We start from the raw sequence: 54,974 nt of genomic DNA, 5'->3' as shown, positions 1-54,974 counted from the left end.
CCAGCTGTTCAATGAGCTGGCCGCGGTCGACGGCGCCGCGCTGTTCCATTGCACCGCCGGCAAGGACCGTACGGGCTGGACCGCCGCAGTGTTGCAAAGCATCGCCGGGGTCGACGATGCCACCATCATGAGCAACTACCTGGCGACCAACGACTACACCGCCGCGCGTATCAAGGCGACCCTGGCGGTGTTGCCACCGAGCCTGGCAACCATCTATGGGCCGCTGATCGGTGTGGAGGCCAGTTACCTGCAAGCCGGCCTGGACCAGGTGACCGCGCAGTACGGCACGATGGATAACTACCTCAAGCAAGGCCTGGGCCTGTCCCAGGAAACCATCTACGTACTGCGCGGCAAGATGGTGTTCTACAACAGCTTGCCTGGCGCGGCGGACCTGGCCGGCAACGCCGCTGCCGGCGCGCAGTTGTTGCAACAACTGCAGAACAGCAACCTGTCGGGCACCTACAGCGCCTACAACTATTACCTGCAGTCGGCCATCGATGCGCGCAGCCTCGGTGGCGTCGAGTCCACCGTCGGCGGTCAGGTGCATGCCGACGCTGCCAGCTATCTGTTGCGCCAGGGCGCGATGATCGAACAGGCTGGCGCGCCGTTCACCAGCGGCATCGACCTCAAGGCCGGGCAATACCGCCTGTGGAGCACCGCCCTGGCGGGCTATCTGGGCACCGACGGCTCTTCTCAGGCCTCCAGCAGCAACGAACATAGCCAGGGAATGATGATTGGCCTGACCCAGCGCTTCTCCGAACAGCTCAGCGCCCATGCCGGTTTCGGCTACAGCAGCGGCAATGTCGGTGGTGCAGGTGGCGAGGCCGATACCGACCTGACCTTCTTCAGTGTGGGCGCTCGCTTTGCACCAAACGGCCTGGAACGCGGCCTGTTTGTGGATGCCGATGCCAGCGCCGGTTATCTCGATTACGAGAGCAAGCGCGAACTCGGCGGCGGCCTGGGTACGGCCAAGGGCGACAGCCATGGCAACCTCACCGGCGCGACCCTGGCCTTGGGTTACCGTGTGCCGTTGAACGGTGTCACCCTCGAACCGAGCCTCGGTGTGCGGGTCAGTCACGTCAACCTGTCCGGCTTCCAGGAAAAAGGCAGCGAGTTGGCCCTCGACGTCGACGGCATCCACCAGACCCGCAAGAGCGCGGTGGCCAACCTCAACGCATCCTTTGCACCGGTCAGCATGGGCGCCTGGCAAGTGGTGCCGGGAGTGCAAGTGGGCTACGAGCATGTATTGGGCGACCCTGAAGTCGACAGCGAAGGGCACCTGCTGGGCCTGGACGTTGAACAGCAAGCCGCCTTCGACAACCGTGATCAGTTCACCGGTGGCGTAAATGTCATGGCCAATCTTGGTCCTTGGAGCGTGGGGGCGGAAGTCGGCGCAAGTGGTGGCGGCGACAGCCACGGCTTCAATGGCGGCCTGAAGGCCAGTTATCTGTTCTGACGATCAGTTAAGGTAATTTGTGGGAGTGGTGTTTTTTTTGTCGTACGCAGGATTGGCGGGCGACACGGATTGAATGTGGGAGCGAGCTCGCTCGCGATGGCGATTTTGCAGCCAGCATCCATGTTGCCTGACACGACGCCATCGCGAGCAAGCTCGCTCCCACAAATCTTCAATTGACTGGCATTGACCGCGTTCGCACCCCCTTTCTCAAGTCTGCGGGACTGATGCCGTAGGCACTCTGGAAATACTGGCAAAACCGCCCGACATTGCTGAAACCGTGTTGCAAGGCCACGTCTGTCACCGACGGCGACACCCCCTGGGACAGCGCGGCATAGGCGCGCTCCAGACGTACCTGGCGCTGATAGGCCACGATCGAAGTGCCCATGAAACGCTGAAAACCTTCCTGCAATGCACGCAGGCTGACGTTGGTCAGCTGCGCCAGTTCCGTACCGCTGGCCAGGTGGTCGGGATGCGCCTGAATGTACTCGACGGCCAGCTTCACATGCCGCGGCGCTATCAGTGGGGAAGGGCGCTGAAGGGCTTCGGTGAAGTTGTGCGGCCAGGTTTCGAGCACCGCATCGACCAGCATTTCGCGAAGGCGCGAAGGCATCAGCGAGCCTGTGTTGATCAGCAGGTCGAATTCGCTGCCCGTGGCCAGTTCAATCAACGCCCTGATGCCTTGCAAGGCCGACACATTCAGATCCACCACTGGTTCGAAATGCACCTTTTGCAAGATAGGTTTGCCCAGCAGCATCGACAGTCGTTCGGTGATCAACCGCCGGCTGATCGAAATCCCGTGCTGTGCATGGTTATCGACAAAGCGCGCCGAGCGGACTTCGGCCTTGTCGATCGCCAGGCCGATCTGCGCAAAACCAACCGACTCGGTGACGTGGTTGAAGATGATCTTGCCGGCGGTGGGAATGACGAAGGTGATTTCATCAAGGGGTGCGGGAAAGGCCACCGTGAAATCACCGCGATAGTGCATGCGACGAAAACTGACCCCTTCGTGCCGGCCATAGACCCCACCGATGATGATGTTTTTCGGTGGCGGCGCAGAGTCGCAATAGAGGTTGCCGAACAGGCTCGAGAACAACGCGCCAAAGTCGTCGCAGCTCATGTCGTTGGACCTGATGATGATTTGCTTGCACGTCGTGCTTGAGTACACCTGAAGTGTCACCTTGAGCGGATGGGCAAAGCCCTGGTACGGGGAGCTGGCGATCGGAGATCGAGCGAGTGCGGTTCGGGGCAGTGCCAGGACGTTATCAGTGAGTAATGACAGGTTCGTGACCGCAGCTTCTACCGGCCCCTTTGCACTCACCAGCCGCCACCGCTCGCACCGGACAACCGGTGGCACGAGCGGTACCGAGGGCTGGCGTGAAAGGGTCGCGGCTATTTCGCTGGCACTTCAGGCTTGATATCCCCGCAAAAAATATCGACGTTGCCATCGGTCGCAGCCGTGCGCACGACCACCGAATACTTGCCGTCAAGCAGGGTCTGCAACGGCACAGGCGCGGTTCTGGTAAAAGACCAGCCGCGTACGGCCTGGCGTTCGGTGTTGACGGTGTCGTTCATCGCGTAGGCGACTGACCCTGGTTGCTGGCAGCTGCCGTTATTGATGAAAGAGTAAAGACGCAAGGGCAGGATAACCCCGGTTGGAACACCGCTGACGAAGAAACTCAGCCCGGTTTTCTTGTCCCAGTCCGTCAACGTGACGGTGCCGATCTGACCGGCGTTTTGCCGGGTGGCGACCAGGGTAACGTTCACGCCGTGGGTCGATGAAGTGGTGCAGCCGAACAGGCTTGCCGCAACCATGAGTGCTGCCAGTGAGGTTTTGAGCTTCATTGCCAAACTCCTGAGCTGAAGAACTGCAATGGGGGAGTTAGCGGGTATAGCTCATTTATCGCTTTCATGACGTCGTCCATATAAGGCTTTCCATTTTTGACCGGTGATGGTGGGGCGTCTGTCCCCTTCGCCAGCCACATGGCGGCGTAGCCGTGCAAACCGACTACATTTGTAACTGGTCGAGCCCGCGTGAATTGCCTGCTGGCACACGTGCTTCGATGCCGATGACGGTTTGCAATGGTTACGCGTGCAGTTAAAGGATTGTGCGGTCAGTTGAGCCCACTCATCATCCGCACGGGACGATTTGCGACTGGAGTGACTCATGAATCAACAAGGCAGCCATCCGCCAGAGCGGGTTCCAGGCACTCCACAGCGGGGTATCTTGCGCAGCCTGTTGATCCCGCAATGGCTCGGCAGTTATCGGCCAGACTGGCTGCGGGGCGATGTGGTCGCCGGGTTGACGGCCGCGGCCGTGGTCATTCCCAAGGCGCTGGCGTACGCCACCATTGCCGGCCTGCCGGTGCAGGTCGGGCTGTACACGGCGCTAGTGCCGATGGTGATCTATGCCGTGCTCGGTACGTCGCGCCCGCTCAGTGTCAGCACCACGACCACCCTGGCCATTCTCGCCGGTTCCGCCTTGGGCCAGATCAGTCCAGCTGGTGATGCGACGACCTTGCTGGCGGGTTCCGCCACGCTGGCCCTGATGGTGGGCGCAATCCTGATCGTCGCGGGGTTGCTGCGCCTGGGTTTCGTCGCCAATTTCATTTCCGAACCGGTGCTGGTGGGTTTCAAGGCCGGCATCGGTGTGGTCATCGTTCTCGACCAGCTACCCAAATTGCTCGGCACTCACATCGACAAAGGCGGATTTGTGCACAATCTGCTGGCCACGGTCCAGAGCATCGGTCATGCCTCGCTGCCCACCGTGGCGGTCGGTGTGTTCATGGTGCTGCTGCTGGTCGGCATGAAGCGTTTTACGCCGCGGCTGCCTGCACCGTTGATCGCGGTGGCGCTGGGCATCATTGGCATGAGCCTGTTTGGCCTGGAGAGCTTTGGTGTGTCCGCCGTCGGCCTGGTGCCGATCGGATTGCCCGCGCCGACCCTGCCGGTATGGTCGTTGGCCGAAACCCTGTGGCCTTCGGCGATGGGCATCGCGCTGATGAGTTTCACCGAAACCATCGCGGCGGGGCGCGCGTTCGCCCGCAGTGACGAGCCCCCACCACAGCCGAATCGGGAGCTGCTGGCCACTGGCGTTGCCAACATCGGCGGTGCGTTTCTGGGGGCCATGGTCGCGGGAGGCGGGACCACTCAAACGGCGGTGAACCGTTTGGCCGGTGCCCGTTCGCAACTGGCCGCACTGGTCACCGCAGCACTGGCGTTGGGCACTTGCCTGCTGCTGGCGCCGCTGATTGGCCTGATGCCCAATGCCACGCTCGCCGCTGTGGTGATTGTGTATTCGGTGGGCCTGATCGAGCCGGCGGAATTTCGCGAGATCCTGTCGGTTCGCCGTACCGAATTTGCCTGGGCCGTAGTGGCCATGATCGGCGTGATGTTGCTGGGCACGCTGCAAGGGATCGTCGTGGCGATTATCGTCTCGTTGCTGGCCCTGGCCTATCAGGTCTCGGACCCGCCCGTGCATGTCCTCGGGCGCAAGCCTGGCACCAATGTGTATCGGCCGCAGTCCGCCGAACACCTCGATGACGAACACTTTGACGGGCTGCTGTTGCTGCGGCCTGAAGGGCGGATTTTTTTCGCCAATGCCCAGCGCATCGGCATGAAGATGCGACCCCTGATCGAAGATGCAAGGCCCTCCGTGGTGATTCTGGACCTGCGCAGCGTGTTCGACCTGGAGTACACCGCCCTGAAAATGCTCACCGGGGCGGAACAGCAACTGCGGGAAAAAGGTATTTCACTGTGGCTGGTGGGCATGAGCCCGGGCGTATGGGACATGGTTATCAAGGCGCCCTTGGGCCATACGTTGGGCGAGGCGCGCATGTTCCTGAACCTGGAGCAGGCGGTTGAGCATTACCAGCGCAGTCGAGGCTGAATGAACGCGGCCGGGCGCACTCCGGACGCTGTGTGACGCATTGAAGGAGGTAACGGGCATGGCAAAGAAGAAGGCTGCACCGAAAAGCAAACCGGTCGAAGGCGACAAGCTGAAGAACAAGGTGTATCTCGAGGAACTGGCGAAGCTGCATGTCGAGCTGGTCAAGCTGCAGGAGTGGGTGCAGTACACGGGCGCGAAGATTTGCATCATCTTCGAGGGCCGTGATGGCGCCGGCAAGGGCGGGACCATCAAGGCGCTGACCGAACGGGTCAGTCCGCGAGTGTTCCGGGTGATGGCGTTGCCGGCACCGACCGACCGGGAAAAAAGCCAGATGTATTTGCAACGTTATCTGCCGCACCTGCCGGCGGCCGGTGAAGTGGTGATCTTCGATCGCAGCTGGTACAACCGCGCCGGGGTCGAGCGGGTCATGGGCTTTTGCAGCGAAGAGCAGGTGCGCACGTTTCTCACCGTGGCGCCGCGCGTCGAGCAGGCACTGGTCGAATCGGGAATCATCCTGATCAAGTACTGGCTTGAGGTGAGCCAGGAAGAACAGACCCGACGCCTCAAGGCGCGTATCACCGACGGGCGCAAGATCTGGAAGCTGTCGCCGATGGACCTCAAGTCCTACAACCGTTGGTACGACTACTCCCGTGCCCGGGACGACATGTTCAAGTACACCGACACCAAATTCGCCCCTTGGCGGGTCGCCAACTCCAATGACAAGCGGCGGGCGCGGCTGAACATCATCAGCGATGTGCTGAGCAGCGTTCCTTATGAGGAAGTACCGCGGGCAAAAGTGAAACTGCCCAAACGGCAGACTCCCGGTAACTATCGGGACCCGAACTATCCGTTCAAGTACATCCAGGAAAAATTCTGATCGATGCATCGGGCAGGAGCCAGTCCACGCCGGCTCCTGCTGCATGCCATCAGGCGTGTACCAGCGCAATCGTAAACGAGACCACGATCATGCACGCAAAGGCAAAATTGATATTCATGAAGTTTCCATCCAAAACATGAGTGACGGCGCCATCTTGAACAGGTCACAGAAAAATAAAAAATTCGCTGTAATGATTTGAAAGATCGAAAAAAATGATACTTGGCCGGTTCGTTGTTTTTGCGCCGGGTTGCAGATACTCTCGGGTAACGCGCAACTTCATGCATAAACGAGCAAAAACATGCACGACAACCATTCTGCAGCCGAACTTCCGTCAGTGCGCCGGCAAAAGATCCTGTTGATCCTCGAACGTGACGGCAAGGTCATGGCCTCGGAGTTGAGCCAGCATTTCGCGGTGTCCGAAGACACCATCCGCCGCGATCTGGCGGAGCTGGCCAGCGCCGGCCTGGTGCAACGGGTGCACGGCGGGGCGTTGCCGCGGCCCAAGGATACGGGCAAGGACTATTTCACCCGGATCAGCGAAACCGACGAGGTGAAAACCCATCTGGCGCAATTGGCCGCGCGAAGGGTGCAGGACGGTCAGATCGTGGTGTTCGATTCCGGCACCACCACCTTGCAGATTGCGCGCTCGCTGCCGGTGGACATCGCCATCACCGCGATCACTGCGTCGCCGATGACGGCCATTACCTTGTCCGAATACAAAGGCATCAAGGTGATCCTGGCCGGCGGCCAGCTCAACCCGGCGACGATGTCGGCCAGCGGCCACGAAACCCTGCGGTTGCTGGCGGGCATCAAGGCCGACCTGTTGTTTACCGGGGTCTGCGCGATACACCCACAGGTGGGCTTAAGCTCACTGCACTTCGATGAAGTGCCGGTGAAACAGGCGATGCTCGACTGTGCTTCCCATGTGATTGCCGTCACCACCGCGGACAAGCTCGGTGCGGTGGAGCCCTTTGTCGTCGCGCCTTGCAACCGCGTGCACACGCTGATCACCGAGCAGCATGTGGCGTCAGGCAATGTCGAGGACTACCGGGCGTTGGGGATCGAGGTGGTGCAGGCTTGAGCGGGTCTTTGTGGGAGCGGGCTTGCTCCGGGCGGCGATCCGACGATGGCGATGTGACTGGCGCTGAATGTGTGTTGAATGTACCGGCCTCTTCGCGAGCAGGCTCGCTCCTACAGGGATCGTTGTCGAGCACAAATATCGAGGCTGACAAACAAACCTTGTAGGAGCGAGCCTGCTCGCGATGGGGCCAGCCCAGGCAGCATCCATACTGAATGTGCTGACCAACAACCTCAGCGCAATCGCTCAAGCATCTGGTAGTACCACATGCCCGCGGCGAGCATCGGGTTGCCGAGCAAGTCGCCCATGGGCACGCGGATGTGCTGGCAGGCGGCGAAGGTGTCGAACTGCTCCAGTTGCCCTGTGATCGCCCGGCCCATGATTTCACCCATGATGTGGGTGGTGGCGATGCCATGGCCGGAGTAGCCCTGGCAATACCAGACGTTGTCCGAGAGCTTGCCCAGTTGCGGGATGCGGTTGATCACGATGCCCATCGCGCAGCTCCACTGGTAGTCGATGGCCACGCCTTTGAGCGCCGGGAAGGTCTGCTCGATGCACGGGCGCAGCTCGGCGGCGATGTCGCGCGAATCCTTGCCGCTGTAGTTGGCGCCGCCACCGAACAACAGGCGACCGTCGGCGGTGAGGCGGTAGTAGTCGAGTACGAAACGGCAGTCGTAGACCGCCAGGTCTTCGGGGTTGATCTGTCTGGCCAGATCGCCCAGCGGCTCGGTGGTGACGATGCCGCCCATGGCCGGGAAAATCTTGCCCTTGAGTTTTCCCGGTTCCAGCTTGTGGTAGACGTCGCCGGCCAGCAGCACCTGATTGGCGTCGATCTGCCCGTGGGCGGTGCGTATGCCGGGGCTCTTGTGAAGGCCATCGCCGTGGATGATCTCCAGCACTTCGCTGTTCTCGAAGATCAATGCACCGAGGCTCTCGGCTGCGCGGGCCTCGCCGATGCACAGGTTGAGCGGGTGCAGGTGCATGTTGCGGGTGTTCTTGATCGCACCGTGGTAGAGGTCGCTTTGCAGCAGGTCGCGCACCTGGCTGCGGTCGAGCAGGCTGACTTCGTCGCCCATGCCTCGGCGCACCGCCTCGTCGTAATCCTTGCGCAAGCCGTCCATGTGCGCGGGTTTGTACGCGGCGTGCAGGTGGCCGTGCTTGAGGTCGCAGGCGATGCCGTATTTTTCCACGCGCTGCCGGATGATCTGGTGTCCGCGCCAGCGCAGGTTCCAGATGAAGTCGTCGACTTCATCGCCGATGGTGCGGCGCATCTGTTTGCGCATGGCTTCGTCGCCCGACAGGCTGCCGGTGACCTGGCCGCCATTGCGCCCGGTGGCGCCCCACCCGATCTTGTGGCTTTCGACGATGGCGACCTTCAGGCCTTTTTCGGCCAGCTCGACGGCGGTGGCCACGCCGGTGAATCCGCCGCCGATGATCACCACGTCAACCCGGTGCCGGCCTTGCAGCGTCGGGTAATCGGTGTCCTGGTCGAGGGTGGCGGTGTAGTAGGAATTGCAACGTTGAGTCATGTCGGTGTCCAGGCAGAATTGGGAGAAACCAATGCCAGTCAGTCGAAGTGCGCAACTTGTAGGAGCGAGCCTGCTCGCGAATGCGGAGTGTCATTCACCGTTGATGTCGAATGACACTCCGCTWTCGCGAGCAGGCTCGCTCCCATAGGGATTGCATACGCTGAGCAAACGCAGGGATAGCGAAGGAGGGGGGCTCGCCGATCAGGCGAGCAGGGCGCTATCCGGCGGACGTGCGGAGTGACGCAGTTTGGAGCGGCGCAGGGCCATGGGCAGGTTGACGATGCGCTTCATGCAATGCCGTCCACGGCCAGCAGCGAGGTGGCCAGGTTCGAGAGTTTCAGCAGCTGCTGTTCTGACGGCAAAGTACGCATGGCGCAGGTTTCCGGCGGCGGAAATCGTCGGTGGCGAGTGGAACAAGCCATTCGGGGGACGGCTGGATACTAGGGAGGATTGCGGCGCGTGTAAATGTTTGATTCAGAACATCAGGCGCACGATAAGGCCGATCAACCCGCAGCCGATCAAAACCTCAATCACCCCGCGCTTGAACCGAAGCAATGCAATGCCGCAGTGCGTTGGATAGTCGCTTGATGCTGCGCCTCTGCCCAGCGCTCGACGGCTGACCGGTCGCTGTCACGGGCATCGACCCAGCGTGCGCCGGACCCCACGTCTTATGCCTCAACCCCCGGTGACCGGTGGAAAAAAGGCGATCTCGTCATAGTCCTCGATCACCCGGTCCGGATGACACAGCTCCTGGTTCAGCGCGCACATGAGGTTGTTCTCACCGAGCACATGGCTCCACAGCTCACCGCGAGCCATCAGCAGGCGGCGCACGTCTTCGATGGTCTTGAGGCTGTCGGTCAGGGGCAGTTTTTCACCGCCCAGGTTGAGCTGTTCGCGGTAACGGGCGAAGTAATTGATCAGGATCATTGGGCGTCCTCGAACTTGAAATGGCCGGAGCGGCCACCTTGTTTGCTCAGCAGGCGGATGTCATCGATGACCATGCCTCGGTCCACTGCCTTGCACATGTCGTAGAGGGTCAACGCCGCCACGGTGACCCAGCGCCGCCTGACAAACTGACGCAGCGTTGTCGTACTCGCGAAAGTTCACACTCAGCGGTTTGGGCGCGGGGGCGTTAGTGTCGCTTCGAATATCGGTTTGTTCAACTTGGCACAACATGAAAAAAATCTCGAAGCGCTTAATTAAGTTCGGGCTACGGGTAACTTTTTAACGGGTCCAATCGCTTGTTCCGATGTGCCGATTGGTGATGTCTATCAGGCTGGCCAAACATATCTGGTCCGGTTTTATATAAAGCCGAAACTTGATCAGTTAGTCCGGCTGAACAAAGTTCGCGCTTCGGCAAAACACTTCTCGGCAATCGCCGAGCGCGGTTCGGTCTTGCGCATCACCAGGCCCAGGGGCGCGAGCACGCTGGCATCCGGCAATTCGATGAACGACAGGTGTTCGATGGGCTCTTCCAGGCCACTGTCCAGCGGCATGATCGCGCAACAGAAACCCTCGTGAATCGCCTGCAGCAACTGGTAGGTCGAATCGCTTTCCAGGATCGGCTGCGGGTCCAGTCCGCGGCTGCGAAAGCTCAGGTCGATGGATTTGCGGTAGTGCATGCCGTTGCTGAGCATCCCCAGCGGCAGTTCGGCGGCGTCCTCCCAGCTCATTTGCGTGCCGTCGAAATGGAAGTGGCGGGTGTCGTACAGCAGGCCGACGCGGGTCTCGCCGATCTCGAAAAACTCGAAATAGCTCGGGTTGACGTGATCGAGGTAGCACACGCCCAGGTCCAGCTGATTGTTGCCAAGGCCCTCGATGATCTGGTCGGAACTCAAGGACGACAGGCTGTACTTGAGCTCGGGAAAGCTGCGGGACAGGCCCTGAATGTAGGTGACCGGGTTGAAGCTGCTGAGGGGCACCAGCCCCAGGCGCAAGTTGCCGACGAGTTGGCCCCGGCACGCGGCAGCCTCGGCGAAGAGCCCGTCGTGGGCGGCCAGCAGGGTCCTGGCCCACGCCAGTACACGCTCGCCGGCCTCGGTAAAACCCTCGAAGCGCTGGCCCCGGGTGACCAACACCAGGTCCAGTTCATCCTCAAGATTGCGCAGGCGCATCGACAGCGTGGGCTGGGTGATGTGGCAGCGCGCGGCAGCCTGGCCGAAGTGGCGGGTCTGCTCCAGGGCGATCAGGAACTTGAGTTGTTTGATGTCCATGACGGCACCTGCTGGCGGGGGAGTGAGGGGTTAAGTATTGACTCAGGTGCGCAAGACACAAGGTAAGGCAGAAAACGTGAGCCGAGACGATCTCATTGTCTTCGGCGTGCGTCCAATCACTGCTATCTAAGGGGTTATCGATGGGCTCTATCATTGATGTTTTTCCTGGTCTTTTTATATTGATAGATTGGCTCGATAGTCTGGTTGGTTAGAGTGATTAGACAGGGCTTGATTTATCGAATTAGTCTCCGGAAGTTGTTTAATTCAGCTATTTAGCTAATACCTGCCGGAGAACCCCATGAGCGTCAAACCGGATGCATTGTTTATACCCCTGAATATTGCCGTGCTGACCGTCAGCGATACCCGTGAATATGCCAATGACACCTCCGGTCAACTGCTCGTCAGTCGCTTGCTGGAAGCCGGCCACACCCTCAGCGAGCGCAACCTGCTCAAGGATGACCTGTACAAGATCCGCGCGCAGGTGGCGAACTGGATTGCCGACGACGGCATCCAGGTGGTGCTGATCACGGGCGGCACCGGGTTCACCGGCCGCGACAGCACACCCGAGGCCGTGGCCTGTTTGCTGGATAAACAGATCGATGGCTTCGGTGAGCTGTTCCGGGCGATTTCGATCCTCGACATCGGCACCTCCACGGTGCAGAGCCGGGCCCTGGCCGGACTGGCCAATGGCACGCTGGTCTGCTGCCTGCCGGGCTCCACGGGCGCCTGCCGCACTGCGTGGGAAGGCATCCTCGCCGAGCAACTCGACGCCCGCCACCGGCCGTGCAATTTCGTACCGCACCTCAAGCCTGTGCAAGCCTGCGGGACGCGGGGATGAGTCATTCACCCTTGATGCCGGTGGAAGATGCCATCGGCCGTTTGCTGACAATGGCCGAGGCACAGTCGATTGAGGAAAGCGAAGCGGTGCCGCTAAGTGCCGCCAGGCAACGGGTGTTGGCCAATGATCTGGTGGCGACCCTCGATCTGCCGCCATGGCCCAACAGCGCCATGGACGGGTATGCCCTGAATGTCGACGGTTGGGACGGGGCACCGCTGACCGTGTCGCAGCAGGTATTTGCCGGTCACGCCCCCGAAACTCTGGCACCGGGAACCTGCGCGCGCATCTTCACCGGTGCGCCTGTTCCGCCGGGTGCCAACAGCGTGGAGATGCAGGAGAACACCGAGGTGCTGGAGGACGGACGTATCCGCTTCAAGCAGCCTCTGAGCGCCGGCAGCAACATCCGCCCGCAAGGGCAAGAGAACCGCGCCGGCGATGTATTGCTGCGCGCCGGCAAGCGCCTCGGTCCGTTCGAATTGGCAGTCGCGGCGGCGCAGGGCTGCACCCATGTGCAGGTGGTGCGGCGACCACGGGTGGCATTGCTGTCCACCGGCGATGAACTGGTCGATCCGGGCACGCCACTCAAACCCGGCTGCATCTACAACAGCAACCGCACCTTGTTGAGCCATTGGTTGAGTGCGTTGGGTTGCGAGGTCATCGAGGCCGGCATTCTCCCCGACGAGCCACGGCAGACGCGGCTCAAGCTCGAACAGCTGCAACACAGGGCGGACCTGATGCTCAGCACGGGCGGCGTGTCTGCCGGTGACGCCGACTGCCTTGGCCAGGTACTGCGCGAGTGCGGCAAGCCATTGCTGTGGAAACTCTCGATCAAACCCGGCAAGCCATTGACCGTGGGCCACTTCGGCCGTGTGCCGGTAATTGGCCTGCCGGGCAATCCGACATCGGCGTTGGTCACTTTCGGTCTGTTGGCTCGGGTTTATCTGTTGCGGATTCAGGGCGTCGAAGACGTCGAGCCTTTGAGCTTCCCGGTGAGTGTCGGCTTTGCCTGGCCCAAACCCGGAAGCCGCCGCGAGTACCTGCGGGCGAAACTCGAAGCCGGTCGCGCGGTGCTGTATCCGAACCAGAGTTCAGGCGTTTTGTTGGGCGCGTCCTGGGCCGACGGGCTGCTGGAAATACCGGAAGGCTGCACACTGGAAGTGGGCGACACGGCACGGTTCATACCCTTCAGCGAGCTGTTCTGAATTCCGCAAACAAACTGTGGGAGCGGGCTTGCTCGCGATGAGGCCGGCAAATCCAATAGAGATGTTGGCAGGCAGACCGCTATCGCGAGCAAGCTCGCTCCCACAGAATTTGTGTGTTTCTTGAGTATCAGTTCAACACAAAATCCACCGGTTCCAGTTGTGGCGGCAATTCCGTCACACCCAGGGCCGCCAGTACATCACGCTCGATGTTGCGCACGATGGCGTCGGTGGGCAGGTCGTTTTCATCGCGGCCGAAGGGGTCTTCCAGTTCGTCGGCAATCGCATCCAGGCCGAAAAAGGTGTAGCTGACAATCGCGGTGAAAATCGGTGTCAGCCAGCCCAGGGGTTCGGCCATGGCGAACGGCAGGAGGATGCAGAACAGGTAGATGGTGCGGTGCAGCAACAGGGTGTAGGGAAACGGCAGTGGAGTGTTCTTGATCCGTTCACAGACCGCCTGCGCGTGGGTCAGGCCGGCCAGGTGGTTGGCCATGAGCGTGTAGCGCCAGTCGTTGATCGCCCCGGACTCGTTGAGTGCCGAGCACTGTTGACCGACCTGCATCAGTATCTGCCCGCTGACGTCCGTGGTGTTGCCCCTGGGCATCGGCTGCAGCCAGTCGCCACTGGCGGCCAGTTCGTTTTCCTGGCGCAGCCGCGCGTTGAGGGCATGGGCGAAGCCGCACAGGTTGCTGAGGACCGTGTGTCGCTCATCCGTGTCCTTGATGGCCAGGGTTTCACGAATCATCGAGCGGACTTCCACGATCACATCGCCCCACGCCTTGCGCGCTTCATACCAGCGGTCATAGCAGGCGTTGTTGCGAAAGCTCATGAAGATCGACAACGACAAGCCCAGCAGCGTGAAGGGCGTGGCGCTGACCTTGGAAAAGTAACTGGGATGCAAGGTTTCAATGAGCACGATGGCCGAGGCGAGCAACGTCACCATCAGGCTGCGCCAGGCAATGCGCTTGGCAATCGAACCCTTGAGGGATGTCAGCACGCCGATCAGGTTGGGTTTGGGTCTCACGATCATGGGTTTCAGCCGCCCGTCATGTTCATGAAGCGAATGACCTGGACATCGTCGTTCACTTCGAAGTTGTGTCGATAAGGCTTGAGTTTCATCGCCTCGATAATGGCTTTTTCCAGGCGCTCGGGCTGTCCGGGGTGGCTGCGCAAAACAGCCTTGAGATCCACTGAGTGCTCATTGCCCAGGCACAGCAGCAGACGTCCTTCCACGGTCAGCCGCACCCGATTGCAGGTGCCGCAAAAGTTGTGGCTGTGGGGGGAGATGAACCCCAGGCGAATCTGCGGCGCCTCGGCCAGGCGCCAGTAGCGCGACGGACCTTGGGTCGACTCGGCGGAATCAATCAAAGTGTAGCGTTCGGCGATGCGTTCGCGGACCTGGGCACTGGAGAAAAACGATTCGGCGCGGCTGTGCTCATGGATGGTACCCAGCGGCATTTCCTCGATGAAGGAAATGTCGAGGTTGCGGTCGATGGCGAAGCTCACCAGATCATTGATCTCATGGTCGTTGCGGCCCTTCATCACCACGCAATTGAGCTTGGTATTGCGAAATCCCGCGTGGTTGGCGGCGTCGATGCCCTTGATCACCTGCGCCAGATCACCGGTGCGGGTCAGTTCGCGAAAACGTTGCGGGTCCAGGCAATCGAGGCTGATGTTGAGGCGCTTGACCCCGGCGTCGAACAACGGCTCGGCCAGTTTGGCCAGCTGCGAACCGTTGGTGGTCATGCACAGTTCACGCAGGTCGGGCAGGGCGGCGATCTTCTCGCACAACTGCACCACGCCGGGACGGATCAGCGGCTCGCCCCCGGTCAGGCGGATCTTGCGGGTGCCCAGCGCCACGAAGCTTTGTGCCAGTTGATAAATCTCTTCCAGGGTCAGCACCCGTTGGCGCGGCAGAAACTGCATGTCCTCGGCCATGCAATACACGCAACGGAAATCGCAGCGGTCGGTGACCGACATCCGCAGATAGTCCACGCGCCGGGAGAAGCCATCGATCAAGACTCGTTCTGACATGATTTTCTCTCCTGGCACCGCATGCATTGAATGAGTATCCGAAAAACTGTAGGAGCGAGCCTGCTCGCGATGGTCGTTAACGATTACGCGCGCTTTCTGGTTGAACGCGGTGCCCTTGAGTCCATCGCGAGCGGGCTCGCTCCTACAGGTATGAATCAGGTTGTTTTCGGACTTGTTGAGCGCAGGCTAAGAGCAACTTAAGGATTCGTCCAATCACTATTAATGACCGGGTGATCGACCGGGTCGATGATCAACTTTATTTCGTCGTTAAAAGGACTTTATATTATTTTAAGTAGTTGAAAAACAAGGATAAAAATCCGTGATAGAGCATCTCGATAATGTGGTCATAAATAGCGATTAGACAATATTTAAACGCCATTCATATGCTTTCTCCGCAAATCGAACAATGACCTGAATCAGGTCGAAGCCTGTGTGCATTGTCACGGAGAAGTACCATGTCTCAAGTCGACCGCTATAAACTCTACAAAGGTGCCGCCGCTGGTTGGGGGGCGCTGATCGCTGTTACCAAAAACTGGCTGGGCAGTGAAAACGCGCTGAAGAACATTCGCGCCATGCTCAAGACCAACCAGAACGGCGGGTTCGACTGCCCCGGTTGTGCCTGGGGCGAGTCGCCGGAAAACGGCATGGTCAAGTTCTGCGAAAACGGCGCCAAGGCGGTTAACTGGGAAGCCACGGGCCGTTTGGTCGACCCGGCCTTCTTCAACAAATACAGCGTCTCGGCGCTGGCCGAGCAGAGCGATTACTGGCTGGAGTATCAGGGCCGTCTGACCCACCCGATGCGCTATGACGCGGCCACCGACCGTTACGTGGAAACCACCTGGGACGAAGCGTTCGCGACGATCGCCCGGCACCTCAATGCGCTGGAATCGCCGGATCAGGCCGAGTTCTACACCTCGGGCCGGGCCAGCAATGAGGCAGCCTTTCTCTATCAGTTGTTCGTCCGGGCCTACGGTACCAACAACTTTCCGGACTGCTCGAACATGTGCCACGAAGCCAGCGCGGTGAGCATGATCGAAAGCCTCGGCGTGGGCAAAGGCACCGTGGTGTTTGACGACCTGGAGCATGCCGATGCGATTTTCGTCATCGGCCAGAACCCCGGCACCAACCACCCACGGATGCTCGAACCGTTGCGCGAAGCGGTCAAGCGCGGTGCACAGGTGATCTGCATCAACCCACTCAAGGAGCGCGGACTGGAGCGCTTCCAGCACCCGCAGCACCCGATCGAAATGTTGCTGAACGGCTCCGAGCCGACCAACACCGCGTACTTCCGCCCGGCACTTGGCGGTGACATGGCGGTCATGCGTGGCATGGTCAAGTTCCTGCTGCAATGGGAGCGCGAAGCACAGGCCACCGGCGGCGAACCGGTGTTCGACCATGAGTTCATCGCTGAACACACCTCGGGAATGGGCGCCTACCTTGGGGAAGTCGACGCCACCAGTTGGGAGCACATCGAGCAGCAGTCAGGCATGCCCCTGGCGGACATCGAACTCGCTGCCCGCATGTACGCCCGGTCCAAGCGGGTGATCATGTGCTGGGCGATGGGCCTGACCCAACACACGCACTCGGTGCCGACGCTGCAGGAAGTCATCAACCTGATGCTGCTGCGCGGCAATGTCGGCCGTCCGGGCGCGGGTCTGTCACCGGTTCGCGGTCACAGTAACGTGCAGGGCGACCGCACCATGGGCATCAACGAACTGGCGCCTGCGGATTTGCTCGATGCCCTGGAAAAACGCTTCTCCTTCAAGCCGCCGCGTGAGCATGGTCACAACACTGTGATGGCGATTGGCGCGATGGAGCAGGGGCGTTCGAAGGTGTTTATCGCCCTGGGCGGCAACTTTGCCCAGGCCACCCCCGACACGCCGCGCACCCACGCTGCGTTGCGCAAATGCGACCTCACCGTGCACATCGCCACCAAGCTCAACCGCAGCCATCTGGTCACCGGTCGTGAAGCGCTGATCCTGCCGTGCCTGGGCCGCACCGACATCGACATCCAGGCCGAAGGACCGCAAGGCGTCACCGTGGAAGACACCTTCAGCATGATCCACATCTCCCACGGCCAACTGAAACCGAAGTCGAAACACCTGCGCTCGGAGCCTGCGATCATTGCCGGCATCGCCACCGCGACCCTGGGCAAGCACCCGATCGACTGGAACTGGGCCATCGGCGATTACGGCCGCATCCGCAACATGATTGCCGACACCATTCCCGGCTTCGAAGACTTCAACCGGCGCTTGCTGCATCCGGGCGGTTTCCACATGCCCAACGACGCGGCCAAGCGCATCTGGAAAACCGCCAGCGGCAAGGCTCAGTTCACCCCGAGCGTGTTGCCGGAGCACCTGATCAGCGAGGGCGTGCGCAACCTGGCGGTCAAGCCGCACCTGATTCTGCAGACCATGCGTTCCCACGATCAGTACAACACCACGCTGTACGGTTTGGACGATCGCTATCGCGGGGTCTACGGCATGCGCGACGTGGTGTTCGCCAACGCGCAGGACATTCGCCGGCTGGGTTTCGAACCGGGGCAGAAGGTTGATCTGGTGGCGCTGTGGGACGACGAGCGCGAGCGACGGGTCAGCGGTTTCACCCTGATCGCCTACGACATTCCGGCCGGTCAGGCGGCGGCGTACTACCCCGAGACCAACCCGCTGGTGCCGCTGGAAAGTTACGGTGACCGCACCTTCACCCCGACTTCCAAGTTCGTCGCCATCCGGCTGGAACAGGCGAAGGCCAGCAACCTGATCTCGACTTCCGCCGCCTGACACCGGGGGCGGCCCGATGCCGCTCACGTAACCCTTTCGACTTGTGTTGGCTGCAGGCCCCCCGGCCTGACGGTGGCCCGGCCGTGTGCCGCCGTTTTTCAGCCGCGATGAGGATATCGACATGTTTAACCTGGAGGCACTGGACCTGGCGCGCATGCAATTCGCGTTCACGGTTTCGTTCCACATCATCTTTCCCGCCATCACCATCGGGCTGGCCAGTTTCCTGGCGGTGCTCGAAGGGCTTTGGCTGAAGACCCACAACGACACCTACCGCGATCTCTACCATTTCTGGTCGAAGATCTTCGCCGTCAACTTCGGCATGGGCGTGGTCTCGGGGCTGGTCATGGCCTACGAGTTCGGCACCAACTGGAGCCGCTTCTCCGATTTCGCCGGCAGCATCACCGGGCCCTTGCTGACCTATGAAGTGCTCACGGCGTTCTTCCTCGAGGCCGGTTTCCTCGGGGTCATGCTGTTCGGCTGGAACCGGGTAGGGCGCGGCCTGCACTTCTTCTCGACGGTCATGGTCGCCATCGGCACGCTGATTTCGACCTTCTGGATTCTTGCGTCCAACAGCTGGATGCAAACGCCCCAGGGCTTCGAGATCGTCGACGGTCGGGTGATGCCGCTGGACTGGCTGGCCATCGTGTTCAACCCGTCGTTCCCGTACCGCCTGGCGCACATGGCGATTGCCGCGTTCGTGGCCACGGCGTTCTTTGTCGGCTCGTCGGCGGCGTGGCATCTGCTGCGCGGCAACGACACCCGGCAAGTGCGCAAGATGCTGTCGATGGCGTTGTGGATGGCCTTGGTCGTTAGCCCGATTCAGGCGGTGGTCGGTGACGCCCACGGCTTGAACACCCTGGAGCATCAACCGGCGAAGATCGCTGCCATCGAAGGGCACTGGGAAAACAACGGGAGCGAAGCGACGCCGCTGGTGCTGTTCGGTATCCCCGACATGCAGGCCGAGAAGACCAGATATGCAATCGAAATTCCCTACCTGGGCAGCCTGATCCTGACCCACAGCCTCGACAAGCAGATCCCGGCGCTCAAGAGCTTCCCGAAAGAGGACCGCCCCAACGCGACGATCATCTTCTGGAGTTTCCGTGTCATGGCCGGGCTGGGCATGTTGATGGTGCTGGCCGGTGTGCTTGGCCTGGCCCTGCGCCGCAGCGGCGCCATTTACCGCAATCGCTGGTTCCTGCGCCTGATGCTGTGGATGGGCCCAAGCGGCCTGATCGCCATGCTCGCCGGCTGGATCACCACCGAAGTCGGGCGCCAGCCGTGGGCGGTGTATGGCCTGCAGCGGACGGCAAATGCGGCATCGAATCACAGCGTCGCGCAGTTGAGCATCTCGCTGGCGCTGTTCGTGGTGATCTACTTCTCGGTGTTCACGGTGGGCATCGGCTACATGATGAAACTGGTGGCTAAAGGGCCGAAACCCCATCACGAGCATCCGCCTGCGGGGCATTCCGATCAGGTCATCACACCGCGCCGGCCGCTGTCCGCCGACGCTGAAATCCTCGAAACCGACGCCCGCGTCAAATGAAGGAAGGGAGTTGAGTCATGGGTATTCAAGGTATCGATTTATCGTTGATCTGGGGCGTGATCATCGCCTTCGGCGTGATGATGTACGTGATCATGGACGGCTTCGACCTGGGGTTGGGCATCCTGTTTCCGCTGATCCCGGATGCGAAGGAGCGCGATGTGATGATGAACACCGTGGCACCGGTCTGGGACGGTAACGAGACCTGGCTGGTGCTGGGCGGCGCGGCGCTGTATGGAGCATTCCCGCTGGCCTATTCGGTGATTCTCGAAGCGTTGTACCTGCCGCTGATCCTGATGCTGTGCGGCTTGATCTTTCGCGGTGTGGCGTTCGAGTTTCGTTTCAAGGCCAGCCCTGAAAAGCGTCATGTCTGGGACATGGCGTTCATCGGCGGTTCGCTGCTGGCGACCTTCTCCCAGGGCGTGGTGATCGGTACTTACATTGCCGGCATTCCGGTGGTCGACCGCCAGTTCGCCGGTGGTTCGCTGGACTGGCTGGCACCCTTTCCGTTGTTCTGCGGTGTCGGCCTGATCGTCGCCTATGCGCTGCTCGGCAGCACCTGGTTGCTGGTCAAGACCGAAGGCATGCTCGAATCGCGGATGCGCCTGTTCACCCGGCCCCTGGCCTGGCTGCTGTTGGCGGTGATCGGCGTGATCTGCGTGTGGACGCCAATCCTGCATCCGGAAATCGCCACGCGCTGGTTTGCCCATGCGCACCTGGCGGTGTTCGGTGGCTTGGCGGTGCTGGCCTTGCTGGCGATGTTCGGCTTGCTCAGGACCCTGCGCCAACGCCACACCCATTGGCCGTTCGCCTTCACCCTGATGCTGGTGTTCCTCGGTTACATCGGCCTGGCGTTCAGCATCTGGCCGAACATCGTGCCGCCGTCGATCAGCCTGTGGGCAGCGGCGTCACCGCCGACCAGCCAGTTGTTCATCCTGATCGGCGCGCTGTTCATCCTGCCGATCATCCTGATGTACACGGTCTGGAGCTACTACGTGTTCCGCGGCAAAGTGAGGATTGGCGATGGCTACCATTGATAGGAATCAAACCGCACCCGCGCGCTGGTACAAGCGCCTGGGATGGCTGGTGGTGATCTGGCTGGGCAGTGTGGTTGCGTTGGGTGTGTTGGCAGGGGCGTTGCGGATGTTGATGCATGCGGCCGGGATGAGTAGCCACTGATGCGTACTGCCAGAAAACCGAAATGGCAGTTGTGACAAATGACTTGTGGCGAGGGAGCTTGCTCCCGCTGGACTGCGCAGCAGGCCCTCTTTTGGGGCCGCTTCGCAGCCCAACGGGAGTAAGCTCCCTCGCCACAGGTTACTTATTGCTCTCTCTATACTTCTTAAATGAACAGCATTGCCGCAATAGCGGGGCTGTAGGTGATCAGGGATCAATATGACTTTGCATAAAGTGCCCACGTGTTCGTTTTTCGGCCGGTGAATAAACAGGTTGCGGAGATTCCAGGTTGTTTTAGCGGAATACAGCGAACAGTTACTCCAAGCTCTCCGATGGCTTTTTCAACTTTTTTGTCTTCGCTGAAGGGGGCGAGAACAAAGGCGCTAAGTTTTGCGTTCTGTTTGAAGCGTTTTTTGAATTCGTCCAGAGTAGTGATCGTTGTGGTGTTGTCGGACAATTTCTTCTGTGCCGCCTCTAACATGTCTTTTTGAAGGGTGGCCAGTGTTTTCGAGATGTTATTAACGAAATCTTCAGTGTCAAGTTTCAGAAGGTTTTTGCAGTTGTTTCGACAGGAATAGGACACCACATTTTGCTCCAGTTCCTTTATGCCAATCTCGATCCGGACAGGGACGCCACGCTTGATGTGGTACCACTTTTTTTCGCCACTGTTCATGTCCCGCCAATCAACACTGGCCCGAAGGTTTTGCCCCTTCAGTTTTTTCCGGCAAATCTGCTTTTGCAGTTTTTTGCAGTAGTCATGAATGGCATCTGCATTCTGTTCGTTGCGCACGATCGGGATAATAACGACCTGCGTCGGTGCCACGAGGGGCGGGAGTACTAGCCCGTCATCGTCACCATGGGCCATTATCATCGCGCCGATCAATCGCGTGGATACCCCCCAAGACGTGGTCCATGCCAGTTCTTTTATCCCTTCTTTGTTCACGAAGCGGATGTCTGAACTTTGTGCGAAGTTCTGGCCTAAAAAATGAGAAGTACCTGCTTGCAGGGCCTTGCCGTCTTGCATCATCGCTTCAATGGTGTAGGTGCTGACGGCGCCCGGAAAACGTTCCCAGGAGCACTTTTCGCCCTTGATTACTGGTATGGCCAGGTGCTCGGTAGTAAAGCGCTCATAGATATCCAGCATCTTTAGCGTTTCGTCCAAGGCCTCATCATGAGTTGCGTGAACGGTGTGACCTTCCTGCCATAGGAACTCCGATGAGCGCAGGAAAATCCGAGGACGCATTTCCCAGCGCAGTACGTTCGCCCATTGATTGATAAGTAGAGGCAGATCCCGATAACTTTGTACCCATCGTGAAAAGGATGCACCGATGACCGTTTCACTGGTGGGCCTGATGATCAACGGTTCTTCTAGTGTTCCTGCGGGAGTAAGCGCTCCATCCGTTGATTTTTCGAGACGATGATGGGTTACAACCGCGCACTCTTTGGCAAAGCCTTCAACATGCTCTGCTTCTTTTTGAAGAAAGGATAACGGAATCAAAAGTGGAAAATATGCGTTTGAATGCCCTGTGTCTTTGATTTTCTTATCAAGTTCTCGTTGAATCTGCTCCCATATGCCATACCCCCAAGGACGGATTACCATGCAGCCTCGAACTGGAGAGTTCTCAGCCATTTCTGACTGGATAATCACTTGTTGATACCAGTCAGAAAAGTTTTCATTTCTTGTAGGTGATATTGCGTTTTTCATAGGACCCTTGCTTTGAAGTCGAAATTGTTATTCGAAATGGTGTCGTAAGGGGTAGGTATATTTATTGAGCTTTGAAATTTCAAGACTTCATGTGTGGTTTTTCATATTTCAGAAATTTCCTTCAGAAGGATCTTTCTTTTTGTAAAGTTACTTCGCACTTCGAAGTGTTCGTTGACCACAAAGAACCCCCGACGCAATCGCTTCGGGGGCTAGGGCACTCACTGCGCCCCAAACACCGCCGTCCAGTAAATCCCCGCATCGCTCTTCGGGTCGGTCGCATACGCCGCGCCCAGTTCACGGAACTGCGGGTTCATCAGGTTGGCGCAGTGGCCGGGGCTGGTCAGCCAGCCTTCGACCACCTTGCGTACGCTGTCTTGCCCGGCGGCGATGTTTTCGCCGATCTGCTGGAAGTCGTAGCCGGCCAGTTCCGCGCGGTCGCCCGGGGTGCGGCCATCGCGGTCCTTGTGGTCGAAATAGTTGTTGTTGGCCATGGAGCGCGAGTTGCCTTCGGCGGCAGTGGCCAGCGTGGCGTTCCAGGCCAGCGGCGCAGTGGCATTGAAAGACTGGTTGCCGCATTGACGCGGCTTGGTCCGTGCGGCGTTGAGTTCGATGAGCAGCTTCTGGCCCTCGGTCTGCCAGTCGCCCAGGTGTGAACTCAGCAGTGGCCGCGCCACGACGATGCGCCACTGATTGTCCTGGCGGCTGACGCCGACATCGACGAACTGCGGGTCGAGGACGATCTGGCAAAAGCTCTCCTGAATCGCCTTCATCGCCGACGCCGCATCGCGCGGCCCGGACAGGCTGATGGCCTGCACGTTCTTCATCGGATAACCCGCAGTGGCCATGGCCTGCTGTAGATTGCCAATGCTCGGGGCGGTCAGCACCAGGCGCGGGTCTGCCGACAGCGGCGGCAGCTCCGCTGAGACCTGGCCGGCACAGCGTTGCAGTTGGCTACGGTAGACGTTGATCGATTCGACCAATTGCGCTTCGTCCGCCGCGATAGCGTTAGCGGCGAATACCAGGCCCAGAGACAAACCGGCCAAACGCAGTGCGGATGAGATGAAACCCATGAAAATCCCCCTTGAGCAGATGGCACCCATGATGCGCGAAGTTGCCCCGTCTAAGACAACGGAATTATCCAGAGTGTAGTGGGGCGGGTGAAATCATTTCACTACTACACTGAATCGCATCGCTCACCGAGTGACACCGATCATGCGTTTCGACTGGATCGCCAGCTGCCTCACCCTCACGTTGCTTGCCGGCCCGGTGTCCGCTACGGATCAAGAGCAGAAACAGCAAGCGGCCGAGAACAAGGCCGAGGTGCTGGAACAGAAAGCCGCCGAGAATAAAAGCTCCGCACCGGCACCCAAGGCTGAAGCGATTACCCCGTCCGAAGTCCAGGCCGTTGACCCGGCGGGTGTCGCGCCGCTGGACGACGCGATCACGTGCCTGGCCCGCTCCATTTACTGGGAAGCCAGGGGCAGGGACTCCGCCGACATGGAGGCGGTGGCCAACGTGGTCATGAATCGCCTGGGCCACGAGGGCTTTCCGGACACGGTGTGTAAAGTGGTGAAACAGGGTTCGGAGACCAAGAGTTGCCAGTTTTCCTGGTGGTGTGACGGCAAGTCCGATTCGGTCCAGGAAGAGGTGCCTTATGCGATGGCCAAGGAAATCGCGCGCAAGGCCCTGAACAAGGAACTGCCGGACCGCACCCAGGGTGCCCTGTATTTCCATGATCGTACCGTCAAGCCGGATTGGGCCACGCAATACATCAAGACCGTGGATATCGGCTTGTTCCGGTTTTATAAACCACATGACGATTCGGCCAAATAGTAGCGGCTGTTTCGGCCAAATATGGTTTTTTTGCTGAGGTTGCGCACGGGGTTATCGAAACTGAAATGTTTCTGTTTTATAAGCTTCACAACGAAACCGTGCGCGAATGACGCCATAAGCAGGAGCTACACATGAAGCCCACGAGGGTCTGGATCAGTAATCTCGCGTCGATCGCGGCGCAGTCGCAGGCGTGCGTCCAATGACCGTTCTGGTTACCGGTGCAGCCGGTTTCATCGGTTTTCATACGGTTCAGCGCTTGTGCCGCGAGGGTCAGGACGTTGTCGGGATCGACAACCTCAACGACTACTACGACGTGGAACTCAAGCATGCACGCCTCAAGGTGTTGGAGACGTTGCCGGGCTTTCGCTTCCGGAAAATGGACATCGTCGATAAACCGGCCCTGATGAGTCTGTTTCAAGAACACCGTTTTACCGAGGTGGTGCACCTGGCCGCTCAGGCCGGAGTGCGCTACTCGCTGGACAACCCGGATGTCTATGGGCAATCGAACCTGGTGGGTTTCCTCAATGTGCTGGAAGCCTGTCGGCACCATCGCCCCGAGCATCTGATCTACGCCTCGAGCAGTTCGGTGTACGGCACCAACAGCAAGATGCCGTTCAGCGTCGAGGACCCTGTCGAACATCCCGTTTCGCTGTACGCTGCCAGCAAGCGCGCCAATGAGCTGCTGGCCGAAAGTTACTGCCATTTGTATGGTTTGAAAGCCAGTGGCCTGCGCTTTTTTACCGTCTACGGTCCATGGGGTCGCCCGGACATGGCGCTGTTCAAGTTTACCGACGCGATCCTCAAAGACCTGCCCATCGACATTTACAACCAGGGGCAGATGTCGCGCGACTTTACCTACGTCGACGACATTGTCGAAGGTATCGCCCGACTACGCCCAAGGCCTCCGGTGCCGGAAGGCTCTGCCACCGGGGTAAACCGGCTCTTCAACATCGGGCGTGGCATGCCGGTGGCGTTGCTGGATTTCGTCGACTGCCTGGAGTCCGCCCTGGGCCTGCAGGCCCGGCGCAACTACATGCCGATGCAGGCCGGTGATGTGGTCAAGACCTGGGCCGATGTCTCGGCACTGGCCGAGTGGGTGGGCTTCAGCCCGCAGGTGACGCTCGAAACCGGCGTCGGCGAGTTTGTGAAGTGGTATCGACAGTTTTATCAAATTTGAAGCGTTCGCCTCTGATCTCGAAAAATCAAAAAGGGCGAGAGAGACCCGATGAGCCAAGACATTTTTGTATCCGTACTGATCCCCGCCAAGAACGAAGCGAACAACCTCAAGCCATTGCTTGAGGAAATCCGCGTCGCATTGGCCGCTGAGTCTTACGAAATCATCGTCGTCGACGATGGCAGCACCGATTCGACCCTGCAKGARYTGCGGCAGATCCGCCACGACGGCTTGAACACCTTGCGCATCCTGCATCACGAACGGTCGCTGGGGCAGAGCACTTCGCTGTACCACGCCGCGCGGGAGGCCCGCGGGCARTGGCTGGCGACCCTCGATGGCGACGGSCAGAACGACCCGGCGGACATCCCCGGCATGCTGGCGCTGGTGCGCGGCGAACCGGGTCAGGTTGACGTGCAACTGGTCGCCGGGCATCGGGTCAATCGCCGTGAYACSGCGAGCAARCGCTACGCCTCGCGKTTCGCCAACAACCTGCGCCGCCGCCTGCTCAAGGACGCCACCCCGGACACCGGTTGCGGCCTGAAGCTGATCGAGCGCGCGGCRTTCTTGCGCCTGCCGTACTTCGACCACATGCATCGCTATATTCCGGCGCTGATCCAGCGGCATAACGGGCGCATGATCGTGCACCCGGTCAAYCACCGGCCGCGCACGGCCGGGGTGTCGAAATACGGCAACATCGACCGCGCSCTGGTSGGCATTCTCGATTTGTTYGGWGTCTGGTGGCTGATCAAGCGCACGCGGCTGAACACCATTGCCCAGGAGATYGAAGGATGAATCTCTCCCGCGAAGCCTTGTGGCTGATCGTCGGTTTTGCCGGCCAGATCGCCTTTACCGGGCGTTTCGTCTTGCAGTGGCTGTACAGCGAGTACAAGAAACGCAGTGTGATCCCGGTGAGCTTCTGGTACCTGAGCATCGTCGGCAGCAGCTTGCTGCTCGCCTATGCCATTTACCGTGAAGACCCGGTGTTCATCGCCGGCCAGGCCTTTGGCTCCATCGTCTACTTTCGCAACCTGCAATTGATCAAAAAAAGCAAACACCTAAAGGAGTAGGTCATGCGCGGATCGTTATCGACCCGAAATATTACGTTGCTCGTGACTATCGCGATTGCGTTGCTGTTTTTCTGGGGACTGGGCAGCGTGCCGTTCCTCAGTGTCAACGAGGCCCGCCGCGCCGTCACCGTGCGCGAAATGCGCGAGGCAGGCAGCTGGCTGCTGCCTTATATGAACGGCGACTTGTACTTGTCCAAGCCGCCGTTTTTCTATTGGGCCGGCCTGGTTTCAACGGCGGTGCTGGGCAGCTTGTCCGAGTGGAGCGTGCGCCTGCCTTCGGCGTTGGCCGCCGCCTTGTGCTGTGTTGGCACTTATCTGTACGGCGTTCGGCAGGCGGGGCGACAGGTCGGTCTGTTCGCCGTGGTGTTCCTGGCCGCGAACGGTGCCTTCAGCCTGTTCGCACGGCGCTCGGAAATCGAGATGCTGTTGACCCTGCTGTGCTTCGGTGCGCTGCTGGCGGCCTGGCAGTTCATTTTCCAGCAGGGTCGGGCCTTGTGGAGTCGGCTGAGCTACGTGTTGCTGGGTTGTGCACTGCTGACCAAAGGGCCGGTTTGCCTGTTGTGGGTGACGGCGCCGATCCTGGCCTATGCCTTGATCTACCGCGATGCCCGGGCCAAGGCTTATCTGTGCGACGGTAGGGGCTGGCTGATTGCCGTGGTGCTGGGCAGTTCCTGGTACGTGGCGGTGTCTGTGAGTCAGGGCTGGGGCATCTGGGCTTCGATCATCAGCGAAGACATCGTGAAGAAGATCGATGGGCAGGGTGCCGAGGCCTGGTATGCGTACCTGTTGTACCTGGCCGGCGATTTCTTCCCGTTCTGGCTGATCGCATTCGTGCAGCCGCGCAAGTTCTGGGCAATGATCCGCTCGCGCCGCGAGGCGGGCATGCTGCTGTGCTGCACTTTGTTGCCGCTGCTGGTGTTTTCTCTGTTCACCGAAAAGCATGGCAAGTACCTGTTGCCGGTTTATCCGTCGATGGCATTGCTGCTGGCGATGCACTGGTCGGCGCTGCTCGAGGACCTGAAGGGGCGCTGGCGCACGGTCCTGGCCGTTGTGCCCTACGTGATGCTGGCCGGGTTCGTGGTGTTCTACATGTTCGTCGAAGCGCGGGTACTGTCGCACCGGGTTGGCGGTCTTGAGCAGGTGGCCACGCTGGCCGACGGGCAGCCGGGGCAGAAGGCCTATACCCTCGGTGAGCCGGATATCCGTCTGGTCTATTACATGGGCCGGCCGGTGGCGCCGCTGACAGTGGCGCAGTTGCAGTCCGAGTCGCGTCCGGCCGGGCTGCTGTTTGTGCAAGAACCCCTCGCGCCGGAACTGCAGAACCTGGCGTCGTGCCAGGTCGGTGAAATCAACCCGTACCTGAAACCGGACCGTTCAGCGCTGCTGGTGCGCATGGGCGGAGACTGCCGCTGATCGGCTTCCCGGCCGAACACACACGCCAGCACATCACCCGTTCGGACTAGGCAGGGCTAACGATTCTGCCGCGTCCGGCCGGCGCCAAACTTCATGCTCAAAGGGGTGTTGCGTCACGCGCGCCCCGCCAAACGAGCAGAAGGCGCCGCGATGGAGTTTGCATTCAGCGACGAACAGGAAATGATCCGCGCATCGGCCGAGGGCTTCCTCGCCGATGTTTCGGATTCTGCCGCGGTGCGCGCGGCAATGGTCAGTGAACGGGGTTTTGATGAAGCCCTCTGGCAGCGTCTGTGCCAGGAAATGTACTGGCCAGCGATTCACATCCCCGAAACCTACGGCGGCCTCGGTCTCGGCTTTGTCGAGCTGGCAATCCTGCTGGAACAGATGGGCCGGCGCTTGTTGTGCTCGCCGTTCTTCGCCACCGCCTGCATGGCCACGCCCGCGCTGTTGCTGGCCGCCAATGATGAACAGAAGCTGCGCTGGTTGCCGTCGATTGCCGATGGCAGCGCGACCGCGACCCTGGCGTTCAGCAGTGCCAATGGCTGGTCCGCCGACGATGTTCAGGCAACCGTGGTGGCCGAAGGCGACGGGTTCGTCCTCGACGGCACCCTCAAGCATGTGCTCGACGGCCATGGCGCCGACCTGTTGATCATTGCTGCACGACACCCCGGAACCACTGGCGAAAAGGGCATCAGCCTGTTTGCCGTGAACGCCATGAACGCAGGCATCGAACGACAGATGCTGCCGACCATGGACCAGACCCGGCGTCAGGCGCGGATCCAGCTCAAGGGCCTGTACCTTGAAACTGATGCGTTGCTGGGTGAGTTCGGTAACGGCTGGCCGCACCTTGAGCGAGTCCTGCAACTGGCCTGCATCGGCCTGGCCGCCGAGCAGACCGGCGGCGCGCAGCAGGTGCTCGACCTCAGCGTGGCCTACATGCAGGAACGCCAGCAGTTCGGTCGCCCGATTGCCAGTTTCCAGGCCCTCAAGCACCGCGCCGCCGACATGATGCTGCAAGTCGAATGCGCCCGTTCGGCCAGCTATTACGCCGCGTGCGTGGCCCAGGAAGTCCTCGACCCGCAGGGGGATCCGCAGGTTGCGGCCGAACTGCCGCTGGCGGCGGCGCTGGCCAAGGCGCAGTGCTCTGAAACCTATTTCCATTGCGCGTGCGAATCGATCCAGTTGCATGGCGGAGTCGGTTTCACCTGGGAATACGACCCGCACCTCTACTTCAAGCGCGCCCGCGCCAGCGAGAGTTTCCTCGGGCTACCGGCCTGGCATCGCGAGCGCATTGCTTCGGTGATTCTGGGAGAGCAGCCATGAAAATCAGTTTCAGCGAGCAGGACGAACGCTTCCGTCGGGAAGTTGCCGACTGGATGAGCGCCAACCTCTGCGGCAAGTTCGAAGCCCTGCGTTTTCGCGGCGGTCCGGGCGACGAGCACATGTTTCCCGAAGAACGCAAAGCCTGGGAGCGCAAACTCGCCGAGGGCGGCTGGACCTGCGTCGGCTGGGCGCCGGAGCACGGCGGGCGCGGCCTGTCGATCACCCAGCAGGTGATCTTTAACGAAGAGTACGCCCGCGCCGGCGGCCCCGGCCGCATGGGCCATATCGGCGAAGGCCTGGCCGGGCCGACCGTTGCCGCCTTTGGCACGGTCGAACAGCAACAGCGCTTCTTGCCGGGGATCGTCAGCGGTACGTCGTTCTGGTGCCAGGGCTATTCAGAGCCGGGCGCCGGATCCGATCTGGCCAACGTCAAGACCCGCGCCACGCTGGATGAAGCGACCGGCCAATGGCTGATCAACGGGCAAAAAGTCTGGACGTCCCTGGCCCATGAATCGGATTGGTGCTTTGTCATCGCCCGCACCGAACCGGGCAGCATCGGCCATCGCGGCCTGTCGTTCCTGCTGGTGCCGATGGCCCAGACGGAAATCACCGTACGACCGATCGAGCAACTGACCGGCACCTCGGAATTCAACGAAGTGTTCTTCGACGATGCTCGCACCGACGCCGCCAACATCATCGGCGCACCGGGCGAAGGCTGGAAGATCGCCATGGCGCTGCTGGGCTTTGAGCGTGGTGTCTCGACCCTTGGCCAGCAGATGCAGTTCCAGAACGAGCTCAACGAAATCATCGCCATCGCCAAGTCCAATGGCGCCGACCGCGACCCGATCCTGCGTCAGCGCCTGGCCGAAGCCTGGAGCGGGTTGCGGATCATGCGCTACAACTCGCTGCGCATGCTCTCGGGTAGTCAGGACGGTTCGCTGCGCAAAGAGGCGACCATCTACAAGCTGTTCTGGTCGACCTGGCACGCCAGCCTCGGCAAGTTGGCGATGGACGTCCTCGGTGCCGAGGCGGAATTGCTCGAAGCCGCGCCTTACCAGTTGACCCGATTGCAGTCGCTGTATCTGTTCAGCCGCGCCGACACCCTCTACGGCGGCAGCAACGAAATCCAGCGCAACATCATCGCCGAGCGTGCCTTGGGCATGCCCAAAGAGCCGCGTCCGCGCGCCTGAAAGGAGAGAGTTCATGTCTGTACCTCAATATGTTGAAGGGCGCGGTTTGCTGCGCGGCAAGTCGGTACTGATCACCGCCGCCGCCGGTGCCGGGATCGGTTTTTCCGCCGCCGTGCGTGCCGCCGAAGAAGGCTGCCGTGCGTTGATGATCAGCGATATCCATGAAGGCCGGTTGACCGAAGCGGTGCTGAAGATCCGCGAAACCACCGGGCTGCAGCAGGTCTTCGGCCAGGTCTGCAACGTCGCCGACGAAGCTCAGGTGCAACAGCTGATCGCCTGCGCCGAGCGTGATCTGCAAGGCGTCGACGTGCTGATCAACAACGCCGGCCTCGGCGGCTCGCGCCTGCTGGTGGAGATGGGCGACGAAGAATGGAACCGGGTGTTGGATGTAACGCTCACCGGCACCATGCGCATGACTCGCGCCATGCTGCCGAAAATGATGGAGCGGCGTGCCGGGGTGATCGTCAACAACGCCTCGGTGCTGGGCTGGCGCGCGCAGAAAGAACAGTCGCACTACGCCGCCGCCAAAGCTGGCGTGATGGCGCTGACCCGCTGCGCAGCGGTCGAGGCCGCCGACTACGGCATCCGCATCAACGCGGTCAGCCCGAGCATTGCCCTGCACGATTTCCTGCGCAAATCCGCGCCCCAGGCGGTGCTCGATCAACTGGCCGCCAACGAAGCGTTCGGCCGCGCCGCCGAAGTCTGGGAAGTGGCCAACGTGATGATGTTCCTGGCCAGTGACTACAGCTCCTACATGACCGGCGAAGTGTTGTCGGTGTCCAGCCAGAGGGCGTGACCATGCCACGAATTTTCGACACGCCGATGGCCTTGTTCGACGCCGTGGGTCAAGAGCTCGGTGTCAGCGAATGGCTGCTGCTGGAGCAGGACCGCATCGACCAGTTCGCCGACGCCACGGGCGATCACCAGTGGATTCACGTCGATCCGCTCAAGGCCGCCAGCGGCCCGTTTGGCGCCTGCATTGCCCATGGCTACCTGAGCCTGTCGCTGGTCAATCTGTTCTTGCCGCAGATCGTCGAAGTCCGTGGTCTGGCCATGGGCGTCAACTACGGCTGCGAGCGGGTGCGCTTTCCCTCGGTGGTGCGCGTCGGTTCGCGGGTGCGCGGTAGTGCACAACTGATCGCGGTCGAGGAAGTGAAGGGCGGCGTACAGGCGACCGTCCGCGTCAGCGTCGAAATCGACGGCGAGGAACGTCCTGGCTGCGTGGTCGACACCATCAGTCGCTATTACCCGGCCTGACCTTCAACAGCATTTTCGAGGAACTGAACATGAAAGAAGCCGTCATCGTTTCCACCGCTCGCACTCCGATCGGCAAAGCCTTTCGCGGTGCGTTCAATGACACCGAAGCGCCGCAACTGGGCGGCCACGTGGTGCGCGAAGCCGTGCGCCGTGCCGGCATCGAGCCGGGTGAAGTGGACGACGTGATTATCGGCGCCGCGGCGCAGCAGGGCACACAGTCCTATAACCTGGGCCGCCTGTGCGCGATTGCCGGTGGCTTGCCGGCGTCGGTTGCCGGGATGGCGGTCGAACGCCAGTGCTCGTCGGGCCTGATGAGTATCGCCATGGCGGCCAAAGGCATCATGTGCGACGAAATCGACATCGCCGTGGCCGGTGGCCTGGAGTCGATTTCCCTGGTGCAGAACAAGCACAAGAACCTGTATCGCAACCAGTCGGGTTCGGTGATCGAGCTGGACCCGCACGCCTATATCCCGATGATCGAAACCGCCGAGATCATCTGCGCACGTTATGGCATCTCCCGCGACGAGCAGGACGAATACAGCTATCAGAGCCAGCTGCGTACCGCACAGGCCCAGAGCGCCGGGCGCTTCGACCGCGAACTGGCACCGCTGACCAGCCGCCAGATGATCGTCGACAAGGCCACGGGCGAAACCCGCCATGAGTCCGTCACTTTGCTGCGCGACGAGTGCAACCGCATCGACACCAGCCTCCAGAGCCTGAAGGCACTGGAGCCGGTATGGCCGGGCGGTCAGTGGAGCGACAAGGGGCGTTTCATCACCGCCGGCAATGCCTCGCAGCTGTCCGACGGTGCGTCGGCCTCGGTGTTGATGAGTGCGAAAATGGCCGAGAAGCGTGGCCTGGAACCGCTGGGGATCTATCGCGGCATGGCCGTCGCCGGCTGCAACTCCGACGAGATGGGCATCGGCCCGGTGTACGCCATTCCCAAGCTGCTCAAGCGCCACGGCCTGACCATGGATCACATCGGTCTGTGGGAGTTGAACGAAGCGTTCGCCTGCCAGGTGCTGTACTGCCGCGACACCCTGGGCATTCCGGCCGAACGCCTGAACGTCAACGGCGGAGCGATCTCCATCGGCCATCCGTTCGGCATGTCCGGAGCGCGGATGGTCGGCCATGCGCTGGTCGAAGGCCAGCGTCGCGGTTTGCGTTATGTGGTGGTGAGCATGTGCATCGGTGGCGGCATGGGTGCTGCTGCTCTATTCGAGGTGGTCTGAATGATTAGCGCTCAACATATCCAGGCGACCATGGCCCGTTACGTGGAGCTGGTGGATGTCGGCGACATCGAGGGCATCCTCGCGCTATACGCCGAAGACGCCACCGTTGAAGACCCGGTCGGCCAGGTGCCGTTGCAGGGCATCGACGCCATCGCGCGCTTTTACCGTGAAGGGCTGGGGGCGATGAAGGTCTCGGCAACCCAGACCGGCCCGGTGCGCGCGACACTCAACGGTTGCGGCGCGATGCCGTTCCGGGTCGACATGGAGTGGGGCGGGCAACCGTGCTCGCTGCATGTGATCGACGTGATGGAGTTCGATGCCGACGGCAAGATCCGTTCGATGAAAGCCTACTGGAGTGAAGTTAACGTAACCCCGCGAGGTGCAGCATGAATCTGGAGCAGCGTATCGCCCGCCTGGAAGCGCTGGAGGACATCCGCCAGCTCAAGCATCGCTACCTCAACGCCTGCGACCTCAAGCAGGTCGAGGTGATTGCCGATTGCTTTGCCGAAGGTGAAGTGCTGATCGATTACGGACCGTTGGGGATCTTTTGCGAGCGCGACAGTTTTGCCGCGCTGTACCGCGAACTGGCCTGCCATGAGCGGGTGATCGACCTGCATCATGGCGCCAATCCGGAAATCGAGGTGCTGAGCGAGAGTGAAGCCCAGGGCCGTTGGGCCCTGTGGTATTTCAACCTGGATGGCGAGAGCGGGGCGACGCGGCAGCTGGGTGGCTTTTATCAGGACCGTTACCAGCGTATCGCCGGACAATGGAAGATAGTCGCCACCCGTTTTACCGCTCACTTGGAAGTGGCGCGTTCCTGAAGGCCGCTCACTCAAGAGCTGACCCAACCCATCCCCCCTGTGGGAGCGAGCCTGCTCGCGATGGCTGCGTGACAGGCAACATCAATTTTGAATGTGCCGGCCTCATCGCGAGCAAGCTCGCTCCCACAGGTTCAGTGGCCGTATGCAAAATCTGCGAACTACCCAAATCACTGTGGGAGCGAGCTTGCTCGCGATGGCGGCGTGTCAGGCAACATCAATGTTGAATATGCCGGCCCCTTCGCGAGCAGGCTCGCTCCCACAGTTTTTTGTGGTGACGCCGACATTGCGAGTATCCCCAATCCCCTGCGGGCTTGCCCGCGATGGCGGCGTGTCAGGCAACATCAATGTTGGATGTGCTGACAGCCATATCAGGATTCTGTGTACGGCCGGTTTCGTAGAAGGCCTTGAGGTTCTCGGCAATCTGTCGCACGACCTTGTTGAAGGCCTTGGCCAGCAATCCTTCAAACAGCCTGCCACCGCGCAGGCTGTAACTCATTTGCAGGGTGATGCGGGTCGCGTTGCCTTCGGCTTGCAAGGCATAACTGAAGCTCGCCTCGCGAAACGGAAAGGGCGAGTCATTGTCGCCCTTGTGCAACCGCAGCACGAAACCAGTGCCTTCCCGCCACTGCACCACGCTTTCATCCAGATACTGACCGCCCTTGCGCAACACCCGGCGACTGGCGCCGACGCCTTGCGTTGCGCCGGGATGAAACTGGCAACCGGTGAGCCCCGGTACGTAGTGTGGGGCGAGGCTCAGGTCGCGCAGTTTGATCCAGGCGGCTTGTTGCGTGAGGTTCAGTACAACGCTGTGGCTGGCTACGGGCATCTCGAAAGTCCTCTTATGAATGGGATTGGGCCGCATCGAGAAACGCCGGGCGTTCGCCTGCGCCATGCACCGCGATGTCCGCGCCACTGACGTAACGGGCCAGCGTCGAGGCCAGGTACAGGCAGGTGTCGCCGATGTCTTCCGGGGTCGCCAGACGTTGCAGCGGGATGGTCGCCGCCACCCGGGCAATGCCCGCGTCGTCACCATAATGCATGGCCGCCTGTTCGGTGAGAATCAGCCCGGCGGTGACGGCGTTGACCCGCACCTTCGGCGCCCATTCCACCGCCAGTGAGGTGGTCAGGTTCAGCAATCCGGCCTTGGCCGCGCCATAAGCGGCGGTGCCGGGGGAAGGGCGGGTGGCGCTGACGCTGCAGATGTTGATGATCGCGCCGCCATCGGCCTGGGCTTGCATCACCTGGTTGGCCTGCTGGCACAGGTTCAGTGGCGCAATCAGGTTCAAACGGATGATTGCCTCGCTGAAACGCGGCGAGGCTGTCGCGGCGTCGGCATTCGGTGAACCGCCGGCGTTGTTGACCAGCACATCGAGGCGCCCGAAGCGCTCGACGATTTGTGCGATCAAGCGCCCGGATTGCTCGACATCGCGCAGGTCACAGGGCAGGAACAGCGCCTCGCGCCCGGCGCTGGCCGGCAGGGTTGGCGGGGCTTCGCGACCGCAGATCACCACCTCGGCGCCGCAGTCCAGAAAGCGCTGAGTAATGCCGCGTCCGACACCTTTGCCACCGCCGGTGACCAGTATCACTTTGCCGTGAAAGTCCATTGGATCAAGCATGGGAATTCTCTTTCTGTCGCTCGGGTATGCCGTCGATGCTAGGTCTGTGGTCCCTGTAATCCAACGTCCGATGAGACTAGAGACTGTAGGAGCGAGCCTGCTCGCGATGGACGTCAACGAAAACGTGTTCTGCCTGACTGAACGCGTTGTCCTGGCGTTTTTCGCGAGCAGGCTCGCTCCTACAGGGGAGAGGGCGTAGTCCTGTCGGACGATGTTGGCGACTCGGGCCCTCGGAATAATCCGGGTACAACAACAGGCCGGGAGGACACCTTATGGGCGCTTCAGCGCAAGGGCACTTCGTTACGCTGCCGGATGGTTTGCAGCTGCACTATCGTGATGTCGGCAACGGCGACCCCGTGATCTTCATTCACGGCAGCGGGCCGGGCGCCAGCGGGCACAGCAACTTCAAGCAGAACTACCCGGTGTTTGCCGAGGCCGGTTACCGGGTCATCGTTCCCGACCTGCCGGGCTACGGCGCTTCGGACAAACCCGACACCCTCTACACCCTGGATTTCTTCACGGCCGCGCTGAGCGGTCTGCTCGACGCCCTGGACATCCAGCGCTGCGTGCTGGTCGGCAACTCCCTGGGCGGCGCAATCGCGATCAAACTGGCCCTCAACCAACCGCAGCGTGTCAGCCGTCTGGTGCTGATGGCCCCCGGTGGCCTGATGGAAAAGGAACAGTATTACCTGCAGATGGAAGGCATCCAGAAAATGGGTGCGGCTTTCGCCAAGGGTGAGCTGAACGATGCGGCGGGCATGCGTCGCCTGCTGGCCCTGCAACTGTTCGATGAAAGCCTGATCAGCGACGAGACGGTCAACGAGCGGGTAGCCGTGGTGCAACAGCAACCGGTGTGCGTGCTGTCGACCATGCAGGTGCCGAACATGACGTCGCGCCTGGGCGAGTTGCAGTGCCCGATCCTCGGCTTCTGGGGCATGAACGACAAGTTCTGCCCGTCCTCCGGTGCCCAGACCATGCTTGAACACTGCAGCAACATCCGCTTCGTGATGCTCAGCGAGTGCGGGCATTGGGTTCAGGTCGAGCACCGTGATCTGTTCAACCGCCAGTGCCTGGCGTTTCTTCAGGAGGCCCGCGGATGAGCGTGCAATTGCGCCGTGAGTTCGGCGAAGAGCTTTATCAGGCGCTGCTCAGCGGCTCCACCCTGGCGCCGCTGACCGAGCGTTGGCCGTCGATCAGCATCGAAGACGCCTATCACATTTCCCTGTACGCCATTGAGCGTCGGGTGGCGGCCGGTGACCAGATCGTCGGCAAGAAAATCGGCGTGACCTCGGCGGCGGTGCAGCAGATGCTCAACGTGCATCAGCCGGATTTCGGCTTCATCACCCGGCAGATGTCCTTCGATAACGATGCGCAGATTTCCCTGTCGGCCAACAAACTGATCCAGCCACGGGCCGAGGGCGAGATCGCCTTCAAGCTCAAGCATGATCTGGTCGGCCCCGGCATCACCGAAGCCGACGTACTGGCTGCCACCGAATACGTGATGCCGTGCTTCGAGATCGTCGACTCGCGGATTCACGACTGGCGCATCCGCATCCAGGACACCGTGGCCGACAACGCCTCCTGCGGCGTGTTCGTGCTGGGCGACAGCCAGGTCGACCCCCGCGAGCTGGACCTGCCCAACCTGCGCATGCGCGTGTCCAAGAACGGTGAGCCCCTGAGCGAAGGCCTGGGTTCGGCGGTCCAGGGCAATCCGCTGACCGCCGTGGCCTGGCTGGCCAACACCCTGGGTGCCTTCGGCATTCCGTTCAAGGCCGGGGAAATCATCCTGTCCGGATCCCTGGTACCACTGGAACCGGCCCGTGCCGGCGACCACTTTTCGCTGACTATCGATGGCCTGGGCAGTGCCCGGGTGTCTTTCTGCGCCTGACTTTTGGAGTTTGACCCAATGAGCAAAAAACTCAGAGCGGCCATTATCGGCCCGGGCAACATCGGCACCGATCTGCTGATGAAAATGTGCCGATCGCAATGGATCGAGCCGGTGTGGATGGTGGGTGTCGACCCCGAATCCGAGGGCCTGAAACGTGCCCGGGAAATGGGCATCAAAACCACCGCCGGCGGCGTCGACGGCTTGCTGCCCCACGTCCTCGACGATGACATCCGTATCGCCTTCGATGCCACCTCGGCCTACGTGCATGCGCAAAACAGCCGCAAGCTCAACGAGCTGGGGGTGATCATGATCGACCTCACGCCAGCGGCCATCGGCCCGTTCTGCGTGCCGCCGGTCAACCTCAAGGAGCACGCGTCGAGCCTGGCGATGAACGTCAACATGGTCACCTGCGGTGGCCAGGCGACCATCCCGATGGTGGCGGCGGTGTCCCGGGTGCAACCGGTGAGCTACGGCGAAATCGTCGCGACGGTGTCCTCCGGTTCGGTCGGCCCGGGCACACGACAGAACATCGACGAATTCACCCGCACCACCGCCGGTGCGGTGGAGAAGATCGGCGGCGCCCGACGCGGCAAGGCGATCATCGTGATCAACCCGGCCGAGCCGCCGCTGATGATGCGCGACACCATCCACTGCCTGACCGATGACGAGCCGAATCAGGATGCGATCCGCACTTCGGTGCTGGAGATGGTCCGCGAAGTGCAGCGCTATGTGCCCGGCTACAAGCTGATCAACGGGCCGGTGTTCGACGGGCGCAAGGTGTCGATTTTCATCGAGGTCGAAGGCCTCGGCGATTTCCTGCCCAAGTCCGCCGGCAACCTCGACATCATGACCGCCGCCGGATTGCGCACAGCCGAGATGTTCGCCGAAGAAGCCCACAAGGGCACCCTGCAACTGCCAGTCCGTTGAGTGGAGATGAGTATGAATTTGCAAAGTAAGAGCGTCCGTCTGCACGACATGAGCCTGCGCGACGGCATGCACGCCAAACAGCACCAGATCAGCATCGAACAAATGGTCTCGGTGGCCACCGGCCTCGATGCTGCGGGTGTGCCGCTGATCGAGATCACCCACGGCGATGGCTTGGGCGGTGCGTCGCTGAACTACGGTTTCCCCGCTCACAGCGACGAGGAATATTTCGCTGCGGTGATCCCGAAGATGAAACAGGCCAAGGTCTCGGCCCTGTTGTTGCCGGGGATCGGTACCCTCGACCACCTGAAAATGGCCCACGAACACGGTGTGTCGACCATTCGTGTCGCCACTCACTGCACCGAGGCGGACGTGTCCGGCCAGCACATCGGCATGTCGGCGAAGATGGGCCTGGATACCGTCGGCTTCCTGATGATGGCGCACATGGTCAGCCCGGAGAAATTGCTGGAGCAGGCGCGCCTGATGGAAAGCTACGGCGCCAACTGCATCTACTGCACCGACTCGGCCGGCTACATGCTGCCCGATGAAGTGACGCAAAAGATCGGTGCTTTGCGTGCCGGCCTGAATGCCGGGACCGAAGTCGGGTTCCACGGCCACCACAATATGGGCATGGCCATCGCCAACTCCCTGGCCGCGATCGAGGCCGGTGCTGCGCGGATCGACGGATCGGTTGCAGGTCTTGGCGCGGGGGCGGGCAATACGCCGCTGGAAGTGTTCGTCGCGGTGCTGGAGCGCATGGGCGTTAACAGTGGAATCGATCTGTACAAGATCATGGACGTGGCCGAAGACCTGGTGGTGCCGATGATGGACCAGCCGATCCGCCTCGACCGCGATGCCCTGACGTTGGGTTATGCCGGGGTCTACAGCTCGTTCCTGCTGTTCGCCAAGCGTGCTGAACAGAAGTACGGGATTGCCGCTCGCGAGCTGCTGGTGGAACTGGGCCGTCGCGGCACGGTGGGAGGGCAGGAAGATATGATCGAGGATCTGGCGCTGACCCTGTCACGGGCCCGAGGGGTTTTGCCAACCTGATCCTTGAAGCAACGAAAAAACCACCGGGATTCGGTGGTTTTTTATGGCTGTTGCAAACAGCACTCAAGGCAGCAGATTGCGCACCACTGGCGGGTAACAGTTGATGGCCATGCTCAAACAGCTGAAGTAGGCCGTGGTCGGTCGGTAGGCTTCATTCTTGAACAGTTGGCACAGGCTGGTGGAAGTACCCGCACAGAGGATGATGAACAGAGCACAAGTGGATTTGCGCATGGTGGCTCTCGACACGGTTTTATTGTTGTAGAAACAGGTTATGGCGGCGGTTCGCGAGTGGCTTCGTCCGAATGGACTAGCCGATCGATTTGAAACTGTCCCTTCACTTGTGGGTGCTCCCGGGACCTGTGCCTGGCTGCAATCCCCTGTGGGAGCGAGCTTGCTCGCGATAGCGGTCTGACAGAAATATCAATGTTGAATGTGATGGCCTCATCGTCGGAACGCCGCCCGGAGCAAGCTCGCTCCCACAGTTTCTATCGCATAATGGCGAGCCTCGATGGTGTGTCAGGGTGTTCTTCAGGGGATGCAGGATTTGTTGATCTGGCGGACATGGTGCTTTGTGTTGATCGTCCTGTTGTCTGGCTGCGGCAGCAGTGACCCCCTCGAAACCTTCGGCGGCCCGACCATGGGCAGCACTTATTCGATCAAGTATGTGCGCCATGCCGGCCTGCCGGCGCCGGACGTGGTCCGCGCCCAGGTTGAGCAGATCCTCGCTGACATTGATCGGCAAATGTCGACCTACCGCAGCGACTCGGACATCGAGCGCTTCAATGCATTACCGGCCAACCGCTGTCAGGCAATGCCGGCGTCGATTCTCGAATTGGTCCGCGTGGGCGAGCGACTGTCAGTGCAAAGCGACGGTTCCTACGACCTGACGGTGGAGCCGCTGCTGAACCTCTGGGGATTTGGTCCGCAGGCTCGCGGGGAAAAAGTCCCGACCGCCGGAGCGCTCGCCGAAGCCCGCCAGCGCGTCGGCCATGAACACTTGCGTATCGATGGCGACCAGTTGTGCAAGGATGCCCCCGTCGAGGTCGACTTCAACAGCATCGCCGCCGGTTATGCGGTGGACACGATTGCCGCAAGACTCGAGGTGATGGGCATCCATGACTACCTCGCCGAGGCCACGGGCGAACTCAAGGCGTCCGGCAGGAAGGCCGACGGCTCGCCATGGCGCATCGCCCTGGAAGAGCCGCGGGATGATCGGCAGGTGGCCGAGCGCGTCATTGTCGTCGACGGCTATGGCCTGTCCACCTCCGGCGACTATCGTAATTACTTCGAGCAGGACGGCCAGCGTTTTTCCCACACCTTCGATGCGCGCACCGGTACGCCGGTCTCACATAACCTGGCATCGGTCACGGTGATTCATCCTTCGGCGTTGATGGCCGATGGCTTATCGACGCTGTTGTTGATACTTGGCCCGGAGCGCGGTTGGGACTACGCAGAAAAACACGATATCGGCGCATTTTTTGTGATTCGTGCCGATACAGGTTTCGTCACACGCAGCAATCACGCTTTTGAGCGCATCAATGGCAAAAAAACCGAATGATTTCGGCGATTCGAGCATTGAAAACTGGCGTTGTAGTGCAGGCAAAAGTAGCCTACGACGCGACCAAGGGTTAATGTGCGCGGCGTTGACGCTTCTATAGACTGTGTCCGGGTTCTGCACTGGCCCCAAATTGTTCCTTCATGCCACGCATTGGCGTGATTTAGCCGCAGGCGCCGAGGGTGCCGCGGCCTGTTCTGAGGAGTACGCATGGCTGTCTACAACTACGACGTGGTGGTGCTGGGTTCCGGCCCGGCGGGGGAAGGCGCGGCAATGAACGCCGCCAAGGCAGGGCGCAAGGTCGCGATGGTCGATAGCCGTCGCCAGGTCGGCGGCAACTGCACTCACTTGGGCACCATCCCGTCCAAGGCACTGCGTCACTCGGTGCGGCAGATCATGCAGTTCAACACCAACACGATGTTCCGGGCCATTGGTGAGCCGCGCTGGTTCTCCTTCCCGGACGTGTTGAAAAGCGCCGAGAAAGTCATTTCCAAACAAGTCGCTTCGCGTACCGGCTACTACGCCCGTAACCGCGTCGACGTGTTCTTCGGCACCGGCAGCTTCGCCGACGAGCAAACCATCGAAGTGGTCTGCGCCAACGGCGTGGTCGAAAAACTGGTGGCCAAGCACATCATCATCGCCACCGGTTCGCGTCCTTATCGCCCGGCGGACATCGATTTCCACCACCCGCGTATCTACGATAGCGACACCATCCTCAGCCTCGGCCACACCCCGCGCAAACTCATCGTCTACGGCGCCGGCGTGATCGGTTGCGAATATGCCTCGATCTTCAGCGGTCTGGGGGTATTGGTTGAATTGGTGGACAACCGTGGTCAGTTGCTGAGCTTCCTCGACTCGGAAATCTCCCAGGCCCTGAGCTACCACTTCAGCAACAACAACATCACGGTTCGCCATAACGAAGACTATGACCGCGTCGAAGGCGTGGACAATGGCGTGATCCTGCACCTCAAGTCCGGCAAGAAGATCAAGGCCGACGCCTTGCTCTGGTGCAACGGTCGTACCGGCAACACCGATCAGCTGGGGCTGGAAAACATCGGCGTGAAGGTCAACAGCCGTGGCCAGATCGAAGTCGACGAGGCGTATCGCACTTGCGTGCCGAACATCTACGGCGCCGGTGACGTGATCGGCTGGCCGAGCCTGGCCAGTGCCGCCCACGACCAGGGCCGTTCGGCCGCTGGCAGCATCGTCGATAACGGCAGCTGGCGTTTCGTGAATGACGTGCCGACCGGCATCTACACCATTCCGGAGATCAGCTCGATCGGCAAGAACGAGCAGGAGCTGACCCAGGCCAAGGTGCCGTATGAAGTCGGCAAGGCGTTCTTCAAGAGCATGGCGCGGGCGCAGATCGCCGGTGAGCCGCAAGGCATGCTGAAAATCCTGTTCCACCGTGAAACCCTGGAAGTGCTGGGCGTTCACTGCTTCGGTTATCAGGCGTCGGAGATCGTGCACATCGGTCAGGCGATCATGAACCAGCCGGGCGAACTGAACACGCTGAAGTACTTCGTCAACACCACGTTTAACTACCCGACCATGGCCGAAGCCTATCGGGTAGCCGCGTACGATGGCCTCAACCGGCTTTTTTGAGCGGCTCCGGCCGGTGGCCTGAGCCGGCCGGGGAGACCGATTTCAGCAATTCTCGAGCGTGGCAGTGGCCAAACCGGGAAAGTCTGTAATCAGGCTGTCAACGCCGAAGTCGGCGAGTCTGCGCATCAGCGCGGGCTCGTTGACGGTCCACACCGACACATGCAGCCCCTGACGCTGCGCCCTTTGCAGGCGTTCCGGCGTGCACAGGGTCCAGTTCAGCGCCAGAATCTCACAGCCATAGCTGGCCGCGACCTTCAGCGGGTCGAGCCAGGCGTACTCGGCCACCAGCCCGCGGGATACGTCCGGCACCAACTCCAGCGCCGCCTTGAGCACTTCACGGGAACTCGAGGTGATGGTCACCTTGTCCATCAGGCCATGGCGCTGCACCATTTCGCGAATTGCCAGCACGGTGGTTGCGGCACGCATCCGTGATGCGCTTTTGACTTCCAGCTGCCAGTGATCGAAGTCGCACTTCTCGAACAGTTCTTCCAGCGTCGGAATCGGGCACGGCTTCACCCAGCCCGGGCCGCCCTTGCGTGCGTCATAGGTCACAAGCTCAGCCGCCGTGTGTTCGACGACCTTGCCGCGACGGTCGGTGGTGCGTTTGAGGGTCGGGTCGTGGATGACCATCAGTTCGCCATCCATGGACAGGTGCAGGTCCAGTTCGCAGCGACGCACGCCGTGCTTGAGACATTCCTGAAAGCTGGTCAGGGTGTTTTCCGGTGCTTCGCCCTTGGCGCCGCGATGGCCGTAGATGAGGGTCACGGTTCTTCCTTAAATTAATTGCCTGATTCGAGTTGTTCGCGGGCCAGTCGTCGTTCCTGGGCCTGCTTTTGCAAGATGTGGCGGGCCAGCAGTTGGCGTTGGGCGTCGGTCAGGTGTTCGAACTCGGTGCCAACGTCATAGCCATCGCCCTTGCGGTCGCAATGGGTGACGCGAGCGCGCAGCAGCAGGCCCAGGGCCTGCGGCATCAGCACCAGCTTGACCGACAGGCGTGCGCCGGCGGCGATGGGCGCTGGATGCTGAAAGTCGATGCCGCCTTCGGAAATGATCACCGGCCGCGGTTCGCCGATCTGCCCGAGCACTGTCAGGGCGACGACCTGACTCAGCAAATCGATGCGTTTGTTCTGGGATTTGAGGAATGCGGCGGTCGTGCGGTCGCGTTCACTGATCTGGCGCAACAGGTGTTGCGACTCGAATTCGCTCAGGTGCAGCTCGCTGAGCAAGTTGAAGAGTGGGGAAGCATCCTGCAACACTTCCTGGCCTGTGGCTTCAGCAGCGGACAGGGGCCGAATTTCCAGTGCGATCGTGTCCTCGATACGGTAGTATTCGCGGCGATCTTCTTCATCTAATGTCGACATGGCGAACCCATGGTAGCGGCGGTGGTCTGAGTGTAAAGCTGGTTATCGACCCCCGCCACAAGGACGTTCCTTTTCCCTCCGAACAAGCCCCGACATGTTCAGACCTCTCTTCGTATTTATCGGCACGCGTTACACCCGTGCAAAGCGTCGCAATCATTTTGTGTCATTCATTTCCCTGACTTCGATGATCGGGCTCGCCCTTGGCGTGGTCGTGATGATCGTGGTGCTGTCGGTGATGAACGGCTTCGATCATGAGATGCGCACCCGCGTGCTGGGCATGGTGCCCCACGCGACCATCGAGTCCGGCGAGCCGATCAGCGATTGGCAAAGCCTGGCGGCCAAGGTCAAGCAGAACCCGCAGGTGGCGGCCGTGGCGCCGTTTACGCAAATGCAGGGCTTGCTGACCAATAACGGCAAGGTCTCGAAAGTGCTGCTCAATGCCATCGACCCGGCGCAAGAGCGCCAGGTGTCGATCATTGATCACTTCATGACCCAGGGAAAACTCGACGACCTGGTGCCGGGCGAGTTCGGCATCGTCATCGGCGACAAGGCCGCGGCCAAGCTCGGTGCCGCGATCGGCGACAAGCTGACGTTCGTGGCACCGGAAGTCACCGTGACCCCGGCCGGGATGTTCCCGCGCATGAAGCGCTTTACCGTGGTCGGCATCTTCCATGTCGGTGCCGGTGAGCTCGATGGCTATCTGGGCGTCACCAACCTGCAGGATCTGGCCCGGCTGCACCGCTGGAAGCCGGATCAGGTCCAGGGCCTGCGCCTGAAGTTCGACGATCTGTTCCAGGCACCGCGCACTGCGTGGAGCATCGCCCGCGATCTCGGTGAAGACCGCTACTACGCCCGCGACTGGACCCGCACCCACGGCAACCTGTACCAGGCGATCCGCATGGAAAAAGCCATGATCGGCCTGTTGCTGCTGCTGATCGTTGCCGTCGCGGCGTTCAACATCATTTCCACGCTGGTGATGGTGGTGAACGACAAGAAGGGCGACATCGCGATCCTGCGCACGCTGGGCGCCACGCCGGGCACGATCATGCGCACGTTCATGGTGCAAGGCACGGTGATTGGTGTGGTCGGTACCGCGATCGGCGCGGTGGTCGGGATCTTCGCCGCGCTGAATGTCAGTGCCGCGATCTCGGCCCTCGAAGGATTGATCGGGCACAAGTTCCTCAACGCCGACGTGTATTTCATCGATTACCTGCCATCGCAAGTGCAGAGCCAGGACGTGGTGATGGTCTGCTCTGCGGCGTTGGTCCTGAGTTTCCTCGCCACCCTGTATCCAGCCTGGCGTGCCGCGCGCACCCAGCCTGCGGAGGCGCTACGTTATGAGTGAGTCGGGCATGAGTGATAAAGCAATCTTGAGCTGCCGCAGCCTGGGCAAGTCCTACGAGGAAGGCCCGGAATCGGTGGAAGTGTTGGCCGGCCTGCAACTGGAGTTGCACCCGGGCGAGCGCGTGGCGATTGTCGGCAAGTCGGGCTCGGGCAAAAGTACCTTGCTCAACCTGTTGGGTGGCCTCGATACGCCGACCAAGGGCAGCGTCTGGCTCGACGGCGAGGAACTGTCGGCGCTGAGCGAGAAGAAACGCGGCCTGCTGCGTAATCGCGCCCTCGGCTTCGTGTATCAGTTCCACCATCTGCTGCCGGAATTCACTGCGCTGGAAAACGTCTGCATGCCGCTGCTGATCGGCAAGACCGCGATCCCGGAGGCGCGTCAGCGTGCCACGGCGTTGCTGGAGCGGGTAGGGCTGGGCCATCGCCTGGAGCACAAACCGGCCGAATTGTCCGGTGGTGAGCGTCAGCGTGTGGCCATCGCCCGCGCCCTGGTGAACACACCGGGCCTGGTGATGCTCGACGAGCCGACCGGCAACCTCGACTCCCACACCGCGCAAGGTATTCAGGATTTGATGCTGGAACTCAGCACCTCGATGCGCACGGCGTTCCTGGTGGTGACCCACGACATGAACCTGGCCCGCCAGATGGACCGCGTCCTGCACCTGCAGGAAGGCTGTCTCACTCCCATCTGATTGGCTGAAACCCGATGCCTGAAAGGGCGTCGGGTCTTTTATTTCTATACGGTGCCCCAGCGAATGTTCAGACCGTTATCGATCTTTATCGGCACGCGCTATACCCGCGCCAAGCGCCGCAATCGCTTTGTTTCCTTCATCTCGATGACGTCGATGATCGGCCTCGCCCTCGGCGTGCTGGCGATGATCGTGGTGCTGTCGGTGATGAACGGCTTCCAGCGCGAAATGAGCTCGCGCATCCTCGGCATGGTGCCGCACGCCACCATCGTCGGCGTCAACCCGATTGATGACTGGAAACCCGTGGCAGCGGCCGCGATGAAAAACCCGGAAGTGACGGCGGCGGTGCCGTTCACCGAGATGGAAGGCATGCTGTCCTACAAGGGCACGATGCAGCCAATCCAGGTCAGTGGTGTCGATCCGGCGCTGGAAGGCCAGGTGTCGATCGTCGCCAAGCACATCGTCCAGGGCAGTCTCGAAGCCCTGAAGCCGGGCGAATTCGGTGTGGTGATCGGCGAGATCACGGCGCGCCGCTTTCGCTTGAACGTCGGCGACAAGATCACCCTGATCGTGCCGGAAGTCAGCAATGCGCCGGGTGGCATTACCCCGCGCATGCAACGGCTGAATGTGGTCGGTGTGTTCAAGGTCGGCGCCGAACTGGACGGCACCATGGCGCTGATCCACATGGCCGATGCCGCGCAGATGCAGCACTGGGAGCCGAATCAGGTGCAGAGCGTGCGCCTGGCGGTGAAGGACCTGTATGCCGCGCCGCAGGTGTCGAGCGATATCGCCACGGGGCTGGGCGCCACCTACAAGGCTGACGACTGGACCCACACCCAGGGCAGCCTGTTCAGCGCAATGAAAATGGAAAAAACCATGATCGGCCTGCTGTTGCTGATGATCGTCGCGGTGGCGGCGTTCAACATCATCGCGACCCTGATCATGGTGGTGAACGACAAGGGCGCRGACATCGCGATCCTGCGCACCATCGGCGCCACGCCACGGCAGATCATGGCGATCTTCATGGTGCAGGGCACCGTGATCGGCATCGTCGGCACCTTGATTGGCGGTGTGCTGGGGGTGATTGCCGCGCTGAACGTCAGCCAGATCGTGGGCTGGATCGAGCGGGTCAGCGGGCAGCACATCTTCAGTTCAGACGTGTATTTCGTCAGCAACCTGCCGTCCGAGCTGCAAGGCGCGGATGTGGCATTGATCTGCACGGCGGGGTTTGTCATGAGCTTCCTGGCCACGGTTTACCCGGCGTGGCGGGCAGCGAAGATCGAGCCGGCTCACGCTCTGCGGTATTCGTAACCCGTAACACCGCCATCGCGAGCAAGCTCGCTCCCACAGGGGGCTGCGTCGTACACAGACTATGTGAACGCCACAAAACACTGTGGGAGCGAGCTTGCTCCGGGCGGCGTTCCGACGATGAGGCCGGAACTGCCAGCCTCAATCCCCCCTTGGCAACTCGATCACAAACCGCGTCCACCCATTCTCCGATTCACAACGAATCTGCCCGCCATGGGCACGGATGATCGACTGGGTGATCGCCAGTCCCAGTCCCGCGTGTTCGCTACTGCCTTCACGACGCGCAGGATCGGCCCGGTAAAACCGGTCAAAAAGACGCGGCAATAGGTCTTCGGGAATCTGTTGGCCCGTGTTTTCAACGCTCAGGCGCAGTTCTTTTGGCTGATCGACGATTCGCACCCGAACCTCGCCATCGACCGGCGTGAAGCGCAGCGCGTTGTCCAGCAGGTTCGACAACGCCCGCCGCAACATGCTGCGATCACCCTCCATGCGGCCCAGTCCTTCACGGGTGAGCGTGACCCGGGCGTCTTCCGCCAATGGCGCAAAAAACTCCAGCAGCAGATCCGTTTCCTGTCCCAGCTCCAATGGTTCGCGCTTGGGAATCAACAACCCATGGTCAGCCTTGGCCAGATAGAGCATGTCATTGACCAGTTGCGCCATCCATTGCAGTTCTTCGAGGTTGCTGTGCAGGGCCTCGCGATAGTCCTCGAGGGGGCGAGGGCGGGTGAGGGTGACCTGGGTGTGGGTCAGCAGGTTCGACAGTGGCGTGCGCAGTTCATGGGCGATGTCGGCGGAGAAGGCCGAGAGGCGCTGAAATGAGTCGTCGAGGCGTCCGAGCATGGCGTTGAAGTTGTGGGCCATTTCCGCCAGTTCCGGCGGCATGTTTTCTTCAGGCAGCCGCGCGTTCAGCGATTGCGCGGACACGCCGCTGGCGACCGCGCTGATCCGCCGCAGCGGGCGCAAGCCGCTGCGTGCCGCCCAGGCGCCAAGCAGTGCGGTGGCCAGGGCTGACAGGCCGACGGTCAGCCAGATCAAACGCTGCATGCGTTGCAGAAAGTGCTGGTGGTGGGTGATGTCCAGCAGCAGGGTCAGTTGCGGTGACTCGGGTTTGTTCGCGAAAAGCGGTGCATTCAGCACGCGGTAATCCGTGCCTTCATGGCTCACCGTCGACAATCCGGGCCGGCGCGGCAATGCCTGTGGAATGTTGGTCGAGCTGTCATACCAGCGCTGGCCGTCGCTGCCGGTGATTCGCAGGGGCAGGCCAGCCTGCCGACTCAATTCCTCCGCCAGTTTCACTTCGCTGTCACTCGACTGGAAGTCGTGCAAGGCCCGACGCAAGCCAATCAGCTTGCCGTCCAGCAGTTGCTGGTCGAGTTCAATGAAATGCGCCTCGCTGGCGCGGCTGAACAGTACCCCGGCGAACAACGACACCACGGCGGTGCAGGCGGCAAACAACAGCGCCAGGCGGCTGCTCAAGGACAGCCGGCGCATCAGACGGGGCGCTCTTCGAGGACGTAACCCATGCCGCGCACGGTGTGGATCAGTTTGTTGGGGAATTCATCGTCGATCTTCAGGCGCAGGCGACGGATCGCCACCTCAATGACATTGGTGTCGCTGTCGAAATTCATGTCCCAGACCTGGGAGGCAATCAGCGACTTGGGCAGGACTTCACCCTGGCGGCGCAGGAGCATTTCCAGCAGGGCGAATTCCTTGGCGGTCAGGTCGATACGCTGGCCGCTGCGTTCGACCCGGCGACGGATCAGGTCCAGGCGCAAATCGGCCAGTTGCAGGCTGGTCTCCTGGGTTGTGGCGCTGCCGCGACGCAACAGGCTGCGCACTCGCGCCAACAGCTCGGAGAAGGCAAACGGCTTGACCAGATAGTCATCGGCGCCCAGTTCGAGGCCGTGAACCCTGTCCTCCACGGCGTCACGCGCGGTCAGAAAAAGTACCGGCGTGTCCAGGCCAGCGCTGCGCACCGCTTGCAGAATCTGCCAGCCGTCACGACCCGGCAGCATCACATCGAGAATCACCAGGGCATATTCGCCGCTGAGGGCCAATTGCTGGCCGGTGTTGCCGTCGGCCACCAGTTCCGTGTTGAACCCGGCCTCGGCCAGGCCTTGGCGCAGGTAATGGCCGGTTTTCGGTTGGTCTTCGACGATCAGCAGTTTCATGGGTGGCTCTTGGCAGATGGAACGAACGCTTTATACCGTGGACGGCGTTCGTACAGGGCAACCTGACAAAGTTGTAATCTGGCTGTCAGGTTGCGGGCAGTGGCAGCAGTTTAGAGTTTTCCCCATGCTGAGCCTTATCTTGTTGGAGTATGACGATGTTTTTACGCAAATCCGTGGTGCAAATCCTGTGTTTGTTGGCGCTGAGCTCACCGGTGTGGGCGGACGCCGGGCATTCCTACGATTTCGGTCAACCGGCCCCGGCGGCCAAGGCGACCCGCAGCGTCGAGGTGGTCATGGGCGACATGTCCTTCACGCCAAAGGCCATCGACATCAAGGCCGGGGAAACCGTGCGCTTCGTGCTGGTCAATAAAGGCCAGTTGTTGCATGAGTTCAACCTGGGGGATGCGGCGATGCACGCCAGACACCAGCAGGAAATGTTACAGATGCAACAGAGCGGCATGCTGACACCGACCGGCATGAAGGCAATGGACCACGGCAACATGGCTGGCATGGATCACAGCCAAATGGACCAAGGCATGCAGCATGACGACCCCAATAGCGTACTGGTGGAGCCGGGCAAGACCGCCGAGCTGACCTGGACCTTCAGCAAGGCCACCAGCCTCGAGTTTGCCTGCAACATCCCCGGTCATTACCAGGCCGGCATGGTCGGCAAAGTGACTGTCAGTCAGTAAGCACTCAATGGCGGGAGCAAAGGCTGATAGAATCCGCTGATTCTTCAGTCAGGTTTCCGCCATGCATCCCGCAGCCGAACATTCGCCGCTGGGCAAGTCCAGCGAATACATCGCCACCTACACGCCGTCCTTGCTGTTCCCGATCCCGCGCACCGCGAAGTGGGCGGAACTGGGCCTGACGGCGCAAACCCTGCCGTATAAAGGCGTGGATTTCTGGAACTGCTTCGAGCTGTCCTGGCTGCTGCCGTCGGGCAAGCCGGTGGTGGCGATCGGCGAATTCAGCATTCCGGCGGATTCGCCGAACATCATCGAATCGAAGTCGTTCAAGCTGTACCTCAACTCCCTGAACCAGACGCCGTTTGCCGATACCGCGAGCCTTGAGGCGACGTTGGTCAAGGATTTGTCGGCGGCTGCCGGCAAGCCGGTGGGCGTGCGCATTCGCAGTCTCAAGGATGTCGAGAGCGAAGGCGTCGTGGCCTTGCCGGGCGTGTGCATCGACGAACTGGATATCAGCGTCAGCAATTACGAGCATCCGCGGCCGGAACTGCTGCGTTGCGATGATTCGCGCATTGTCGAGGAGAGCGTGCACAGCCATTTGCTCAAGTCCAACTGCCCGGTCACCAGCCAGCCGGACTGGGGCAGCGTGGCGGTGGAGTACCGTGGCGCGGCGCTGGATCACGCGAGCCTGCTCGAGTACATCGTCAGCTTCCGCCAGCATTCGGACTTCCATGAGCAGTGTGTAGAGCGGATCTTCCTCGACCTGCAGCGGTTGCTCAAACCGGAGAAACTGACGGTGTATGCGCGTTATGTGCGGCGGGGCGGGCTGGATATCAACCCGTATCGCAGCACTGAAGAGGTGCAACTGCCGAACCATCGCCTGGTCCGTCAATGAAGATCCAATTGTAGGAGCGAGCCTGCTCGCGATGGCTGAGTGTCAGGCAACATTGATGTTGGATGTGCCGGCCTCATCGCGAGCAGGCTCGCTCCTACAGGGGATTTGCATTGTCAGTCGTAGAAATGAAAAAGCCCTGCTGGCGATAGCAGGGCTTTTTTGCATCAGCAGGGCTCAGATCCCCATGTTGGCCAAGGCCTGCCCGATGTTGCGCAGGGTCCCGGCAAGGGTGGGGTGTTCGAGTTCGAAGCGTTCCACGGCCAGGTTGACGCCGTCAGCGAGGCTGGAATCCTGGGTTTTGGTTTCCAGTTCAAGCTTCAACTCAATCTGCTGCATCAGTTCGTGTAACTCGGCGCGCTCGGCTTCGGACAACGGAGGATTCTGTTCCAATTGCTCGCGCAGGGCATTGAGCTGTTCTTGCAGTTCGCGGGCAGGCATGGCGTTCTTCCTTCTTTAATCGATAGGCACTGGCATAGACCATGACCGAAGGCCAAAGGTCGATGCCTGACCTTTAGATTAATCCACTCGCGCGCAACGTGCATGATCTCGGTCAGGGCTTTTCGCCCTTGAGCCGCCGCAAGCTGATATCGGCCAGGCAGGTGTCGAGTTCACCGAGGTGATCGATCACCGAATGCACGCCAAGACCGAACAGTTGCATCGTCGCCTTGGCGCGTTTGATGTCGCGCCCCTGCGGGGTCAGCGCTTGCCATTCCTGAGGCGTCAATCCGCACAGCGAGCCGCAGGACGCCAGGCCGATGGTCCACAACCCGGCATTGAGCCCCGCTTGCAGCAGGCGGGGTTCGCCGCTCACCAGTACGCAGCCGTCGAGTCGCTCGACGTTCAGGGTCATCAAGGCTTGCCAGCAGGCATTCGGGGCGGGCCATGGGGTATTTGTTGCTAAATGTTGCGATGGCTGGATCCATTCAGGCAACGCAGCGGCCAGGGATTGGCTCAAGGCAGGGGGCAGCTCATCGAGCCAGGCGCAGGGGATTTGCCGGCGCTGCAAGCTGCGCAGGCTATCCAGTGCGCCGGGTGTGGCCTCGGCGTGTTCGGCCGAGTGACTGCCGTGCCGGCGCGTGTATGCGCCGAAATCCACCAGGCAGCCACTGAGGCCGAACAGTACGGCGGTCAGGCTGGGTGCAGTTTGGGGCAAGGCTTCGGCGAGCGGCATGTGGACGTCCCTGAAATAGCCTGAAGGCTAGCGGGCGACGGTGACAGTTGAGTGACATGGACGTGAATCGCTCGCATTTGGCACGATTCCTTCAATGTGGATTTCGTGCAAAGTGCCTTAAACAGCGTTTACGTCTTATACTTGGCAACTTATTGCCCGGGCCACGCGCCCGGGCCAGTACAAACCAAGGAGTTTTTTTCTATGCGCTGGAGCAATCATCTAGCCAGGATTTGTGTGTGCGCCAGTGTGATGCTGGTTCCGTTCGTTGCCCAGGCAGCCACGGAAGAGGATCCTTGGGAAAGCGTCAACCGCCCGATTTACAAGTTCAACGACGTGATCGACACCTACGCACTGAAGCCCCTGGCCCAGGGCTACCAGTACGTGACGCCACAGTTTATCGAAGACGGCGTTCACAACTTCTTCCGCAACATCGGCGATGTGCGCAACCTGGCCAACGATATCCTGCAGGCCAAACCTCGCGCCGCAGGCGTTGATACCGCACGAATCATTTTCAACACCACCTTCGGCTTGCTGGGCGTCATTGATGTCGGCACCAAAATGGGCCTGCAGCGCAATGACGAAGACTTCGGTCAGACGCTGGGTTACTGGGGTGTCGGCAGCGGCCCTTACGTGATGCTGCCATTCCTGGGCCCAAGCACCTTGCGTGACGCACCGTCCAAGTACGTCGACAGCTATACCGGTGCTTATCGTTACGTCAACGACGTACCTGTGCGTAACTCGTTCTTCGCGCTGGACATCATCGATACCCGCGCCAATCTGCTGTCGAGCGAGAAGCTGATCACCGGCGACAAGTACACCTTCATCCGCAATGCGTACTTGCAGAACCGCGAGTTCAAGGTGAAAGACGGTAAGGTTGAAGACGATTTTTGATCTCGACCGGTAAACTGGAAAAGGCGGCCATCAACAGGCCGCCTTTTTTGTCTGCGAAGACCCGCATGCTGATGTAATCGCGCTTTTCACTGTAGTCCCGGCCGGTTTGACTCATGGGTTCGAACCTTCCATTGGGTTACGGATTTGTCTGTTCTTATAACTCTCGGTGATTTGACAAATAAAGACGTCAGGTGACCATCGGCGTGAGCTTGAAACGCCCCGCGGATGGGAGTACCGTCTGCGCCTTAGAAGGGCACCTCTGGTGTACATGTGTGTAGGGCAAATGCTCGAAAACGGTGCGACAGAGAGGCTAGAAAGCGAATCCAGTAGTCAGCGCCGGGCCAAAGTCCCCGCCTGCTACGCCAACCTAATTCTGGCGCCGTTTGCCCACATGCGAAAAACCAGTGCCACGCTGCTGATAATCGATGATGACGAAGTAGTTCGCGCGAGCCTCGCCGCCTATTTGGAAGACAGTGGTTTCAGCGTCTTGCAGGCCAGCAATGGTCAGCAGGGCCTTCAGGTATTCGAGCAAGACAAGCCCGACCTGGTCATCTGCGATCTGCGCATGCCGCAGATGGGCGGACTCGAACTCATCCGCCAGGTCACCGAACTGTCACCGCAAACGCCGGTGATTGTGGTTTCGGGTGCGGGCGTGATGAACGACGCGGTCGAAGCCCTGCGCCTGGGCGCAGCGGACTACCTGATCAAGCCTCTCGAAGATCTGGCCGTGCTCGAGCACTCCGTGCGCCGGGCCCTGGATCGTGCGCGCCTGTTGCTGGAGAACCAGCGCTATCGCGAGAAGCTGGAGAAGGCCAACCGCGAACTCGAAGCCAGCCTGAACCTGCTCCAGGAGGACCAGAACGCCGGTCGCCAGGTGCAGATGAACATGCTGCCGGTCAGCCCCTGGGCCATCAACGAGTTCAAATTTGCTCACCAGATCATCCCGTCGCTGTACCTGTCGGGTGATTTCGTCGACTACTTCCGGGTCGACGAGCGCCGGGTCGCCTTTTACCTGGCGGACGTTTCCGGTCATGGCGCCTCTTCAGCCTTCGTCACCGTGCTGTTGAAGTTCATGACCACGCGCTTGCTGTTCGAATCCAGGCGCAGCGGCACCTTGCCGGAATTCAAGCCTTCAGAGGTTCTTGGTCATATCAACCGGGGCCTGATCAGTTGTAAGCTGGGTAAACACGTCACAATGGTCGGTGGAGTCATCGACGAGGAGACCGGTTTGTTGACCTATAGCATCGGCGGTCATCTGCCGTTGCCAGTGTTGTACACGCCAGACGGTGTTCGTTATCTGGAAGGGCGTGGCCTGCCGGTGGGGCTTTTCAACGAAGCCACCTACGAAGACCACGTGCTGGAACTGCCATCGACGTTCAGCCTGACGCTAATGTCTGATGGCATTCTGGATCTTTTGCCAGAACCCACACTCAAAGAAAAAGAGGCGGCGTTGCCCCAACGGGTCAAGGCTGCGGGCGGCACCCTGGATGGGCTGCGGCAGGTTTTTGGATTGGCCACGCTAGGGGAGATGCCGGATGATATCGCCCTGTTGGTGTTGAGCAGGAATCTTTGATGAGTACTGGTAGAATCCAGTTCGCCGAGCAGGACGGCACCTTCGTCCTCAAGTTCGTCGGTGAAGTTCGCCTGACCCTGTGTTCGGCGTTGGATGCGACTATAGAAAAAATCTTCACCGCGAAGAATTTCAACGCGATCGTGATCGATTTGACCGAAACCCGCAGCATCGACAGCACCACCCTGGGCCTGCTGGCCAAGCTGTCGATCCTGTCGCGGCAACAGGTCGGCCTGCTGCCGACCGTCGTCACCACCCACGAAGACATCACCCGTCTGCTGCAGTCCATGGGCTTCGAGCAGGTGTTCAACATCGTCGACAAGCCGATACCCTGCCCGGAATGCCTGGACGACCTGCCAGACCAGGATCAGTCCGAAGAAGTGGTGCGGATCAAAGTGCTCGAAGCACACAAAATCCTCATGGGCCTGAACGACACCAATCGTGAAGCGTTCCATGATCTGGTGAATGCGCTGGAGCGCAATTGATCCCCTGAAGTGATGTGGGCCTTGTCTGGCCCCATCGCGAGCAAGCTCGCTCCCACAGGTTTTTCGTTCAGCACACGATGTGGGCCTTGTCTGGCCCCATCGCGAGCAAGCTCGCTCCCACAGGTTTTTCGTTCAGCACAC

The 54,974-nt window shown here is 60.7% G+C and carries 54 protein-coding genes and 1 pseudogene (1 of these 55 running past the window's edge); 36 read left to right on the top strand and 19 right to left on the bottom strand.

Annotated features, from left to right (window positions below; translation table 11 throughout):
- Positions 1 to 1,456, top strand: partial view of a tyrosine-protein phosphatase gene (locus AC1DU9_RS16215; protein WP_477810471.1) — the 3' portion only. Its footprint begins 464 nt before the window's first position; 1,456 of the gene's 1,920 nt are visible here — the last part of the coding sequence; the start codon falls outside the window, past its left edge; it ends in the stop codon at positions 1,454 to 1,456.
- A gap of 169 nt (positions 1,457 to 1,625) precedes the next feature.
- On the opposite strand, the gene AC1DU9_RS16210 is transcribed toward AC1DU9_RS16215, so the two are convergent.
- Positions 1,626 to 2,573, bottom strand: coding sequence for a helix-turn-helix transcriptional regulator (locus tag AC1DU9_RS16210; protein WP_223457639.1), 948 nt, complete (start codon positions 2,571 to 2,573; stop codon positions 1,626 to 1,628).
- A 272-nt stretch (positions 2,574 to 2,845) separates the two neighbouring features.
- Complete coding sequence (locus AC1DU9_RS16205) at positions 2,846 to 3,298, bottom strand: hypothetical protein (protein ID WP_223457641.1); 453 nt, start codon at positions 3,296 to 3,298, stop codon at positions 2,846 to 2,848.
- Positions 3,299 to 3,620: 322 nt separating this feature from the next.
- Between AC1DU9_RS16205 and AC1DU9_RS16200 the strand changes: the two genes are divergently transcribed.
- The 3 genes from AC1DU9_RS16200 (at position 3,621) to AC1DU9_RS16190 (ending at position 7,300) form a co-directional block, all read left to right on the top strand.
- Positions 3,621 to 5,342: a SulP family inorganic anion transporter gene (locus tag AC1DU9_RS16200; protein ID WP_223457643.1), complete on the top strand. Its 1,722-nt coding sequence runs from the start codon at positions 3,621 to 3,623 to the stop codon at positions 5,340 to 5,342.
- Positions 5,343 to 5,400: 58 nt separating this feature from the next.
- Positions 5,401 to 6,219 (top strand): polyphosphate kinase 2, encoded by an 819-nt coding sequence (gene ppk2 / locus AC1DU9_RS16195; RefSeq protein ID WP_223457645.1) that lies wholly within the window; start codon positions 5,401 to 5,403, stop codon positions 6,217 to 6,219.
- 298 nt (positions 6,220 to 6,517) lie between these two features.
- Positions 6,518 to 7,300 (top strand): DeoR/GlpR family DNA-binding transcription regulator, encoded by a 783-nt coding sequence (locus AC1DU9_RS16190; RefSeq protein WP_223457647.1) that lies wholly within the window; start codon positions 6,518 to 6,520, stop codon positions 7,298 to 7,300.
- A gap of 230 nt (positions 7,301 to 7,530) precedes the next feature.
- Here the strand turns inward: AC1DU9_RS16190 and AC1DU9_RS16185 are convergent, their stop codons facing one another.
- The 4 genes and pseudogenes from AC1DU9_RS16185 to AC1DU9_RS16170 form a co-directional block, all read right to left on the bottom strand.
- A complete protein-coding gene (locus AC1DU9_RS16185) occupies positions 7,531 to 8,826 on the bottom strand; it encodes an NAD(P)/FAD-dependent oxidoreductase (RefSeq protein WP_223457649.1) in 1,296 nt (431 codons plus the stop codon).
- Between the two features lie 675 nt (positions 8,827 to 9,501).
- A complete protein-coding gene (gene moaD / locus AC1DU9_RS16180; RefSeq protein WP_046044028.1) occupies positions 9,502 to 9,753 on the bottom strand; it encodes a molybdopterin converting factor subunit 1 in 252 nt (83 codons plus the stop codon).
- A pseudogene (locus AC1DU9_RS16175) lies at positions 9,750 to 9,878 on the bottom strand (cyclic pyranopterin monophosphate synthase MoaC); the annotation flags it as partial. The pseudogene AC1DU9_RS16175 and the gene moaD, both read right to left, overlap by 4 nt.
- 270 nt (positions 9,879 to 10,148) lie before the next feature.
- Positions 10,149 to 11,039 carry a LysR family transcriptional regulator gene (locus AC1DU9_RS16170; RefSeq protein ID WP_104447491.1) on the bottom strand — a complete coding sequence of 297 codons (891 nt, stop codon included), beginning with the start codon at positions 11,037 to 11,039 and terminating at the stop codon, positions 10,149 to 10,151.
- A 298-nt stretch (positions 11,040 to 11,337) separates the two neighbouring features.
- Between AC1DU9_RS16170 and moaB the strand changes: the two genes are divergently transcribed.
- Together moaB and AC1DU9_RS16160 are read left to right on the top strand one after the other, a co-directional pair.
- A complete protein-coding gene (gene moaB / locus AC1DU9_RS16165) occupies positions 11,338 to 11,877 on the top strand; it encodes a molybdenum cofactor biosynthesis protein B (RefSeq protein WP_007976036.1) in 540 nt (179 codons plus the stop codon).
- Entirely contained in the window at positions 11,874 to 13,079 is a 1,206-nt protein-coding gene (locus AC1DU9_RS16160) for a molybdopterin molybdotransferase MoeA (RefSeq protein ID WP_223463774.1), read from the top strand. Before moaB ends, AC1DU9_RS16160 begins: the two co-directional genes overlap by 4 nt.
- A 127-nt stretch (positions 13,080 to 13,206) precedes the next feature.
- On the opposite strand, the gene AC1DU9_RS16155 is transcribed toward AC1DU9_RS16160, so the two are convergent.
- Both AC1DU9_RS16155 and moaA read right to left on the bottom strand, forming a co-directional pair.
- A complete protein-coding gene (locus tag AC1DU9_RS16155; protein WP_223463775.1) occupies positions 13,207 to 14,106 on the bottom strand; it encodes a bestrophin family protein in 900 nt (299 codons plus the stop codon).
- A gap of 5 nt (positions 14,107 to 14,111) precedes the next feature.
- Positions 14,112 to 15,110 carry a GTP 3',8-cyclase MoaA gene (gene moaA / locus AC1DU9_RS16150; protein ID WP_223463776.1) on the bottom strand — a complete coding sequence of 333 codons (999 nt, stop codon included), beginning with the start codon at positions 15,108 to 15,110 and terminating at the stop codon, positions 14,112 to 14,114.
- 455 nt (positions 15,111 to 15,565) lie between these two features.
- Between moaA and AC1DU9_RS16145 the strand changes: the two genes are divergently transcribed.
- From AC1DU9_RS16145 to AC1DU9_RS16130, 4 genes are all read left to right on the top strand, one after another.
- Positions 15,566 to 17,890, top strand: coding sequence for an FdhF/YdeP family oxidoreductase (locus tag AC1DU9_RS16145; RefSeq protein WP_457266235.1), 2,325 nt, complete (start codon positions 15,566 to 15,568; stop codon positions 17,888 to 17,890).
- A 121-nt stretch (positions 17,891 to 18,011) separates the two neighbouring features.
- Positions 18,012 to 19,433, top strand: coding sequence for a cytochrome ubiquinol oxidase subunit I (locus AC1DU9_RS16140; RefSeq protein ID WP_223463778.1), 1,422 nt, complete (start codon positions 18,012 to 18,014; stop codon positions 19,431 to 19,433).
- Positions 19,434 to 19,450: 17 nt separating this feature from the next.
- Positions 19,451 to 20,467 (top strand): cytochrome d ubiquinol oxidase subunit II, encoded by a 1,017-nt coding sequence (cydB, locus tag AC1DU9_RS16135; RefSeq protein ID WP_223463779.1) that lies wholly within the window; start codon positions 19,451 to 19,453, stop codon positions 20,465 to 20,467.
- Positions 20,454 to 20,609, top strand: coding sequence for a DUF2474 domain-containing protein (locus tag AC1DU9_RS16130; RefSeq protein WP_223463780.1), 156 nt, complete (start codon positions 20,454 to 20,456; stop codon positions 20,607 to 20,609). The genes cydB and AC1DU9_RS16130 overlap by 14 nt, the downstream gene beginning before the upstream one ends.
- 211 nt (positions 20,610 to 20,820) lie before the next feature.
- Here the strand turns inward: AC1DU9_RS16130 and proS are convergent, their stop codons facing one another.
- Both proS and AC1DU9_RS16120 read right to left on the bottom strand, forming a co-directional pair.
- Complete coding sequence (gene proS, locus AC1DU9_RS16125; protein ID WP_223463781.1) at positions 20,821 to 22,311, bottom strand: proline--tRNA ligase; 1,491 nt, start codon at positions 22,309 to 22,311, stop codon at positions 20,821 to 20,823.
- A gap of 218 nt (positions 22,312 to 22,529) precedes the next feature.
- Entirely contained in the window at positions 22,530 to 23,381 is an 852-nt protein-coding gene (locus AC1DU9_RS16120) for a CAP domain-containing protein (RefSeq protein WP_477810470.1), read from the bottom strand.
- 142 nt (positions 23,382 to 23,523) lie between these two features.
- Between AC1DU9_RS16120 and AC1DU9_RS16115 the strand changes: the two genes are divergently transcribed.
- The 12 genes from AC1DU9_RS16115 (at position 23,524) to AC1DU9_RS16060 (ending at position 33,621) form a co-directional block, all read left to right on the top strand.
- Complete coding sequence (locus AC1DU9_RS16115; RefSeq protein WP_477810469.1) at positions 23,524 to 24,144, top strand: cell wall hydrolase; 621 nt, start codon at positions 23,524 to 23,526, stop codon at positions 24,142 to 24,144.
- Positions 24,145 to 24,343: 199 nt separating this feature from the next.
- The gene (locus AC1DU9_RS16110) at positions 24,344 to 25,321 is read left to right on the top strand and encodes an NAD-dependent epimerase (RefSeq protein WP_223463784.1); all 978 of its coding nucleotides are present in this window, start codon (positions 24,344 to 24,346) and stop codon (positions 25,319 to 25,321) included.
- Positions 25,322 to 25,369: 48 nt separating this feature from the next.
- On the top strand, positions 25,370 to 26,110 hold the full coding sequence (locus AC1DU9_RS16105; RefSeq protein WP_477810468.1) for a glycosyltransferase family 2 protein: 741 nt from the start codon (positions 25,370 to 25,372) through the stop codon (positions 26,108 to 26,110).
- Positions 26,107 to 26,385: a lipid-A-disaccharide synthase N-terminal domain-containing protein gene (locus AC1DU9_RS16100; RefSeq protein ID WP_477810467.1), complete on the top strand. Its 279-nt coding sequence runs from the start codon at positions 26,107 to 26,109 to the stop codon at positions 26,383 to 26,385. Before AC1DU9_RS16105 ends, AC1DU9_RS16100 begins: the two co-directional genes overlap by 4 nt.
- Before the next feature lie 3 nt (positions 26,386 to 26,388).
- Entirely contained in the window at positions 26,389 to 27,798 is a 1,410-nt protein-coding gene (locus tag AC1DU9_RS16095) for an ArnT family glycosyltransferase (protein ID WP_223462624.1), read from the top strand.
- Between the two features lie 150 nt (positions 27,799 to 27,948).
- Positions 27,949 to 29,121, top strand: a complete 1,173-nt coding sequence (locus tag AC1DU9_RS16090) for an acyl-CoA dehydrogenase family protein (protein WP_223462625.1) — start codon at positions 27,949 to 27,951, stop codon at positions 29,119 to 29,121.
- Positions 29,118 to 30,311, top strand: a complete 1,194-nt coding sequence (locus AC1DU9_RS16085; RefSeq protein ID WP_223462626.1) for an acyl-CoA dehydrogenase family protein — start codon at positions 29,118 to 29,120, stop codon at positions 30,309 to 30,311. Before AC1DU9_RS16090 ends, AC1DU9_RS16085 begins: the two co-directional genes overlap by 4 nt.
- Before the next feature lie 13 nt (positions 30,312 to 30,324).
- Complete coding sequence (locus tag AC1DU9_RS16080) at positions 30,325 to 31,107, top strand: SDR family oxidoreductase (protein WP_223462627.1); 783 nt, start codon at positions 30,325 to 30,327, stop codon at positions 31,105 to 31,107.
- Positions 31,108 to 31,109: 2 nt separating this feature from the next.
- Positions 31,110 to 31,568 (top strand): MaoC family dehydratase, encoded by a 459-nt coding sequence (locus AC1DU9_RS16075; RefSeq protein WP_223462628.1) that lies wholly within the window; start codon positions 31,110 to 31,112, stop codon positions 31,566 to 31,568.
- 29 nt (positions 31,569 to 31,597) lie between these two features.
- Entirely contained in the window at positions 31,598 to 32,800 is a 1,203-nt protein-coding gene (locus AC1DU9_RS16070; RefSeq protein WP_223462629.1) for an acetyl-CoA C-acyltransferase, read from the top strand.
- On the top strand, positions 32,801 to 33,190 hold the full coding sequence (locus AC1DU9_RS16065; protein WP_223462630.1) for a steroid Delta-isomerase: 390 nt from the start codon (positions 32,801 to 32,803) through the stop codon (positions 33,188 to 33,190). It begins immediately after the preceding gene.
- Positions 33,187 to 33,621: a nuclear transport factor 2 family protein gene (locus AC1DU9_RS16060; protein ID WP_223462631.1), complete on the top strand. Its 435-nt coding sequence runs from the start codon at positions 33,187 to 33,189 to the stop codon at positions 33,619 to 33,621. The genes AC1DU9_RS16065 and AC1DU9_RS16060 overlap by 4 nt, the downstream gene beginning before the upstream one ends.
- Before the next feature lie 331 nt (positions 33,622 to 33,952).
- On the opposite strand, the gene AC1DU9_RS16055 is transcribed toward AC1DU9_RS16060, so the two are convergent.
- Together AC1DU9_RS16055 and AC1DU9_RS16050 are read right to left on the bottom strand one after the other, a co-directional pair.
- A complete protein-coding gene (locus AC1DU9_RS16055) occupies positions 33,953 to 34,447 on the bottom strand; it encodes an SRPBCC family protein (protein ID WP_223462632.1) in 495 nt (164 codons plus the stop codon).
- Between the two features lie 13 nt (positions 34,448 to 34,460).
- On the bottom strand, positions 34,461 to 35,237 hold the full coding sequence (locus AC1DU9_RS16050) for an SDR family oxidoreductase (protein WP_223462633.1): 777 nt from the start codon (positions 35,235 to 35,237) through the stop codon (positions 34,461 to 34,463).
- A 272-nt stretch (positions 35,238 to 35,509) separates the two neighbouring features.
- Between AC1DU9_RS16050 and AC1DU9_RS16045 the strand changes: the two genes are divergently transcribed.
- Genes AC1DU9_RS16045 through dmpG form a run of 4 tightly spaced genes read left to right on the top strand, consistent with a single transcriptional unit; the run spans position 35,510 to position 39,099 of the window.
- Positions 35,510 to 36,337, top strand: coding sequence for an alpha/beta fold hydrolase (locus AC1DU9_RS16045; protein WP_477810466.1), 828 nt, complete (start codon positions 35,510 to 35,512; stop codon positions 36,335 to 36,337).
- Complete coding sequence (locus AC1DU9_RS16040) at positions 36,334 to 37,125, top strand: fumarylacetoacetate hydrolase family protein (protein WP_477810465.1); 792 nt, start codon at positions 36,334 to 36,336, stop codon at positions 37,123 to 37,125. Before AC1DU9_RS16045 ends, AC1DU9_RS16040 begins: the two co-directional genes overlap by 4 nt.
- Positions 37,126 to 37,143: 18 nt before the next feature.
- Positions 37,144 to 38,052: an acetaldehyde dehydrogenase (acetylating) gene (locus tag AC1DU9_RS16035; protein ID WP_223462636.1), complete on the top strand. Its 909-nt coding sequence runs from the start codon at positions 37,144 to 37,146 to the stop codon at positions 38,050 to 38,052.
- A 12-nt stretch (positions 38,053 to 38,064) separates the two neighbouring features.
- Entirely contained in the window at positions 38,065 to 39,099 is a 1,035-nt protein-coding gene (gene dmpG, locus AC1DU9_RS16030; RefSeq protein WP_477810464.1) for a 4-hydroxy-2-oxovalerate aldolase, read from the top strand.
- A 63-nt stretch (positions 39,100 to 39,162) separates the two neighbouring features.
- Here the strand turns inward: dmpG and AC1DU9_RS16025 are convergent, their stop codons facing one another.
- Entirely contained in the window at positions 39,163 to 39,330 is a 168-nt protein-coding gene (locus tag AC1DU9_RS16025) for a hypothetical protein (RefSeq protein ID WP_223462638.1), read from the bottom strand.
- Positions 39,331 to 39,634: 304 nt separating this feature from the next.
- Between AC1DU9_RS16025 and AC1DU9_RS16020 the strand changes: the two genes are divergently transcribed.
- Both AC1DU9_RS16020 and sthA read left to right on the top strand, forming a co-directional pair.
- Entirely contained in the window at positions 39,635 to 40,657 is a 1,023-nt protein-coding gene (locus AC1DU9_RS16020; protein ID WP_477810463.1) for an FAD:protein FMN transferase, read from the top strand.
- A 207-nt stretch (positions 40,658 to 40,864) separates the two neighbouring features.
- Positions 40,865 to 42,259, top strand: coding sequence for a Si-specific NAD(P)(+) transhydrogenase (sthA, locus tag AC1DU9_RS16015; protein ID WP_223462640.1), 1,395 nt, complete (start codon positions 40,865 to 40,867; stop codon positions 42,257 to 42,259).
- Positions 42,260 to 42,301: 42 nt separating this feature from the next.
- Here the strand turns inward: sthA and AC1DU9_RS16010 are convergent, their stop codons facing one another.
- Complete coding sequence (locus AC1DU9_RS16010) at positions 42,302 to 43,024, bottom strand: glycerophosphodiester phosphodiesterase (RefSeq protein ID WP_223462641.1); 723 nt, start codon at positions 43,022 to 43,024, stop codon at positions 42,302 to 42,304.
- Between the two features lie 14 nt (positions 43,025 to 43,038).
- Complete coding sequence (locus AC1DU9_RS16005) at positions 43,039 to 43,620, bottom strand: PilZ domain-containing protein (protein WP_223462642.1); 582 nt, start codon at positions 43,618 to 43,620, stop codon at positions 43,039 to 43,041.
- A 94-nt stretch (positions 43,621 to 43,714) separates the two neighbouring features.
- On the opposite strand from AC1DU9_RS16005, the gene AC1DU9_RS16000 reads away from it, so the two are divergent.
- The 3 genes from AC1DU9_RS16000 to AC1DU9_RS15990 all read left to right on the top strand — a co-directional run bounded on the left by AC1DU9_RS16000 (position 43,715) and on the right by AC1DU9_RS15990 (position 46,964).
- Positions 43,715 to 44,965, top strand: a complete 1,251-nt coding sequence (locus AC1DU9_RS16000; protein WP_223462643.1) for a lipoprotein-releasing ABC transporter permease subunit — start codon at positions 43,715 to 43,717, stop codon at positions 44,963 to 44,965.
- Between the two features lie 7 nt (positions 44,966 to 44,972).
- A complete protein-coding gene (gene lolD, locus AC1DU9_RS15995) occupies positions 44,973 to 45,656 on the top strand; it encodes a lipoprotein-releasing ABC transporter ATP-binding protein LolD (protein WP_177323267.1) in 684 nt (227 codons plus the stop codon).
- Positions 45,657 to 45,719: 63 nt separating this feature from the next.
- Entirely contained in the window at positions 45,720 to 46,964 is a 1,245-nt protein-coding gene (locus AC1DU9_RS15990) for a lipoprotein-releasing ABC transporter permease subunit (protein WP_477810462.1), read from the top strand.
- Positions 46,965 to 47,102: 138 nt separating this feature from the next.
- Here AC1DU9_RS15990 and AC1DU9_RS15985 read toward each other — a convergent pair whose 3' ends face one another.
- Together AC1DU9_RS15985 and AC1DU9_RS15980 are read right to left on the bottom strand one after the other, a co-directional pair.
- Positions 47,103 to 48,452, bottom strand: coding sequence for a heavy metal sensor histidine kinase (locus AC1DU9_RS15985; protein WP_477810461.1), 1,350 nt, complete (start codon positions 48,450 to 48,452; stop codon positions 47,103 to 47,105).
- Positions 48,452 to 49,132, bottom strand: coding sequence for a heavy metal response regulator transcription factor (locus tag AC1DU9_RS15980; RefSeq protein WP_477810460.1), 681 nt, complete (start codon positions 49,130 to 49,132; stop codon positions 48,452 to 48,454). Before AC1DU9_RS15980 ends, AC1DU9_RS15985 begins: the two co-directional genes overlap by 1 nt.
- 155 nt (positions 49,133 to 49,287) lie before the next feature.
- Here AC1DU9_RS15980 and copI point away from each other — a divergent pair, with 155 nt between their 5' ends.
- Both copI and queF read left to right on the top strand, forming a co-directional pair.
- Entirely contained in the window at positions 49,288 to 49,824 is a 537-nt protein-coding gene (copI, locus tag AC1DU9_RS15975; protein WP_477810459.1) for a copper-resistant cuproprotein CopI, read from the top strand.
- Between the two features lie 61 nt (positions 49,825 to 49,885).
- Positions 49,886 to 50,716: an NADPH-dependent 7-cyano-7-deazaguanine reductase QueF gene (queF, locus tag AC1DU9_RS15970; RefSeq protein ID WP_218428821.1), complete on the top strand. Its 831-nt coding sequence runs from the start codon at positions 49,886 to 49,888 to the stop codon at positions 50,714 to 50,716.
- A 174-nt stretch (positions 50,717 to 50,890) separates the two neighbouring features.
- Here queF and AC1DU9_RS15965 read toward each other — a convergent pair whose 3' ends face one another.
- Together AC1DU9_RS15965 and AC1DU9_RS15960 are read right to left on the bottom strand one after the other, a co-directional pair.
- Entirely contained in the window at positions 50,891 to 51,154 is a 264-nt protein-coding gene (locus tag AC1DU9_RS15965) for a DUF4404 family protein (RefSeq protein ID WP_008053327.1), read from the bottom strand.
- A gap of 112 nt (positions 51,155 to 51,266) precedes the next feature.
- Entirely contained in the window at positions 51,267 to 51,887 is a 621-nt protein-coding gene (locus AC1DU9_RS15960) for an HAD superfamily inactivated hydrolase PcrP (RefSeq protein WP_223462648.1), read from the bottom strand.
- 201 nt (positions 51,888 to 52,088) lie between these two features.
- Between AC1DU9_RS15960 and AC1DU9_RS15955 the strand changes: the two genes are divergently transcribed.
- The 3 genes from AC1DU9_RS15955 (at position 52,089) to rssC (ending at position 54,833) form a co-directional block, all read left to right on the top strand.
- The gene (locus tag AC1DU9_RS15955; RefSeq protein ID WP_477810458.1) at positions 52,089 to 52,778 is read left to right on the top strand and encodes an MlaA family lipoprotein; all 690 of its coding nucleotides are present in this window, start codon (positions 52,089 to 52,091) and stop codon (positions 52,776 to 52,778) included.
- Positions 52,779 to 53,169: 391 nt separating this feature from the next.
- Positions 53,170 to 54,351, top strand: a complete 1,182-nt coding sequence (rssB, locus tag AC1DU9_RS15950; protein WP_223462650.1) for a two-component system response regulator RssB — start codon at positions 53,170 to 53,172, stop codon at positions 54,349 to 54,351.
- Positions 54,351 to 54,833 (top strand): anti-sigma factor antagonist RssC, encoded by a 483-nt coding sequence (gene rssC / locus AC1DU9_RS15945; RefSeq protein ID WP_223462651.1) that lies wholly within the window; start codon positions 54,351 to 54,353, stop codon positions 54,831 to 54,833. Before rssB ends, rssC begins: the two co-directional genes overlap by 1 nt.
- Positions 54,834 to 54,974: the final 141 nt, after the last annotated feature.

The organism is Pseudomonas sp. P4_C1 (assembly GCF_056402155.1).
This window is presented reverse-complemented; position numbering and strand designations above follow the sequence as displayed.

Bases quoted from the DNA above. Each gene is read 5' to 3' on its own strand.
- AC1DU9_RS16210 (WP_223457639.1), bottom strand. From the start codon at position 2,573: ATGAGCTGCGACGACTTTGGCGCGTTGTTCTCGAGCCTGTTCGGCAAC.
- AC1DU9_RS16205 (WP_223457641.1), bottom strand. From the start codon at position 3,298: ATGAAGCTCAAAACCTCACTGGCAGCACTCATGGTTGCGGCAAGCCTG.
- AC1DU9_RS16200 (WP_223457643.1), top strand. From the start codon at position 3,621: ATGAATCAACAAGGCAGCCATCCGCCAGAGCGGGTTCCAGGCACTCCA.
- ppk2 (WP_223457645.1), top strand. From the start codon at position 5,401: ATGGCAAAGAAGAAGGCTGCACCGAAAAGCAAACCGGTCGAAGGCGAC.
- AC1DU9_RS16190 (WP_223457647.1), top strand. From the start codon at position 6,518: ATGCACGACAACCATTCTGCAGCCGAACTTCCGTCAGTGCGCCGGCAA.
- AC1DU9_RS16185 (WP_223457649.1), bottom strand. From the start codon at position 8,826: ATGACTCAACGTTGCAATTCCTACTACACCGCCACCCTCGACCAGGAC.
- moaD (WP_046044028.1), bottom strand. From the start codon at position 9,753: ATGATCCTGATCAATTACTTCGCCCGTTACCGCGAACAGCTCAACCTG.
- AC1DU9_RS16170 (WP_104447491.1), bottom strand. From the start codon at position 11,039: ATGGACATCAAACAACTCAAGTTCCTGATCGCCCTGGAGCAGACCCGC.
- moaB (WP_007976036.1), top strand. From the start codon at position 11,338: ATGAGCGTCAAACCGGATGCATTGTTTATACCCCTGAATATTGCCGTG.
- AC1DU9_RS16160 (WP_223463774.1), top strand. From the start codon at position 11,874: ATGAGTCATTCACCCTTGATGCCGGTGGAAGATGCCATCGGCCGTTTG.
- AC1DU9_RS16155 (WP_223463775.1), bottom strand. From the start codon at position 14,106: ATGATCGTGAGACCCAAACCCAACCTGATCGGCGTGCTGACATCCCTC.
- moaA (WP_223463776.1), bottom strand. From the start codon at position 15,110: ATGTCAGAACGAGTCTTGATCGATGGCTTCTCCCGGCGCGTGGACTAT.
- AC1DU9_RS16145 (WP_457266235.1), top strand. From the start codon at position 15,566: ATGTCTCAAGTCGACCGCTATAAACTCTACAAAGGTGCCGCCGCTGGT.
- AC1DU9_RS16140 (WP_223463778.1), top strand. From the start codon at position 18,012: ATGTTTAACCTGGAGGCACTGGACCTGGCGCGCATGCAATTCGCGTTC.
- cydB (WP_223463779.1), top strand. From the start codon at position 19,451: ATGGGTATTCAAGGTATCGATTTATCGTTGATCTGGGGCGTGATCATC.
- AC1DU9_RS16130 (WP_223463780.1), top strand. From the start codon at position 20,454: ATGGCTACCATTGATAGGAATCAAACCGCACCCGCGCGCTGGTACAAG.
- proS (WP_223463781.1), bottom strand. From the start codon at position 22,311: ATGAAAAACGCAATATCACCTACAAGAAATGAAAACTTTTCTGACTGG.
- AC1DU9_RS16120 (WP_477810470.1), bottom strand. From the start codon at position 23,381: ATGGGTTTCATCTCATCCGCACTGCGTTTGGCCGGTTTGTCTCTGGGC.
- AC1DU9_RS16115 (WP_477810469.1), top strand. From the start codon at position 23,524: ATGCGTTTCGACTGGATCGCCAGCTGCCTCACCCTCACGTTGCTTGCC.
- AC1DU9_RS16110 (WP_223463784.1), top strand. From the start codon at position 24,344: ATGACCGTTCTGGTTACCGGTGCAGCCGGTTTCATCGGTTTTCATACG.
- AC1DU9_RS16100 (WP_477810467.1), top strand. From the start codon at position 26,107: ATGAATCTCTCCCGCGAAGCCTTGTGGCTGATCGTCGGTTTTGCCGGC.
- AC1DU9_RS16095 (WP_223462624.1), top strand. From the start codon at position 26,389: ATGCGCGGATCGTTATCGACCCGAAATATTACGTTGCTCGTGACTATC.
- AC1DU9_RS16090 (WP_223462625.1), top strand. From the start codon at position 27,949: ATGGAGTTTGCATTCAGCGACGAACAGGAAATGATCCGCGCATCGGCC.
- AC1DU9_RS16085 (WP_223462626.1), top strand. From the start codon at position 29,118: ATGAAAATCAGTTTCAGCGAGCAGGACGAACGCTTCCGTCGGGAAGTT.
- AC1DU9_RS16080 (WP_223462627.1), top strand. From the start codon at position 30,325: ATGTCTGTACCTCAATATGTTGAAGGGCGCGGTTTGCTGCGCGGCAAG.
- AC1DU9_RS16075 (WP_223462628.1), top strand. From the start codon at position 31,110: ATGCCACGAATTTTCGACACGCCGATGGCCTTGTTCGACGCCGTGGGT.
- AC1DU9_RS16070 (WP_223462629.1), top strand. From the start codon at position 31,598: ATGAAAGAAGCCGTCATCGTTTCCACCGCTCGCACTCCGATCGGCAAA.
- AC1DU9_RS16065 (WP_223462630.1), top strand. From the start codon at position 32,801: ATGATTAGCGCTCAACATATCCAGGCGACCATGGCCCGTTACGTGGAG.
- AC1DU9_RS16060 (WP_223462631.1), top strand. From the start codon at position 33,187: ATGAATCTGGAGCAGCGTATCGCCCGCCTGGAAGCGCTGGAGGACATC.
- AC1DU9_RS16055 (WP_223462632.1), bottom strand. From the start codon at position 34,447: ATGCCCGTAGCCAGCCACAGCGTTGTACTGAACCTCACGCAACAAGCC.
- AC1DU9_RS16050 (WP_223462633.1), bottom strand. From the start codon at position 35,237: ATGCTTGATCCAATGGACTTTCACGGCAAAGTGATACTGGTCACCGGC.
- AC1DU9_RS16045 (WP_477810466.1), top strand. From the start codon at position 35,510: ATGGGCGCTTCAGCGCAAGGGCACTTCGTTACGCTGCCGGATGGTTTG.
- AC1DU9_RS16040 (WP_477810465.1), top strand. From the start codon at position 36,334: ATGAGCGTGCAATTGCGCCGTGAGTTCGGCGAAGAGCTTTATCAGGCG.
- AC1DU9_RS16035 (WP_223462636.1), top strand. From the start codon at position 37,144: ATGAGCAAAAAACTCAGAGCGGCCATTATCGGCCCGGGCAACATCGGC.
- dmpG (WP_477810464.1), top strand. From the start codon at position 38,065: ATGAATTTGCAAAGTAAGAGCGTCCGTCTGCACGACATGAGCCTGCGC.
- AC1DU9_RS16025 (WP_223462638.1), bottom strand. From the start codon at position 39,330: ATGCGCAAATCCACTTGTGCTCTGTTCATCATCCTCTGTGCGGGTACT.
- AC1DU9_RS16020 (WP_477810463.1), top strand. From the start codon at position 39,635: ATGCAGGATTTGTTGATCTGGCGGACATGGTGCTTTGTGTTGATCGTC.
- sthA (WP_223462640.1), top strand. From the start codon at position 40,865: ATGGCTGTCTACAACTACGACGTGGTGGTGCTGGGTTCCGGCCCGGCG.
- AC1DU9_RS16005 (WP_223462642.1), bottom strand. From the start codon at position 43,620: ATGTCGACATTAGATGAAGAAGATCGCCGCGAATACTACCGTATCGAG.
- AC1DU9_RS16000 (WP_223462643.1), top strand. From the start codon at position 43,715: ATGTTCAGACCTCTCTTCGTATTTATCGGCACGCGTTACACCCGTGCA.
- lolD (WP_177323267.1), top strand. From the start codon at position 44,973: ATGAGTGATAAAGCAATCTTGAGCTGCCGCAGCCTGGGCAAGTCCTAC.
- AC1DU9_RS15985 (WP_477810461.1), bottom strand. From the start codon at position 48,452: ATGCGCCGGCTGTCCTTGAGCAGCCGCCTGGCGCTGTTGTTTGCCGCC.
- AC1DU9_RS15980 (WP_477810460.1), bottom strand. From the start codon at position 49,132: ATGAAACTGCTGATCGTCGAAGACCAACCGAAAACCGGCCATTACCTG.
- copI (WP_477810459.1), top strand. From the start codon at position 49,288: ATGTTTTTACGCAAATCCGTGGTGCAAATCCTGTGTTTGTTGGCGCTG.
- queF (WP_218428821.1), top strand. From the start codon at position 49,886: ATGCATCCCGCAGCCGAACATTCGCCGCTGGGCAAGTCCAGCGAATAC.
- AC1DU9_RS15965 (WP_008053327.1), bottom strand. From the start codon at position 51,154: ATGCCTGCCCGCGAACTGCAAGAACAGCTCAATGCCCTGCGCGAGCAA.
- AC1DU9_RS15960 (WP_223462648.1), bottom strand. From the start codon at position 51,887: ATGCCGCTCGCCGAAGCCTTGCCCCAAACTGCACCCAGCCTGACCGCC.
- AC1DU9_RS15955 (WP_477810458.1), top strand. From the start codon at position 52,089: ATGCGCTGGAGCAATCATCTAGCCAGGATTTGTGTGTGCGCCAGTGTG.
- rssB (WP_223462650.1), top strand. From the start codon at position 53,170: ATGCGAAAAACCAGTGCCACGCTGCTGATAATCGATGATGACGAAGTA.
- rssC (WP_223462651.1), top strand. From the start codon at position 54,351: ATGAGTACTGGTAGAATCCAGTTCGCCGAGCAGGACGGCACCTTCGTC.